Annotated in this window: 54 protein-coding genes (2 of these 54 running past the window's edge); 21 read left to right on the top strand and 33 right to left on the bottom strand. The window is 51.0% G+C overall.

The features are described from left to right. The 4 genes in view from Q0499_RS12265 to Q0499_RS12280 are tightly spaced (at most 3 nt apart) and all read left to right on the top strand, a layout consistent with a single transcriptional unit that may run on beyond the window. Positions 1 to 978, top strand: partial view of a formate dehydrogenase beta subunit gene (locus Q0499_RS12265; RefSeq protein WP_299199770.1) — the 3' portion only. The gene continues 633 nt to the left of window position 1, outside the view; only the last 978 of its 1,611 coding nucleotides appear in the window; the start codon falls outside the window, past its left edge; it ends in the stop codon at positions 976 to 978. 2 nt (positions 979 to 980) lie between these two features. After that, on the top strand, positions 981 to 3,869 hold the full coding sequence (gene fdhF, locus Q0499_RS12270; protein ID WP_299199772.1) for a formate dehydrogenase subunit alpha: 2,889 nt from the start codon (positions 981 to 983) through the stop codon (positions 3,867 to 3,869). A 1-nt stretch (position 3,870) separates the two neighbouring features. Next, entirely contained in the window at positions 3,871 to 4,746 is an 876-nt protein-coding gene (gene fdhD / locus Q0499_RS12275; protein WP_299199773.1) for a formate dehydrogenase accessory sulfurtransferase FdhD, read from the top strand. A gap of 3 nt (positions 4,747 to 4,749) precedes the next feature. Further along, positions 4,750 to 4,971 carry a formate dehydrogenase subunit delta gene (locus Q0499_RS12280; RefSeq protein WP_299199774.1) on the top strand — a complete coding sequence of 74 codons (222 nt, stop codon included), beginning with the start codon at positions 4,750 to 4,752 and terminating at the stop codon, positions 4,969 to 4,971. 169 nt (positions 4,972 to 5,140) lie between these two features. Here Q0499_RS12280 and Q0499_RS12285 read toward each other — a convergent pair whose 3' ends face one another. From Q0499_RS12285 to Q0499_RS12320, 8 genes are all read right to left on the bottom strand, one after another. Next, positions 5,141 to 5,839, bottom strand: coding sequence for a VacJ family lipoprotein (locus Q0499_RS12285; protein WP_299199775.1), 699 nt, complete (start codon positions 5,837 to 5,839; stop codon positions 5,141 to 5,143). Between the two features lie 197 nt (positions 5,840 to 6,036). After that, complete coding sequence (locus Q0499_RS12290; protein WP_299199776.1) at positions 6,037 to 6,984, bottom strand: porin; 948 nt, start codon at positions 6,982 to 6,984, stop codon at positions 6,037 to 6,039. A gap of 472 nt (positions 6,985 to 7,456) precedes the next feature. Next, positions 7,457 to 11,380, bottom strand: a complete 3,924-nt coding sequence (gene hrpA / locus Q0499_RS12295) for an ATP-dependent RNA helicase HrpA (protein ID WP_299199777.1) — start codon at positions 11,378 to 11,380, stop codon at positions 7,457 to 7,459. Between the two features lie 33 nt (positions 11,381 to 11,413). Continuing rightward, positions 11,414 to 12,208, bottom strand: a complete 795-nt coding sequence (locus Q0499_RS12300) for a class II glutamine amidotransferase (protein WP_299199779.1) — start codon at positions 12,206 to 12,208, stop codon at positions 11,414 to 11,416. Between the two features lie 3 nt (positions 12,209 to 12,211). After that, positions 12,212 to 12,673, bottom strand: a complete 462-nt coding sequence (locus tag Q0499_RS12305; RefSeq protein WP_299199781.1) for a polymer-forming cytoskeletal protein — start codon at positions 12,671 to 12,673, stop codon at positions 12,212 to 12,214. Continuing rightward, complete coding sequence (locus Q0499_RS12310; protein WP_299199783.1) at positions 12,613 to 13,572, bottom strand: peptidoglycan DD-metalloendopeptidase family protein; 960 nt, start codon at positions 13,570 to 13,572, stop codon at positions 12,613 to 12,615. Before Q0499_RS12310 ends, Q0499_RS12305 begins: the two co-directional genes overlap by 61 nt. Positions 13,573 to 13,701: 129 nt before the next feature. Then, positions 13,702 to 14,451 carry a TIGR00266 family protein gene (locus Q0499_RS12315; RefSeq protein WP_299199785.1) on the bottom strand — a complete coding sequence of 250 codons (750 nt, stop codon included), beginning with the start codon at positions 14,449 to 14,451 and terminating at the stop codon, positions 13,702 to 13,704. A gap of 30 nt (positions 14,452 to 14,481) precedes the next feature. Continuing rightward, the gene (locus Q0499_RS12320; protein WP_299199788.1) at positions 14,482 to 15,423 is read right to left on the bottom strand and encodes an AEC family transporter; all 942 of its coding nucleotides are present in this window, start codon (positions 15,421 to 15,423) and stop codon (positions 14,482 to 14,484) included. Positions 15,424 to 15,584: 161 nt separating this feature from the next. Between Q0499_RS12320 and Q0499_RS12325 the strand changes: the two genes are divergently transcribed. Further along, complete coding sequence (locus Q0499_RS12325; RefSeq protein ID WP_299199790.1) at positions 15,585 to 16,769, top strand: acetyl-CoA C-acyltransferase family protein; 1,185 nt, start codon at positions 15,585 to 15,587, stop codon at positions 16,767 to 16,769. Positions 16,770 to 16,966: 197 nt separating this feature from the next. Then, positions 16,967 to 19,939, top strand: coding sequence for an L-glutamate gamma-semialdehyde dehydrogenase (locus tag Q0499_RS12330; RefSeq protein ID WP_299199792.1), 2,973 nt, complete (start codon positions 16,967 to 16,969; stop codon positions 19,937 to 19,939). A 35-nt stretch (positions 19,940 to 19,974) separates the two neighbouring features. Here Q0499_RS12330 and ppnN read toward each other — a convergent pair whose 3' ends face one another. Both ppnN and cobB read right to left on the bottom strand, forming a co-directional pair. Then, entirely contained in the window at positions 19,975 to 21,357 is a 1,383-nt protein-coding gene (gene ppnN / locus Q0499_RS12335; protein ID WP_299199794.1) for a nucleotide 5'-monophosphate nucleosidase PpnN, read from the bottom strand. Between the two features lie 168 nt (positions 21,358 to 21,525). Further along, positions 21,526 to 22,236, bottom strand: a complete 711-nt coding sequence (gene cobB / locus Q0499_RS12340) for a Sir2 family NAD+-dependent deacetylase (RefSeq protein ID WP_299199796.1) — start codon at positions 22,234 to 22,236, stop codon at positions 21,526 to 21,528. A 132-nt stretch (positions 22,237 to 22,368) separates the two neighbouring features. Here cobB and Q0499_RS12345 point away from each other — a divergent pair, with 132 nt between their 5' ends. The 3 genes from Q0499_RS12345 to Q0499_RS12355 all read left to right on the top strand — a co-directional run bounded on the left by Q0499_RS12345 (position 22,369) and on the right by Q0499_RS12355 (position 26,443). After that, positions 22,369 to 23,754, top strand: a complete 1,386-nt coding sequence (locus Q0499_RS12345) for a PhoH family protein (protein WP_299199798.1) — start codon at positions 22,369 to 22,371, stop codon at positions 23,752 to 23,754. 85 nt (positions 23,755 to 23,839) lie between these two features. After that, positions 23,840 to 24,109: a membrane protein insertion efficiency factor YidD gene (gene yidD / locus Q0499_RS12350; RefSeq protein WP_299200201.1), complete on the top strand. Its 270-nt coding sequence runs from the start codon at positions 23,840 to 23,842 to the stop codon at positions 24,107 to 24,109. A 93-nt stretch (positions 24,110 to 24,202) separates the two neighbouring features. Then, the gene (locus Q0499_RS12355; RefSeq protein ID WP_299199800.1) at positions 24,203 to 26,443 is read left to right on the top strand and encodes a hypothetical protein; all 2,241 of its coding nucleotides are present in this window, start codon (positions 24,203 to 24,205) and stop codon (positions 26,441 to 26,443) included. Positions 26,444 to 26,487: 44 nt separating this feature from the next. Here the strand turns inward: Q0499_RS12355 and Q0499_RS12360 are convergent, their stop codons facing one another. Beyond that, positions 26,488 to 27,297: a mechanosensitive ion channel domain-containing protein gene (locus Q0499_RS12360; protein ID WP_299200203.1), complete on the bottom strand. Its 810-nt coding sequence runs from the start codon at positions 27,295 to 27,297 to the stop codon at positions 26,488 to 26,490. 257 nt (positions 27,298 to 27,554) lie between these two features. On the opposite strand from Q0499_RS12360, the gene Q0499_RS12365 reads away from it, so the two are divergent. Further along, complete coding sequence (locus Q0499_RS12365) at positions 27,555 to 29,300, top strand: DEAD/DEAH box helicase (RefSeq protein ID WP_299199803.1); 1,746 nt, start codon at positions 27,555 to 27,557, stop codon at positions 29,298 to 29,300. Here Q0499_RS12365 and Q0499_RS12370 read toward each other — a convergent pair. Then, positions 29,291 to 30,154: a LysR substrate-binding domain-containing protein gene (locus tag Q0499_RS12370; RefSeq protein WP_299199805.1), complete on the bottom strand. Its 864-nt coding sequence runs from the start codon at positions 30,152 to 30,154 to the stop codon at positions 29,291 to 29,293. The two genes, Q0499_RS12365 and Q0499_RS12370, sit on opposite strands and share 10 nt — an antisense overlap. A 147-nt stretch (positions 30,155 to 30,301) precedes the next feature. On the opposite strand from Q0499_RS12370, the gene Q0499_RS12375 reads away from it, so the two are divergent. Further along, positions 30,302 to 31,495: a YbfB/YjiJ family MFS transporter gene (locus Q0499_RS12375; RefSeq protein ID WP_299199807.1), complete on the top strand. Its 1,194-nt coding sequence runs from the start codon at positions 30,302 to 30,304 to the stop codon at positions 31,493 to 31,495. 40 nt (positions 31,496 to 31,535) lie between these two features. On the opposite strand, the gene Q0499_RS12380 is transcribed toward Q0499_RS12375, so the two are convergent. From Q0499_RS12380 to Q0499_RS12430, 11 genes are all read right to left on the bottom strand, one after another. Continuing rightward, positions 31,536 to 31,937 (bottom strand): SMI1/KNR4 family protein, encoded by a 402-nt coding sequence (locus tag Q0499_RS12380; protein ID WP_299199809.1) that lies wholly within the window; start codon positions 31,935 to 31,937, stop codon positions 31,536 to 31,538. Positions 31,938 to 31,980: 43 nt separating this feature from the next. Further along, a complete protein-coding gene (locus tag Q0499_RS12385) occupies positions 31,981 to 32,454 on the bottom strand; it encodes a peroxiredoxin (RefSeq protein ID WP_299199810.1) in 474 nt (157 codons plus the stop codon). A gap of 180 nt (positions 32,455 to 32,634) precedes the next feature. Next, a complete protein-coding gene (locus Q0499_RS12390) occupies positions 32,635 to 32,880 on the bottom strand; it encodes a hypothetical protein (protein WP_299199811.1) in 246 nt (81 codons plus the stop codon). A 295-nt stretch (positions 32,881 to 33,175) separates the two neighbouring features. Next, entirely contained in the window at positions 33,176 to 34,222 is a 1,047-nt protein-coding gene (hypE, locus tag Q0499_RS12395; protein WP_299199813.1) for a hydrogenase expression/formation protein HypE, read from the bottom strand. A gap of 54 nt (positions 34,223 to 34,276) precedes the next feature. Then, positions 34,277 to 35,422 carry a hydrogenase formation protein HypD gene (gene hypD / locus Q0499_RS12400; RefSeq protein ID WP_299199814.1) on the bottom strand — a complete coding sequence of 382 codons (1,146 nt, stop codon included), beginning with the start codon at positions 35,420 to 35,422 and terminating at the stop codon, positions 34,277 to 34,279. After that, positions 35,419 to 35,673 carry a HypC/HybG/HupF family hydrogenase formation chaperone gene (locus tag Q0499_RS12405; protein ID WP_299199815.1) on the bottom strand — a complete coding sequence of 85 codons (255 nt, stop codon included), beginning with the start codon at positions 35,671 to 35,673 and terminating at the stop codon, positions 35,419 to 35,421. The genes hypD and Q0499_RS12405 overlap by 4 nt, the downstream gene beginning before the upstream one ends. Next, positions 35,664 to 38,003, bottom strand: a complete 2,340-nt coding sequence (gene hypF, locus Q0499_RS12410) for a carbamoyltransferase HypF (protein WP_363317798.1) — start codon at positions 38,001 to 38,003, stop codon at positions 35,664 to 35,666. Before hypF ends, Q0499_RS12405 begins: the two co-directional genes overlap by 10 nt. Before the next feature lie 288 nt (positions 38,004 to 38,291). Beyond that, positions 38,292 to 38,612: an AzlD domain-containing protein gene (locus tag Q0499_RS12415; RefSeq protein ID WP_299199817.1), complete on the bottom strand. Its 321-nt coding sequence runs from the start codon at positions 38,610 to 38,612 to the stop codon at positions 38,292 to 38,294. Beyond that, entirely contained in the window at positions 38,605 to 39,357 is a 753-nt protein-coding gene (locus tag Q0499_RS12420) for an AzlC family ABC transporter permease (RefSeq protein WP_299199819.1), read from the bottom strand. The genes Q0499_RS12415 and Q0499_RS12420 overlap by 8 nt, the downstream gene beginning before the upstream one ends. Positions 39,358 to 39,400: 43 nt before the next feature. Next, a complete protein-coding gene (locus Q0499_RS12425; protein WP_299199821.1) occupies positions 39,401 to 40,366 on the bottom strand; it encodes a GNAT family N-acetyltransferase in 966 nt (321 codons plus the stop codon). Positions 40,367 to 40,525: 159 nt separating this feature from the next. Continuing rightward, on the bottom strand, positions 40,526 to 40,648 hold the full coding sequence (locus tag Q0499_RS12430; RefSeq protein ID WP_299199825.1) for a hypothetical protein: 123 nt from the start codon (positions 40,646 to 40,648) through the stop codon (positions 40,526 to 40,528). Positions 40,649 to 41,176: 528 nt separating this feature from the next. Between Q0499_RS12430 and Q0499_RS12435 the strand changes: the two genes are divergently transcribed. Beyond that, positions 41,177 to 41,608, top strand: coding sequence for a hypothetical protein (locus Q0499_RS12435; protein ID WP_299199827.1), 432 nt, complete (start codon positions 41,177 to 41,179; stop codon positions 41,606 to 41,608). A gap of 16 nt (positions 41,609 to 41,624) precedes the next feature. On the opposite strand, the gene Q0499_RS12440 is transcribed toward Q0499_RS12435, so the two are convergent. Beyond that, positions 41,625 to 41,861: a hypothetical protein gene (locus Q0499_RS12440; RefSeq protein WP_299199828.1), complete on the bottom strand. Its 237-nt coding sequence runs from the start codon at positions 41,859 to 41,861 to the stop codon at positions 41,625 to 41,627. Positions 41,862 to 41,938: 77 nt separating this feature from the next. On the opposite strand from Q0499_RS12440, the gene Q0499_RS12445 reads away from it, so the two are divergent. Next, positions 41,939 to 42,925, top strand: coding sequence for a ChaN family lipoprotein (locus Q0499_RS12445; protein ID WP_299199829.1), 987 nt, complete (start codon positions 41,939 to 41,941; stop codon positions 42,923 to 42,925). Here Q0499_RS12445 and Q0499_RS12450 read toward each other — a convergent pair. Further along, positions 42,922 to 43,203, bottom strand: coding sequence for a peptidylprolyl isomerase (locus Q0499_RS12450; RefSeq protein WP_299199830.1), 282 nt, complete (start codon positions 43,201 to 43,203; stop codon positions 42,922 to 42,924). The two genes, Q0499_RS12445 and Q0499_RS12450, sit on opposite strands and share 4 nt — an antisense overlap. 127 nt (positions 43,204 to 43,330) lie before the next feature. Here Q0499_RS12450 and Q0499_RS12455 point away from each other — a divergent pair, with 127 nt between their 5' ends. Next, positions 43,331 to 44,233 (top strand): LysR family transcriptional regulator, encoded by a 903-nt coding sequence (locus Q0499_RS12455; protein ID WP_299199832.1) that lies wholly within the window; start codon positions 43,331 to 43,333, stop codon positions 44,231 to 44,233. 209 nt (positions 44,234 to 44,442) lie between these two features. Beyond that, positions 44,443 to 45,039: a LysE family transporter gene (locus Q0499_RS12460; protein WP_299199834.1), complete on the top strand. Its 597-nt coding sequence runs from the start codon at positions 44,443 to 44,445 to the stop codon at positions 45,037 to 45,039. Positions 45,040 to 45,102: 63 nt separating this feature from the next. Here the strand turns inward: Q0499_RS12460 and Q0499_RS12465 are convergent, their stop codons facing one another. Continuing rightward, positions 45,103 to 47,250, bottom strand: coding sequence for a 4Fe-4S binding protein (locus tag Q0499_RS12465; RefSeq protein WP_299199836.1), 2,148 nt, complete (start codon positions 47,248 to 47,250; stop codon positions 45,103 to 45,105). A gap of 156 nt (positions 47,251 to 47,406) precedes the next feature. Continuing rightward, positions 47,407 to 48,318: a LysR family transcriptional regulator gene (locus Q0499_RS12470; RefSeq protein WP_299199838.1), complete on the bottom strand. Its 912-nt coding sequence runs from the start codon at positions 48,316 to 48,318 to the stop codon at positions 47,407 to 47,409. 104 nt (positions 48,319 to 48,422) lie between these two features. Between Q0499_RS12470 and Q0499_RS12475 the strand changes: the two genes are divergently transcribed. Genes Q0499_RS12475 through Q0499_RS12485 form a run of 3 tightly spaced genes read left to right on the top strand, consistent with a single transcriptional unit; the run spans position 48,423 to position 50,188 of the window. Then, positions 48,423 to 48,998 carry a flavodoxin family protein gene (locus Q0499_RS12475; protein WP_299199840.1) on the top strand — a complete coding sequence of 192 codons (576 nt, stop codon included), beginning with the start codon at positions 48,423 to 48,425 and terminating at the stop codon, positions 48,996 to 48,998. A 54-nt stretch (positions 48,999 to 49,052) separates the two neighbouring features. Then, on the top strand, positions 49,053 to 49,619 hold the full coding sequence (locus Q0499_RS12480; protein ID WP_299199842.1) for a cytochrome b: 567 nt from the start codon (positions 49,053 to 49,055) through the stop codon (positions 49,617 to 49,619). Continuing rightward, the gene (locus tag Q0499_RS12485) at positions 49,616 to 50,188 is read left to right on the top strand and encodes a YceI family protein (protein WP_299199844.1); all 573 of its coding nucleotides are present in this window, start codon (positions 49,616 to 49,618) and stop codon (positions 50,186 to 50,188) included. The genes Q0499_RS12480 and Q0499_RS12485 overlap by 4 nt, the downstream gene beginning before the upstream one ends. 75 nt (positions 50,189 to 50,263) lie before the next feature. Here the strand turns inward: Q0499_RS12485 and Q0499_RS12490 are convergent, their stop codons facing one another. Together Q0499_RS12490 and Q0499_RS12495 are read right to left on the bottom strand one after the other, a co-directional pair. After that, a complete protein-coding gene (locus Q0499_RS12490; RefSeq protein ID WP_299199846.1) occupies positions 50,264 to 50,650 on the bottom strand; it encodes an acyl-CoA thioesterase in 387 nt (128 codons plus the stop codon). 121 nt (positions 50,651 to 50,771) lie between these two features. Continuing rightward, positions 50,772 to 51,323 (bottom strand): TIGR00730 family Rossman fold protein, encoded by a 552-nt coding sequence (locus Q0499_RS12495; protein ID WP_299199848.1) that lies wholly within the window; start codon positions 51,321 to 51,323, stop codon positions 50,772 to 50,774. Positions 51,324 to 51,617: 294 nt separating this feature from the next. Here Q0499_RS12495 and Q0499_RS12500 point away from each other — a divergent pair, with 294 nt between their 5' ends. Together Q0499_RS12500 and Q0499_RS12505 are read left to right on the top strand one after the other, a co-directional pair. Beyond that, complete coding sequence (locus Q0499_RS12500) at positions 51,618 to 52,175, top strand: DUF2058 domain-containing protein (RefSeq protein ID WP_299199850.1); 558 nt, start codon at positions 51,618 to 51,620, stop codon at positions 52,173 to 52,175. Positions 52,176 to 52,678: 503 nt separating this feature from the next. After that, the gene (locus Q0499_RS12505; RefSeq protein ID WP_299199852.1) at positions 52,679 to 52,885 is read left to right on the top strand and encodes a cold-shock protein; all 207 of its coding nucleotides are present in this window, start codon (positions 52,679 to 52,681) and stop codon (positions 52,883 to 52,885) included. 151 nt (positions 52,886 to 53,036) lie between these two features. Here Q0499_RS12505 and Q0499_RS12510 read toward each other — a convergent pair whose 3' ends face one another. Both Q0499_RS12510 and Q0499_RS12515 read right to left on the bottom strand, forming a co-directional pair. Further along, on the bottom strand, positions 53,037 to 53,651 hold the full coding sequence (locus tag Q0499_RS12510; protein WP_299199854.1) for a DUF938 domain-containing protein: 615 nt from the start codon (positions 53,649 to 53,651) through the stop codon (positions 53,037 to 53,039). Between the two features lie 2 nt (positions 53,652 to 53,653). After that, positions 53,654 to 54,235, bottom strand: coding sequence for an NAD(P)H-dependent oxidoreductase (locus Q0499_RS12515; RefSeq protein WP_299199856.1), 582 nt, complete (start codon positions 54,233 to 54,235; stop codon positions 53,654 to 53,656). Positions 54,236 to 54,548: 313 nt separating this feature from the next. Between Q0499_RS12515 and Q0499_RS12520 the strand changes: the two genes are divergently transcribed. Beyond that, the gene (locus tag Q0499_RS12520; RefSeq protein WP_299199858.1) at positions 54,549 to 54,752 is read left to right on the top strand and encodes a hypothetical protein; all 204 of its coding nucleotides are present in this window, start codon (positions 54,549 to 54,551) and stop codon (positions 54,750 to 54,752) included. Between the two features lie 665 nt (positions 54,753 to 55,417). Here Q0499_RS12520 and Q0499_RS12525 read toward each other — a convergent pair. Then, positions 55,418 to 55,951: a hypothetical protein gene (locus tag Q0499_RS12525; protein WP_299199860.1), complete on the bottom strand. Its 534-nt coding sequence runs from the start codon at positions 55,949 to 55,951 to the stop codon at positions 55,418 to 55,420. A 285-nt stretch (positions 55,952 to 56,236) separates the two neighbouring features. After that, a protein-coding gene (gene gcvP, locus Q0499_RS12530; protein WP_299199862.1) for an aminomethyl-transferring glycine dehydrogenase crosses the window boundary here: on the bottom strand, positions 56,237 to 57,671 show its end. It continues 1,472 nt past the right edge of the window; the window shows 1,435 of its 2,907 coding nt (coding positions 1,473–2,907); its start codon lies off the right edge, out of view; its stop codon occupies positions 56,237 to 56,239.

The following is a 57,671-nucleotide window of genomic DNA, read 5'->3' on the forward strand; positions in this document are numbered from 1 at the left end:
ATGGAAGCCGACCCCTATATGCTGATCGAAGGGATGACCATCGCCGGTCTCGCCGTGGGTGCAGATCAGGGTTATATCTATCTGCGTTCCGAATATCCGGTGGCGCACCAGATCCTCAATGAAGCCATTGCCAGAGCCGAAAGCGCAGGCTTCCTAGGCACAAACATCCTCGGCAGCGGTAAAACCTTCAACCTCGAGGTAAGGCTGGGCGCGAAAGCCTATATCTGTGGTGAAGAGACCTCGCTGCTGGAAAGCCTGGAGGGCAAGCGCGGCATGGTACGGGCTAAACCGCCTCTGCCAGCGATTGTCGGCCTGTTTGGTCAGCCGACGATTGTCAATAACGTGCTGTCGCTGGCGGCGATCCCCTATATTCTTTCCAACGGTGGTCAGGCCTACGCAGACTTTGGTATGGGACGTTCACTGGGTACCCTGCCGTTCCAACTGGCGGGTAATATCAAACGCGGAGGTCTGATTGAACTGGCCTTTGGTGTCACCCTGCGGGAACTGTTAGATGAGTACGGTGGCGGCACCTTCAGTGGCCGTCAGATGCGGGCGGTGCAGGTGGGCGGTCCACTCTGTGCTTACCTGCCGGAAAGCCAGTGGGATACGCCGATGGATTATGAAGCATTTCAGGCGGCCGGCGCAGCCCTGGGACATGGCGGTATCGTGGTGTTCGACGATACCGTGGATATGTCTCAGCAGGCGCGTTTTTCCATGGAGTTCTGTGTGGCTGAATCCTGTGGTAAATGTACCCCTTGCCGCATCGGCTCAACCCGCGGTGTGGAAGTGATCGACCGGATCCGTAACGACGAGAATCGTGCAGCCAATATGGAACTGCTCAGTGATCTGTGCGAAACCATGATTGATGGTTCACTCTGTGCCATGGGGGGGATGACCCCATTCCCGGTTCAAAGTGCAGTTAAGCACTTCCCTGAGGACTTTAATCAACCCGCGCTACGCAACAACGGGGAGGCTTGATCATGCTTCAGTACTTCAACCCTAAGCAACAAGATTTTGACAAAGATTACGGCACCCCTGCCAGTGTTTCAGAAAACCTGATCACGCTGGAAATCGATGGTGTCAGTATTACCGTGCCCGAAGGCACTTCGGTTTTACGCGCAGCTGCAGAAGCGGATATCAATATCCCTAAACTGTGCGCCTCTGACAACCTGGAAGCCTTTGGCTCCTGCCGTATCTGCGCAGTTGAAATTGAAGGTCGTCGCGGCACCCCGGCCTCCTGCACCACCCCGGCGGAAGCGGGTATGAAAGTGACCACCCAGAATAAGCGACTGGGCAAGCTGCGCCGCAATATTATGGAGTTGTACATCTCCGACCACCCGCTGGACTGCCTCACCTGTCCTGCCAACGGTAACTGCGAACTGCAGGATGTCGCCGGCGAAGTCGGCCTGCGAGAAGTGCGTTACGGCTTCTCGGGTGAGAATCACCTACAGGCAGAGAAAGACCATTCCAACCCCTATTTCAGTTTCGATCCGAGCAAATGTATCGTCTGCTCCCGCTGTGTACGTGCCTGCAGCGAGGTTCAGGGCACTTTTGCGCTGACCATTGATGGTCGCGGCTTTGATTCAAAAGTATCCCCTGGACAGAATCAGGATTTCCTCGATTCTGAGTGTGTCTCCTGCGGCGCCTGTGTACAGGCTTGCCCGACCTCTACCCTGATGGAAAAATCGGTGATTGAGATTGGCCAGCCGGAACACAGCGTCGTAACCACCTGTGCATACTGCGGCGTCGGCTGTCAGTTTAAGGCGGAGATGAAAGGCAGTGAAGTGATCCGCATGGTGCCCTACAAAGGCGGTCAGGCCAATCATGGACACTCCTGCGTCAAAGGCCGCTTCGCCTTTGGTTACGCCACCCATGAGGATCGCATTACCAAACCGATGATCCGCGACTCCATTGATCAGCCGTGGCAGGAAGTGAGCTGGGATGAAGCACTGAGCTTTGCCGCCAGCAAACTGCGCGGCATTCAGGATAAGTATGGCCGCGAGAGTATCGGTGGTATCACCTCCTCCCGTTGCACCAATGAAGAAACCTATCTGGTACAGAAGCTAATCCGTGCAGCGTTTGGCAACAACAATACCGATACCTGTGCCCGGGTGTGTCACTCCCCTACCGGTTACGGCCTGAAGACCACATTGGGCGAGTCCGCTGGCACCCAGACTTTTGATTCAGTCATGCACGCGGATGCGATCATGGTAATCGGTGCTAACCCCACCGATGCCCACCCGGTATTTGGCTCGCTGCTGAAAAAACGGTTGCGCCAGGGAGCAAAACTAATTGTGGCTGACCCACGCCGCATCGACCTGGTGAAAAGCCCTCACGTAGAAACTAACCACCATCTGACGTTACGCCCCGGTAGTAACGTCGCCTTTATTAATGCGATGGCTCACGTCATTATGGATGAAGGGTTGGAAGACCAAGCCTTTATCGCTGAACGCTGCGAAACCGAAGCATTTAACGCATGGCGTAACTTTATTAGCGAAAAGCGCCACTCGCCAGAGAACACCGAATCAATCACCGGCATTCCCGCTGCAGAACTGCGCAGTGCCGCGCGTATCTATGCTAATGCCAAAAACGCCGCGATCTACTATGGCCTGGGGGTTACCGAACATAGCCAGGGCTCCAGCATGGTAATGGGTATCGCCAATCTGGCGCTGGCCACAGGCAACATCGGCCGCGAAGGCGTGGGTGTTAATCCGCTACGGGGCCAGAACAACGTGCAGGGGTCCTGCGATATGGGTTCCTTCCCGCACGAGCTGCCGGGCTATCAGCACGTCTCTGACGACATTGTCCGGGCCCGCTTCGAGTCTGCCTGGGGGGTAACACTGGATAACGAACCGGGCCTGCGGATTCCGAACATGTTTGATGCCGCGCTGGATGGCACCTACAAAGGGATGTACTGCCAAGGTGAGGATATTGCCCAGTCAGACCCCAACACCAACCACGTACAGGCGGCCCTGCGGTCACTGGAGTGTCTGGTGGTGCAGGATATCTTCCTCAATGAAACAGCGAAGTTTGCCCATGTGTTCCTGCCGGGCTCCTCTTTCCTGGAGAAAGATGGCACCTTCACCAACGCCGAACGGCGTATCAACCGGGTGCGCAAAGTGATGCCACCACTGGCAGGGCTACAGGACTGGGAGGCCACCCAGGCGCTGTCCAATGCGCTGGGCTACCCGATGAACTATAGCCATCCATCTGAGATTATGGATGAGATCGCCCAGCTGGCACCCACCTTTAGCAACGTCAGTTATGAACGACTCGATCAGCTTGGCAGCATTCAGTGGCCCTGTAACGAGCTGGCACCAGATGGTACACCGACCATGCACGAAGAGAGCTTTCCGATTGGTAAAGGCCACTTCGCCATTACCGAATATGTCGCCACCGAAGAGCGCTCGACCCGCAAGTATCCGCTGCTACTGACCACCGGCCGCATTCTGTCGCAATACAATGTGGGCGCACAAACCCGCCGTACCGAAAATCAGATATGGCATGATGACGATGTGCTTGAACTGCATCCGCAAGATGCTGAAGATCGTGGCATCAATAATGGTGACTGGGTCGGCATTGCCAGCCGCGCAGGCGAAACGGTGATGCGGGCGAAACTCTCCGGGCGGATGCAGCCGGGGGTGGTCTACACCACCTTCCACCATCCCCACAGTGGCGCCAACGTGGTCACCACCGATAACTCCGACTGGGCCACTAACTGCCCTGAGTACAAAGTAACCGCCGTGCAGGCGGTGAAAGTAACTGAACCGTCGGACTGGCAGCAGCGCTATCGCGAATTTAACCAAAAGCAGCTAGGCTATCTGGATAAGGCTCGTCTTAATCAAGAGTCTGTCGTAACGGGAAAGTAAGATGGCCCTGAACAAACCCAAAGCCCCCCCACCTGAAAGCGGAATAACAGTGGACAGCTGCCATCAGCCGTTCACTGTAACACGCTGGCAACAGGGGCAGATGCTGGATGCGCTGGACAGCATCGCCGAAGAGATTCCAGTGGCGATGATCTACAACGGCATCTCCCATGTGGTGATGATGGCCAGCCCCTGCGATCTGGAAGATTTCGCCGTGGGTTTTAGCCTGAGTGAAGGGATCATTCAAAAACAGGAAGAGATCTACGGCATAGATCTGATGATGGCGGATGCGGATAATCTGGCAGCCGGTATCGAAATTCAGATCGCGATTACCACACAGCGCTCGATGCAGCTGAAGCAGCGCCGCCGTAACCTCACCGGCCGCACCGGTTGCGGCCTGTGTGGCGCCGAATCCCTGCAGCAGGCAATCCGGCCGGTTAAATCCGTGCCCGCCCGCTCTCTGGTAAGCCCGGAAGCGATCGAAAACGCAGTCAGTCAGCTATCCAACAACCAACCCTTACAAACGATCACGGGCGCCTGCCACGGTGCCGCCTGGTGCGATAATGCAGGCAATATTGTGCTATTAAAAGAGGATGTCGGTCGTCATAACGCACTGGACAAACTACTGGGTGCCATGCAACGTATGCAGATCAATCCAGGAGAAGGCTTCGCCCTGATCTCCAGTCGCGCCAGCTACGAAATGGTGTACAAAGCCGCCAGCAGCGGCATCAGCACACTGGTCGCTGTGTCGGCCCCCACTGGCCTGGCACTGGAGTTGGCCAGGCAGGCAAAACTCAATTTAATCGGCTTTGCCCGGCCGGGCAGACATGTTATCTACAATCAATCAGGACTATCCCGGACAAGGGATAACGAGGATTAATTAATGGCAAATCACCAGCTCACCAGCCTGATCAGAATGGCCAACCAGATCGCTGCCAACAACACTCATATCGGCGATGAAACGGCAGAAGCAGAGATGATCGCAAACCATCTGACAAAGTTCTGGGCGCGCTCAATGAAGCAGCAAATCGCTGAGTATTTAAATCAGGGAGGAGACGAACTCAGCCCTATCGCGAGAAAAGCAATAGGAATTATGAGTCGCTAGAACGTCGCTTCGCGAAGAAAAGCAGTTGCTAGAACGTCGCTTCGCGACTTGCTAGTTGTTAGAAAAAGCAAAAGGAGCCTGACGGCTCCTTTTTAGTACATTGATGGCTTGCCCCTCACAGCTAACAAGTGCAGCAGCGATACTTTTTTACTATTCACGGCAAGATTTATCAGAACTGATCCTGATCGAAAGCGGCAGCCTTACCATCATTCACTAAAAATTCACGGCGCTGCATATACGCATCACGCATCGCGGTATAACGATCTCCGGTAAGCAACTCTTCCGCCGCAAATAATCCCGCACGGGTGTCAATAATACGCAATGCCGTCAGCTGGTTGCGGGTTCGGATAGGATTAACCTCGCCGACCGGATCAACCATTGAATCAGGTATACGACCGATACCGTCACGAATGTTTGACGGACCTAACAGCGGCAGCACCAGATAAGGCCCGGTATCAACGCCCCAATATCCCAGCGTCTGACCAAAATCTTCATTATGTTCTGGCAAGCCCATCGGCGTTGCAATATCAATAATGCCACCCAAGCCTACGGTAGAATTGAATATTACCCGACCCAGATCCTGGCCTGCAGCATTACCTTTTAACTGCAGTAGATTATTCAACATACTGCCAATATCTGAGAGATTACCGAAGAAATTACTCACCCCGGTTTCAATAATGTCCGGTGTAATCGCCTGATACCCCTGGGCAACAGGTTTCAGCGCATATCGATCGAGGGTGTCATTAAAGCTGAACATGGCGCGGTTAAACCCTTCCCAGGGGTCAACATTAACCGGCTCTTCAGCAAAAGCAAACATTGGAGTAAGCAGAAGAAAAGCGGAAACAAATAAGTGTCTAAAAACGTGCATATTCAGGACCCTGAAAACGTTATATCTATAAACCGTATTGTGCATCACAACAAAACAGATTGCGAATCAGAAATAGTCTTAAAAAGCAGAGAATAAAAGAAGCAGGTATAAAGAAGAGTATTTCAGAAGGGATAAAACGCAGACAAACAAAAAGGGCCCCGAAGGACCCTTTTCTAAAGTGTAATCTTTAAGAAAGATTAGAACTTAACAGTGTAACCTACAGACATGATTTTATCTTCGTCAGCAGCAAGATCAGCGCTCAGGTCAGTATATTCGAAGTCCAGGTAAGCTTGCGCACCCAGATTGTATACAGCGAACAGACCATACTGATTGTCAATTGAAGAAGAATCGAAATCGTAATCGAAGTAGTTAGCGCCCAGAGTCAGGTCACCAATTTTCTGATCAACACGCAGACCTACAACTTTATCTTCTGTAGTACCATCAGCGTTGTCACGCTTAGCGTAAGACAGGCCGATAGTAGTCATGTCGATTGAGTACTGACCACCGATTTGAGCCAGAGACAGACTGTCAGCACCAGCAACATAAGTATCAGTGAATGACCAGTAAGAAGCAGCAACAGTCAGACCACCAGCAGCGAAGCTACCACCGATCAATTTACCGTCAACATTGTCCTGAGCGTCGTTTCCTTCGCCTTCAGCAACGATAGCAGCATAACCAGTGAAACCACCCATGCCAGGAGTAACATAAGCGATTGCAGAACCCAGGTGATCAGGGTTCAAGTCGTGTGGCAGCAGTTCAGAATTGTTACCAGTGAAGCCAACGATCTGCTCAGCAGGGTTAGCGATACGACCGATCAGAGCAGTACCCCAATCGCCAGTCGCGCCAACATATGCTTTACGAACAACAGCATTAGTAGCGGAAGTGTCTGCAGTAGCAGAGTTAGAGCTAGTTGGGTTTTCTGGGTTAACTTCAAGCTCTAAGTTGAACAGAGCTTTAGAACCACCAGCGATATCAGAATCACCTTTAACACCAACACGGAAGTCGTCAGACTGTACTTCCAGGTCAGCATTTTCAGCATCAACAACACGCATTTCGAACTTGCCGTACAGAGTAGCATCTGCTTGAGCAACCATTGGAGCAGTCAGAGCACCAGCAACAGCCAGAGCGATAATTGACTTTTTCATTAACATTTCCCCTTCAATATTTAACGTACTAGTAGTTAAACTTAATTTAGTTAAACTTTATTATTTCTTACTTCACCTCGCGTCATCAACTACGCTCAGCTAACAAGAAAATACTATAATTCAGAATTATTTCAATCCTATGAAAGAAATAATTTCTGAAAGATTATATCTATACAGGACTGACTACTATCACAGCCCTAAATATTTTTTATCTGCAATCCGGCTAGTAACGTTCATTTTAACCGTTTCAACCAGCTCATTATAGGCTATAAACCGTTTAAAACCGAGGTTTCATAGCCGCTTTCAAATAAATTTGACGCATTACAGCATAGCTACCGGATGTTCGCAACCATTTGTTCTGGTTTTTTAAGCAGTTAAGGCGCTTCTACCGTAATTCTGTTCGCAATAACTGATACAGATCAAAAACCACATGCAAATCACGGGCTACAACCCCAAAAAGCACGCTGAAAACCTATCGATCTATCTGCTGCCACAGCTGTTTCAGGCGTTTCTCTGAAACGGTTGTTCGGGTGCCAAGCTGTTGAGCAAACAACGATATGCGGTACTCTTCTATCATCCAGCGATACTCATCGAGTGCGTCACTGTAACGATTATGCTTATTATCCAGCTCCAGCTGCCCCCGATATTGCCGAACCAACTGTTGTAACTGTTCACTCAGCAGTCGCTGACGTGGCAGCTCTCGCTGATATTTCTCCAGCCGCAACGCGATGCCTTTAAGGTATCTCGGGTATTCCGACAACTGCTGGCACGGCACCTCAAGCATAAAGCCGTTATAGACCAATGCTTCCAGCTGCTGACGGATATCGTTGAGGATGGTAACGGCCTGAAGATTAACGGAACCTGAAAGCTGTTTCTGTATGCGGTGATACTGCTTAGCAATATCCCCCAGCAACACCGCCCGCTGCTCTGCCTGCTGACAGTACTCACTGCGATAACGGTTTAACCGATCAGTGAATACTTTTTCTGATCGAATCGTTTCATCTTCACTCAGGAAGGTTGTCACCGCTGCACTGAACAAGCATTGCTCATGCAGCTGATTACGATTTTGGACTTTAGCCAGAAGCATAGCCGTTTGCTGAAATCCCGGCAGTCGGTTTTTCACGAAGCGAACCTGCTCATTCAGCTGCAGTATAAACAAGCGAGCTAATCCCAGACGATTCTGTCTGGCTGCCATCGCCCGGTCTTCAAATACTTTCAGCTCAACGCTATCACCGCAATCCTGCAACCCGGGGTATACCTCCAGCTCAAGGCCTCCAGCTTGTTTCAGCTTAATCTGTTCAGGCAGGTCGCCAAAGTCCCAAGAGGTTATCCCTTTTCGTCCCCAGCTTTCGGAAGGACCTTTGGTCAGCGCCTGCCGGGCCTGTTTACCAAAACTCTGTTGCAACGCGGTCAGTACCCGCCCTTCCGCAACGGTATTACCTTTGTCCGCGGTCAGCCGGATATTCACCCGGTAATGATCATCAAGAGCAACCGCATCCAGATCTTCGCGGGTAATGCGAACCCCGGTCATCCGTTTCAGGTGCAGCGCCAGCGCCTCATTCAACGAACCCTGCGCAAACACGGCAGCCTCAACAAACGCATCCACATAATCCGGGATCGGCACAAAGTTTTTGCGCAGCGTTTTAGGCAGCCCTCTCAACAAAGCGATACACTTCTCTTTTAGCATCCCGGGAACAAGCCATTCGAGACGCTCTTCCGGTATTTGATTCAGCAACACCAGCGGGGTCTGAAGCGTTACACCATCATCCTTAGCGCCCGGCTCAAAGTGATAGCTAAGTTTCAATTTTGCCCCGTTAAGCATTAGCTGCTCGGGATAGCTGCTACGGGTAACGTGGTCAGCCGATCGCTGCAGGAGATCCTCTTCCTGCATAAACAAAACCTGTGGATTCTGCAGTTCAACCTCTTTGCGCCACTGTTCGAAGCCAGCACCGTTAACAACTGCACCACCATTGTGTTGCTCTAACCTGGAGGCATAAAACTCAGCCAGGGTATCTTCATCCACCAGCAGATCGCGTCGCCGGGTCTTGGCTTCGAGATTTTCGATGGAATCGAGCAGGTTGCGGTTATGACTGAAGAATTCACCCTGAGTGGAAAACTGCCCTTCCACTAACGCACTGCGAATAAAGATCTGCTGACTAACTTTGGGGTCAATCCTACCGTAATGCACCGTGCGCCCTGGCACGATAATCAAGCCGTAGAGGGTTACCTGTTCCTGCGCTACCACCTGAGCCTTTTTCTTTTCCCAGTGGGGTTCGAGATAACTGCGTTTGACCAGATGCCCGGCCATCGATTCGGCCCAGAGCGGGTCGATACGGGCGATCATGCGGGCATACAGCCGACTGGTTTCGACCAGTTCTGCCGCCATGATCCATTTAGGGGCTTTCTTATACAACATGGACCCAGGAAAGATACTAAAGCGACGATTACGTGCGCCCAGATACTCTTTATTCTCCTGTTTAAAACCCATATTACCGAGCAAACCGGCCAACAGAGACTTATGCAGTGAGTCATAACTTGCGGGTTGGGCGTTTTCTTTGTAATCCAGATTGCGACAAATCAGATGCAGCTGGCGATGTACATCGCGCCATTCGCGCATCCGCATATAGGAGAGAAACTGTTTCTGGCAGTATTTACGCAACTGATTCTGGGTCAACTCCTGGCGCTGTTCCTCATAGAGATTCCAGAGGTTAACCAGCGTCACGAAGTCTGACTCTTCATCGGCATATTCACGATGTTTCTGATCCGCCGCCTGCTGCTTATCCATCGGACGTTCGCGCGGGTCCTGCACGCTCAGGGCACTGGCAATCACAATCATCTCTGATAAACAGTTATTATCCACCGCGGCCAGTAGCATCCGGCCAATTTTTGGATCCACCGGTAAACGGCTCAGTTGCCGTCCGCATTTTGTCAGGTTGCGTTTTTCATCAACCGCCCCGAGTTCCTGCAGCAGATTAAAGCCATCACTGATAAATCGGGAATCGGGCGGGTCGATAAATGGAAACTGATCAATCGCGCCAAGCCGCAGATTAAGCATCTGCAGTATAACGGCGGCCAGATTCGTACGGCGAATCTCGGCGTCGGTAAACTCCGGGCGAGCATTAAAATCCTCCTCGGAATAGAGACGGATACAGATACCTTCCGCTACCCGGCCACAGCGCCCTTTACGCTGATTGGCGCTGGCCTGGGATACCGGTTCAACCGGCAGACGCTGCACCTTTGAGCGGTAACTGTAGCGACTGATACGTGCCAGACCGGGATCGATCACATAGCGTATTCCCGGAACTGTGAGCGATGTTTCCGCCACGTTGGTCGAGAGGACTATTCTGCGTCCGGTTCCCCGGGCGGATGAGAATATTTTGTTCTGCTCTGCGACACTGAGACGAGCATACAACGGCATCACTTCGATATGCTTCAGGCGCCCCTGCTTGGAGGCTTTACGCAAATACTCGGCAGTTTCGCGGATCTCCCGCTCACCACTGAGAAACACCAGAATATCACCGGCACCGGTGATGCCTTTTTTGCGCTCCAGCCGGATCAGCTCTTCAGTGGCACAGACGATCCCTTCAGGAACACTTTTTTCACTGTCGTCATCCATATCCTCTAACGGACGATAGTGCAGTTCAACCGGAAAGGTCCGACCGGATACTTCGATCACCGGGGCATTGTTGAAGTGTTGTGAAAAGCGCTCAAGATCAATGGTTGCCGAGGTGATAATCACTTTCAGATCCGGACGCTTCGGCAGAATCCGGTGCAGATAGCCCAGCAGGAAGTCGATATTCAGACTGCGCTCGTGGGCCTCATCGATAATCAAAACCTCGTAGCGGTTCAGATACAGATCGTTCTGGGTTTCAGCCAGCAGGATACCATCCGTCATCAGCTTGACCATGGTGTTATCGGCAACCTGCTCGGTGAATCGCACCTGATAGCCAACGGTACTGCCCAACGAGGTTTGCAACTCTTCGGCTATGCGGTTAGCAACCGTTCTGGCAGCCAGCCTGCGGGGTTGAGTATGACCGATCAGACCGACCCGTCCAAGTCCCAGCTCGAGACAAATCTTCGGTATCTGGGTGGTTTTTCCCGATCCGGTTTCACCGGCAATCACCACCACCTGATGTTCACAGATCGCTTTGGCAATTTCCTCCCGGCGGCCACTGACCGGCAGATCCGGATAGTGTACAGGCTGAGTATACTGTCGTCTGGCGACACTCTCTTCAGAACGCAGCAGCAGCGTCTCTACCTCATCCTGTAACCGATCAGAGGGTTTACGCTCTTTCAGACGTCGCTGTAATAGCTGGATTTTTTTCCGTAAGGAAAATCGGTCGGCAATCAGACAGTTATCCAGCCGGGAATAGAGTTGCTTAATAGTGGCAGTCAAAGTGGAGTTATCAGTTTTAAAAGATGGTTTAAATCAGGCGTGACCAAAGCACCGGCTGAGGGGCTGTTGAACGCCTTCACGAAAAACGATCAGCTCACCGGTTTGCAGTTTACGCCAGTGCTCATTCTTAGTCAGCGGTTCAGTGGTGATCACCGTTACTATATCGTTGGGTGTAGTCTGTTTGCAAAAGTCTACGGTCAGTTCTTCATCGGTGAGTCTGGCCCGACCAAACGGCGCCCGGCGGGTAATCCATGACAACTTGGTCGAGCAGTATGCTAACAGATATTCCGATTCCGTCATTAACATATTGAACACCCCCAGCTCTCTTAACTGATCAGAGCAGCAGTGGATCAGCTCAATCACTTCAGAGAAATTATCAGGCCGCTGGGGAAACCGCTCTCTCACCTGACCCAGCAGCCAGCAGAAAGCGTATTCGCTGTCGGTGGTACCCACTGGACGGTAGTAGTTTAGCGGCAGATCAAACAGTCGGGGATCCAGCTGGCCATTATGAGCAAAGGTCCAGTGATAGCCCCAGAGTTCACGGGTAAACGGATGGGTGTTTTCCAGGCAGATACTGCCGACATTAGCCTGACGAATATGGCTGATAACGGTTTTACTTTTGATAGGATGATTTTTAATCAGCTGTGCTATTTCCGACTGACAGCTGGGCGCCGGATCATGAAAAACCTGCAAGCCCTTGCCCACATAAAAAGCGATACCCCAACCATCTTTGTGAGGCCCTGTTTCACCACCGCGTTGCATCAGCCCGCTGAAGCTAAAGCAAATATCGGTCGGGACATTGGCACTCATGCCAAGCAGTTCACACATCGCTTATGCAGATTCCTTTTCCGCTTTAATCGTTACTTTGTCAGGCAGAGAGTCGATCGCATCAATGCCAGATTCCATCTGAGGCGCATGTTCTAACACACCGACCTCTTTCATCCGCCGCTCACCAATAAAGTTACCTTCCGGGTGAATGGCCATAATTTTACTGATGACGGTTGCCACGACTTTACCACCGCGATCAATCTCTAGCTGATCGCAGACAACCTCACCCTCTAGCAAGCCGCATACGGTAATCTGATTCGCTTTTACCACCCCGTGTACATGGCCACTTTTACCAATAGAGATGTTATCCAGCGAGGAAATATTACCCTCAAATGTACCATCAATATGCATCCGTCCGATGATACTCATATCACCGCTGAACTTATTGCCCTCAGCAATAATGGTTATTGCTGAGCTGTTTGCAACGCCTGATTTAGCGGGTACATTTTTTGTAAAGAAGCCCATTTCACACCTTTTACTTCTGAAAACAGTGAATCGAAATTACTTATATTCCACGCCACAAAAGGCGCCGGATCAATCGGTCTGAACAGATAACGAACTTCATAATGCAGATGAGGGCCGGTAGAGGTGCCGGAATTACCTGTCAGACCGATCAACTGCCCCTTACTGACAAATGTGCCGCTGCTAACTTTCACATTACTCAGATGTGCGTAATACGTTTTAAACCCCAGCGCGTGCTGCAATATGATCAGCTTACCAAAACCGCTCGCTTTGTGATTGCCTGCATATTCCACAGCGCCATCAGCCGTTGCGTATACCGGTGTTCCAATGTCAGCTTTAAAGTCTATACCGTTGTGGCTAACCCGTTTTTTGTGGATCGGATGCATCCGCATGCCAAAGCCATCTGTTATCCGCACGCCCTGTGTCGGTTCGCCATTCGGCAGAACACTGAGGAAGAACAGACGCTGGTTGGTCATCACGGTTAGCGCATCCGCCCGGTCCGAAGTCATCTTCTCAGACGGAGGCAGCCCCAGCAGGTCCTCAAGACCATAGAGACTGGCGTCCAGGGTTTCATTCAACTCACCGATACGGAGATTTTCTTCCTGCAACTGATCCCGTTCAACCTTCAGATCCTGCAGGGTAGTAGAGAGCTGGTCAAGCTGTCCTTTCTGCAGCTCTGTCGTACCCAGCGTCATCTCATACTGACTGGCTAACGAGTCGATCCCCTGCTCCAGGTTATCAAGTTCGTCAGTGGTTTTTACCAGTAACAGGTTTGAAATAAAGAAACTGCAGACCGACATCAGCAAAAAAAGGGCAAGCAGATATCTGGCCAGCTGGCCAAGAGTATACTGCCGCGATCCCTGAGCAGTTGTTAATGTAATAAGCAGCTTTTTACGCAGCATGACCGGCAAACCAAAAATTCACGACAAGAAACATCGGTGAAATATACCTTTGTTGAGGCAAAAAGTCATAAAAACGACATCAAAAACACACCATTTTATGCCTTAAGACAGTCCCCGCTACATTTCTGCTCAGCTCTCGCCCTTCTGATCTCCTCCGATAGCAGGTGCTGCTGCAATAATGCGGTCTGCAAGGCGGGAGAACGGCAGACTCTGAACCCAGACACTGCCGGTCCCGGAGAGTGTCGCCAGCCACAGACCTTCACCCCCAAGGAACATCGACTTAAGCCCTTTGACCATTTCGATGTCATATTCGATGCCCTCGCTAAAACCCACCAGACACCCGGTATCGATGCGTAACGTTTCGTTATTCAGCTCTTTTCTCACCACGGTGCCGCCCGCCTGAATAAAGGCCATGCCGTCACCTTCCAGCTTCTGCAGAATAAAGCCTTCGCCACCGAAAAAACCTGCGCCAAGCTTGCGCGAAAAAGCGACGGACAACCGTGTACCCAACGCCGCACAAAGAAAGGCATCTTTCTGACAATAGAGTCTCTCACCGGTCAGGGACATATCGATGGGTACCACCATCCCCGGATAGGGCGCGGCAAAAGCTACTTTGCGTTTCCGTCCACCAGTGTTTGAAAAGTGCGTCATAAACAGAGACTCACCGGTGATCATCCGTTTACCGGCGGAAAACAATTTTGAGAACATCCCCTGTTCAGGGTCAGCACCATCCCCCATCTTGGTTTCAAACCCGATATCCTCTTCCATATAGTTCATGGAGCCCGCTTCCGCGATCACCGTTTCACCCGGGTCGAGCTCCACTTCCAGCATCGGCATCGAATTTCCAATAATTTCGTAATCTACTTTATGACACTTCATATTGCTCTCCATAATAGCCATCCATAACAGCTACCCACCCCATTGCTTCATCAACGGCAGCAGCACTGCCAGGGTAATCAAAGACACCAGGGTTGTAACCATAATCGTTGCTGATGTCAGTGTCACCCGGGTGTTATATTGCTGCGCTAAAACAAACACCATGGCCCCGGTGGGTAGCGCTGCAAGAACTACCGCACTGGCGCCCCAGAAAGGCTCTAACGCAAATAACAATGCCAGACCGAACGTTGCCAGTGGGTGCACTACCAGCTTCACCAACGTCAGCCAGACCAGCTCAAAACTTCCGCCGCGAACCTCCAGCCCACTGAGTGATATCCCCAGCGCAAATAACGCTACCGGAGCGGCGGAAGGTGCCAGCATCTCCATCGGCGTTAAAATCATGGGTGGAAGGGTTATACCGCTGATGGATACCAGCATCCCCAGCAACGGTGCCATCATCACCGGGTTTTTAAGCAGGGCTTGAAATAGCAACGTTTTTAGTTTTGCCAGCACACCACCCTCACTGTTCTGCAACTCTGACATCAGCGCCAGCACCAGGATAAAAAGAAGGTTACTGGACAGCGTCGCGATGATCACCGGCAACGTCCCCTGCTCACCAAAGATAAAGTAGAAGATCGGCACCCCCATATAGACGGTATTAGCCCAGGCAGAGTTAAGGGCAACCACCGTCCAGTCCAGCGGCGACGAAAGCTGCATCCTGCGCCAGCCCAAAAACGCGACGCAGATCGCAACAACAGAACCTCCCAAATAGACTGCGATAAAATCCCATTGCAGCACCGACTCGATATCCACCGCAGCGGTCGAGGTAAACATCAAAGCAGGCACAGCGATGTAATAAACAAAGCGGTTCAGGGCCGCGGCACTGGACTCTTCCAACAAGCCAGTACGACGGCACAGCCAGCCCAAAGCCATGAGGATAAAAACAGGGATGACGATATCAAATAGCAGCTGCATCGATATTTCTCAGAAAAGGATTAAAAAAGCGAAATTGTTATAAATGTTTCACTAATTGGCTAGAGCCTTTAGTGCCGACCAGTGATAAGTTATCTCACCTGACTGCACTACATTTCAAATAATAACAATAAAAACAAACAGCTAATATATAGGACTCAACTATGAGCAAAAGAGAAGTAGTCGTACTGAGCGGCGTACGCACAGCGATTGGTGGTTTTGGTGGCAGCCTTAAGTCTCAGACGCCTTGTGACCTGGCCAGCACCTGTGTTCGCGAAGCGGTAGCCCGCTCAGGTGCAGCACCTGAAGATTTCGGTCATAGTATCTTTGGTAATGTGATTCACACAGAGCGTCGTGACATGTATCTGGGCCGGGTCGCCGCCGTCAACGGTGGTCTGCCAGTTGAAACCCCTGCCGTGACTATGAACCGCTTATGCGGTAGTGGCCTGCAGGCCATTATCTCCGCGACACAACAGATTGAGCTGGGTGTCTGCGATGCAGCCGTAGCCGGTGGCGCAGAAGTGATGAGCCAGTCGCAATACTGGATGCCAACAGCACGCTTTGGCCAGCGTATGGGGGATACAGCAATCGTGGATGCGATGGTGGGTGCACTGACCTGTCCATTTGATAACACCCATATGGGTATTACCGCGGAAAACATCGCTGAAAAATGGCAGATCAGCCGTGAAGACCAGGATGCCCTGGCCGTGATGAGCCATAACAACGCTGAACGCGCTATTACCGAGGGCCGGTTTAAAGAGCAGATCATTCCTATTGAACTGAAGTCGCGTAAAGGCGTCACCCTGTTCGATACCGATGAGCACCTGCGTTATGGCTGCACCATCGATGATATGTCTAAACTGCGTCCGGCGTTCAAGAAGGATGGCAGCGTCACCGCCGGTAACGCTTCCGGTCTGAATGATGCGGCAGCAGCTGTCACCCTGATGGCCGCTGAAACAGCTCAGGCAAAAGGTTTGAAACCGATGGCCCGGCTGGTTGGTTACAGTTTTGCCGGGGTTGAACCAAAATATATGGGTATCGGCCCGGTTCCGGCAGTACGTAAACTGCTGGCCGATAATGAGCTGTCCACAACGGATATCGATGTATGGGAGGTCAACGAAGCGTTTGCTGCTCAGGCTCTGGCGGTCTGTCGCGATCTTGAACTACCGCTGGAGAAGGTTAACATCAACGGCAGTGGTATCTCTCTGGGCCACCCTATTGGCGCAACCGGTGCCATCATTACCGTAAAAGCGCTGTACGAACTGCAACGCAGTGGCGGTCGCTACGCCGTTGTCACCATGTGTATTGGTGGCGGTCAGGGTATTGCGGCTCTGTTTGAGCGGATCTGATACGGCTCCACAAACAAAACCGACAGTATAAGCCAGAGCCCGCTGACATTGGCAGCGGGCTCTTTTATTTTCCAAATAGTAAACCGATCGCATTTAGCCTCACCATTCTGAGACACACCAGGAATAGATAGTTTCCCCTTCCATCATCCTCTGACTATTATTTGATTCAGTTAAGTTAACTAACAGCAGGATCTGTTATGTTCCCTCTCTCACTATATTTCTCTGATCAACAGGTTAAATGGAGCGTTGCGCAGCTGTGGAATAATATCCCTGCATACTACTGTGCTGATGAAGAGGAGCTGATAACCCAACTGGCTGAACTCTCGCCAAAACATAATGAGCCACCGCTACAACTGACGGACAACCCGTTCAGCGGTCACACTGTTACCCTTCAGCTTGAGAACACATTCGCTATACGGGGAGGAATACGCGATGAAGAGAGATTGGTTTTGCTGTCACTCGCCGAACACCTCCTGCATCTGCCCAATCAACAGAGTATTAGCCATCAGATAGACACACGACTCAGCACGACACACTGGCCCACCTACTTTGCCCATAACCGTGCCGATATTCAGCGAACAAGCCTCTGGCAACAGGGAATCACTGCCAAGCGAGTAACCCTGGAAACCGACGCCGCAGTGATATTCAGTGAACTGGTTGAGCGGATCGACTTTGCCATCATCCATGATGCACTGACCCAGGCCGTCAAAGCCCTCAGAGAGCAGATTATCTTCAGCCCCGATATCCATCAGGGCCTGCAACGGATGAACAACAGGTCAGACAAACTGACCTGCGACTTCAATATTTTAGGCGAGAATGCAGTCTCCGCAGAGGCCGCCCGACAGCATTTCAATCATTGTCTCGACGCGATAAAAGCGATAGCTGTGCAACACGCTGAAGAGCGCCCGACACCATCATTATCGATCAAACTATCTGCCCTGCATCCCCGCTTCGAGCCACTCAAATCTGCCAGCGTTATTGAGGAACTCACCCAAAGGATGCTGCATCTGCTGATCATTGCCCGATCTGAAAACATTTCACTGATGATCGAAGCGGAAGAGTCCAGCCGTCAGGAACTGACGCTTCAGGTGTTTGAAAAGCTATTACGTAGCGATCTCTGCCGGGGATGGGGTGGGCTGGGAATAACCGTGCAGGCTTACTCGAAACGAGCCATGCCGATCCTTGGCTGGTTAAGCTTTATAGCAGATGAGCGGCAAACCTCTATACCGGTGAGGCTGGTAAAAGGCAGTTACCGGGACGGGGATATAACACAGGCAGATATACAAGGGCTGCCCGGTTATCCGGTGTATACGCAAAAGCAGGCAACCGACCTGTCATATCAGCTGTGCGCCCGCTACCTGCTCAGCGACCATTGCCCGTTATTGGCGCCTCAATTTGCCAGTCACGACAATCCAACCATTGAACAGGTTATAGCTATCGCAGAACAGAGCAATAAAACAGTCGAACTGCAAAGACAGCAGGGCTCAGAGGAAACCCTTTTCAGCGGAGTCAGGGTTCATAACCGCCCGGTTCAGCAACGGCTTTATGCTCCCCTAGGTGAACAACCGCAACTGCCTGCCTATCTGACACGCAGGTTAGGTGAAAGTGCTGCCGACAGCGATGCCGTTATACACCAGTCAATCAGCAATAAACGCCCAACCGGTGTCATTCTGGACTCACAGTTACAGCGCCAGCGGCTGCTGGATAAAATTGCGGCTTTTGGGGATAAGCAATGGCTGGCGGCACCGCTGATCAATGGTGAGCCGGTGCGATCCCGCCCGGCTGAAATAACGGTTTCACCCTTTAACCTGAGCCTGCAAACCGGGGAACTGTTTCGCAGCACCATCGAAGATGTGCGGGAAGCCTACACTGTCACCCGGGCCGGATTTATTCGCTGGAATAAGCAACCCGTGGCTGAACGGGCGATGATTATCAACCGCTTTGCTGACCTGCTGGAACAGCATCGTGAAGAGCTGGTCGCGCTTTCTATTCGTGAAGCGGGTAAGACCCTGCGGGATGCATTGAATGAGATCCGTGAAACGGTTGATCTGTGCCATATCTACGCCGAACAGGCGGTCAGCCAGTTATCGCCACAACCGATAGTCTCGCTGGCGGGTGCAGCAGATACCCTGATTCACCAGGGCCGGGGAATCTTTATGTGTATCAGCCCCTGGAGTTTCCCCCTGGCAACCTGGACCGGTCAGGTCGTCGCAGCACTCTTGGCAGGCAACGTGGTGATCGCTAAACCCGCCAACAGCACACCACTGATCGCCTACCGTGCTGCCGAATTGCTGTTGGAGGCGGGGGTAGCCAGCGACGCCCTCGCCCTGTTACCCGGCAGCAGTGATGAGATCGATGAACCGCTGATCAAGGATTTTCGCCTCTGCGGCATCGCCTTTACCGGGTCAAATTTCAGTGCCAACATTATCGCCCGACAACTGGCACACCGGGAAAACGCGCCGACAGTGCCTTTTATTACGGCAACCGGCGGCCTGAGTGCGATGATCGTTGATAGCAGTGTACCTCCGGAACAGGTCGTCAGAGATGTCATCGAATCCGCATTCAATAGCGCCGGACAACGCTGTTCCGCACTCCGGGTGCTCTATCTGCAGGAAGATATCGCAGATCCGATTGAAACCATGCTGATTGAGGCTATCCATACGCTGAAGATTGGAGACCCCCGCGAACCGGACACCGATCTGGGACCGGTGATCGATAATCATGCGCTTCAGGCACAACATGGCCATATAGAACACTGCAGAGCCCATGGCAGACTACTGTTTGAAGGGGAGCTGAGCCATCAGCATGATACGGGCTATTTTGTCGCGCCCACTCTGATTCGTCTGCACTCCATCGATGAACTGAGTGGTGAATATTTTGGCCCGATTCTGCATATCATCCGCTATCAGAAAGATAATCCTGAGCGGATTGCGGAAGAGATCAACCGCAGCGAATATGGATTGTCACTGCACATCCACTCCTCTGACAACGAGGCCATTAACGCTCTCTGCCAGCAACTACGACCTGGCAATATCAGCATCAGACGAAACCTGAACGACAGTTTTTGCCGTTGGCCACGGTTTGCCTCATCGGGGTTGTCAGGCACCGGTCCAAAGGCCGGCGGACCTAACTATCTGCTCAGTTTTACCCAGCAAACGATGTGTAGCTGATTCGACCACAGGTAACTCATCACCGCTAAAAGGCGTCAGGCGATTTCCGCCTGCACCAGTCGATAACAGGGTGAATACTCCTCATAGTCGATCTTCATGCGTCGCTGTAATACGAAGGAGGATAACAACACATCCAGTTCATTCACCAGGGCCGGTTCGCCCCTGAGCTCAAACGGACCAAACTCTTCAATCGCACGAATGCCCGGCGCTTTTACGTTACCGGCAACGATCCCGGAGAGGGCTTTTCGCAACGTGGCGGCCAACAGGTAATCGGGCTGATCATGGTTCAGGTTAAGCCCCGCCATATTTTCATGAGTGGGTTCAAACGGCTGCTGAAACTCTGAAGGGATATACAGCTGCCAGTTAAAGTGGAACGATTCGCCGGTCGCTTTACGATAAACCGTCACCCGCTCAAGTCCCGCCTTCATCTTCACCGCTACCTCATACGGGTCACCGACCACAATCTCATAGAGAGAGGCGGCCCGCTCACCTAAAGTCGAACGGATAAACCGGTCCACCGTCTCAAAATAGGCTTCACTGCCGGCAGGACCGGTAAAGATCAGCGGGAACGGACAGGCGATGTTACGCTCATGCAGCAGGATACCCAGCATGTAGAGAATCTCTTCGGCTGTACCCGCACCGCCGGGGAACACAATGATGCCATGACCCAGGCGGACAAACGCTTCCAGCCGCTTTTCAATATCCGGCATGATGATCAGTTCGTTAACGATCGGGTTGGGTGACTCCGCGGCAATGATGCCCGGCTCCGATATACCCACATAGCGGGCATCGCTGATACGTTGCTTAGCATGGGCGATAGTGGCACCTTTCATCGGCCCCTTCATCGCACCCGGGCCACAACCGGTACAGACGCTCATGCCACGTAAGCCGAGCTCATAACCCACCTGTTTGGTGTAGATATACTCTTCCCGGCCGATCGAATGACCACCCCAGCAGACCACCAGATTGGGTTTCACATGGGGTTCTATCGCTTTGGCGTGCCTTAGAATGTGGAACACCATATTGGTAATCTGTTCACCCTCCAGCAGACCATCACAGCATTTATCCAGCTCATCGCCGACGTAGAGCAGATCCCGTAAAACAGAAAACAGATGCTCACGGATACCCTGAATAATCTCACCATCGACAAACGCGCTGGCAGGCGCATTGATCAGTTCCAGCTGCACGCCGCGGTGTTTCTGACTAACCCGGATATCGAAATTCTTATGCTTTTCCAGCACCTGCTTGGTGCTGTCCAGTTCACTGCCACAGTTAAGCACCGCCAGAGCGCACTGGCGAAAAAGTGGATATAAACCCGCCTCATTGCGGTCCTGAAGTTTTGCAACCTCGAAGGGTGAAAGTGTATCCAGACTATCCAGTGGCGTAATATTCGCGCTTACAAATTGTTCTGTCATCATGGTCTTGCCCCTCTAATCAACACCCCAGCGCAGAAACAGTTTCCGGCTGTACACAGGGCTTAGCGAGTCATTCGTTAAATCACCTGACCCGTCTAAAAAATATAAAGCTCAGGTTACAATATAGTTAAATTCTCGACAGTACACCATTAACCTGTTGATAAAAAAGAATTAACTACTGATTAAACTTTGAACAAACAGGGGCACTTCCTGGCTGGCAGGGCCATAAATATGGCGATCAAATGCCGACTGTTTCTTTGAAGGTTCAAGATTAATTTCAACCGTTTCAGCCCCTACGCTGTTAGCCACTTCAACAAAACCTGCAGCCGGATAGACATGGCCGGAAGTTCCGATTGAGATAAACAGATCACAGCGTTCCAACGCATCGTAGATCAGTTCCATCTGCAGCGGCATCTCGCCAAACCAGACGATATCCGGTCTCAGGGTTCCCACATGATCACAGCAGCCACACCGGGCGTCGGGCCCCACCGCCTGGTGATTGGTAAACACCTGACCGGACGTGGTACAGCGCAAATTCAACAGTTCACCATGCATATGGATCAGATTTTTACTGCCGGCCCGCTCATGCAGGTTATCGATATTCTGGGTCACCAGCAGCAGTTGCTGCCCGGTAAACGCCTGTTCCAACTTGGCCAGCGCCAGATGCGCAGGATTAGGGCGGATATCCGGCAGCAGCAATTGCTCCCGCCGCTGGTTATAAAACTGGTGCACCAGCTCAGGGTCACGGGCAAATGCTTCAGGGGTAGCAACATCTTCAATTCGGTGGTTTTCCCACAAACCATCCGCTGCGCGAAACGTCCTTATTCCTGATTCAGCTGATATTCCAGCACCGGTTAGAATCACAATATTCTGATACTGCACAACCCCACTCCTTAAAAATGGTGACACATGGGTTTAATCCTACGCCAACTTCTGCTTAACTAACTATACAGGCCGAAAGTTTTTTAACGGTTACTGTGTCAATATATGAGTCGGCTCGAGAAGGAAACCAGTATGAGTGCTGATAAGCTCTATATCCTCGATACCAACGTTTTACTGCACGACCCAAACTGCCTTTACGAATTTAAGGAGCAGGATGTCGCTATACCGATGACCGTCCTGGAAGAACTGGACAGCATCAAGGACCGTAAACAGAGCGTCGCTCAGGAAGCCAGACACGTCATTCGCGCGATTGATAATATCCTCAGTGCCGCCACACCATCCCAGATACTCAAAGGGGTACAGATCAAGGTTCCCGGAACCGAAGATACCACCCGACTGGGTAAACTGAGTATTTTCCCCGATCACGAACTCACCACCCGTCAGGGTTTTCTCCCTGACAATAAGAATAACGACAACCATATTATCAACTGCGCTCTGCACCTGCAGGGCAGCGACCCCCATCGCGAAATTATTCTCGTTACTAAAGATATCAACATGCGCCTTAAAGCAATGGGCGCAGGACTGCAAAAAGTAGAGGATTATCGTAAAGACCAGCTGGTGTCCGATCTGGAGCTGCTACCGTCCGGGCATTTCCATATTGAGGGTAACTTCTGGGAAAAGGTCGACAAGGTCAAAAGTTATCAGGAAGGCGCTGCCACTTATCATAAAGTCAGCCCTGATCTGCTGCCGGATACCTATCCCTGTCAGTATATCTATGATGATTCAAAAGACTTTGCCGCACGGGTGGTATCGGTTAACCATGAAGAGATCATATTGAAAGATCTCGGTTACGAAAAGCTGATGCAGCAGGAGTGCTGGGGCATCCACCCTATCAACATCTACCAGGCGTTTGCCATGCAGTCGATTCAGGACCCTGATATCGATCTCTGCCTGCTAAATGGAGCAGCGGGCTCAGGTAAAACCCTGATCGCACTGGCCTGCGCCCTGGAGATGGTGATTGAAGAGGGGCGTTTCAACAAGATTATTGTGACCCGCTCTACCCCGCCAGTGGCTGAAGATATCGGCTTCCTGCCGGGCACCGAAGAGGAGAAGATGACGCCCTGGCTCAGCTCAATCCTTGATAACCTGGAAGCGATGCATGAAGGTGATGAGCGTCCGCAGAGCAGTGTTAAATATGCGATTGAAAAGGCCAATATCCAGTTTAAATCACTTAACTTTATCCGTGGACGCAGTATTCAGAATGCAGTAGTGCTGATTGATGAGGCGCAAAACCTGACACCTCAGCAGTTAAAAACAATCCTCACCCGTTGTGGCAAGGACAGTAAGATGATCTGCTTGGGCAACCTCGCCCAGATCGACTCTAATTATCTGACCGCGCTCACCTCAGGTCTGACCTATGTGGTCGAGCGATTTAAAGGGTTTGAAGGCTCGGCAACTGTTCACCTGGAAGGGATCTTCCGTTCAAGGCTGGCAGAATACGCAGAAGAGCATCTCTGATACACTGAATATTATCGATCAAAGCCGCGTCAGTCGCGGCTTTTTCTTGTCCCACCCATCCCCACAGCGCTACACTTACGCCATGATGCTAAGACGCTGTTTTATTTTTCTCATTCGCACCTACCAATACCTGATTAGCCCGTTTCTCGGGCCGAACTGCAGGTTCTATCCAACCTGCTCAGCGTATGCAATGGAAGCGATCGAAACCCACGGAGTCCTCAAAGGCTTCTGGTTGGCTATTAAACGCATTGGCAAGTGTCATCCCGGCCACCCGGGTGGCTACGACCCGGTGCCACCGGCCTGTTGCAGTGACCATAAGCCTGGCCCGGATAATCACCCTACGCCGCCGGAATGAATTTTTGGGTAACCTTTAATTGACCTGAGAAGCTAAGCCAGCTATAGCTTAACTATCTGATTTATAAACCGAGTTGTTAGAGTAAGGATCAGGATGTTTAGCACTCTCACCGTTATTCTCACGATTACGTTGTACATGGCGGTACTTTTCGGTATCGCACAATTAGTTGAACGGCGGATAGAGACGCGCGGCAACGGCCTTAGTGGCCCCTGGGTCTACGGTCTCTCACTGGCGGTGTATCATACCTCCTGGACCTTTTATGGCAGTGTGGGGTTTGCCGCCAGCTCCGGTCTGCAGTTTCTCGGCGTCTATCTGGGCGCAATACTGGGAATCGCCTTCTGGTGGATCACCCTGCGACGAATGGTATTTGCCAAAGAAGTTTTCCGCATCACCAGCATCGCTGACTTTATCTCTACCCGTTATAACCGTTCTGAAAGCATTGCCGCGCTGGTCACCCTGATCGCACTGTTCGGTATTCTCCCCTATATCGCGCTGCAGCTGAAAGCGGTGGTTGGCTCATTCCAGCTAATTACCGATCATGAAAGTTCAACTATGGGGTGGGGTCTGTCCGGCCTGCTGATAACCCTGTTTATGATCGCCTTCACCATTATGTTCGGCATGCGTCGTTTAGACCCCACTGAGCGACATCAGGGGATGATGACCGCACTGGCCGTCGAATGTCTGGTCAAGCTGATCGCCTTTATGACGGTTGGCCTGTTTGTTAGCTTCGGTCTGTTTAATGGTTTCGATGATATTACCGAACGGTTATTTGATCAGGGTTTCGAGCGGGTCATTCAGGTCAGTGGCACCGCAAATTCAGGTGTCATGTGGCTGACACTCATCGTTCTCAGCTTTGCAGCGATTCAGAACCTGCCGCGTATGTTCCATGTCGCGGTGGTCGAAAATGCAGATCATAGACATATAAAAACAGCCATGTGGATGCTGCCGCTGTACATGATTCTGATCAACCTGTTTGTGGTACCGATTGCGGCCGGTGGTCTGCTGATGGGGCTGCCACAGGAATCAGCAGACTTCTATGTGCTGTTACTGCCACAACTGGCGGGGAATAACGCGCTGACGCTGCTGGCATTTATTGGCGGATTTTCTGCCGCTACCGGCATGATCATTGTCACCACCATGACCCTCTCGACAATGGCATCGAACCACCTGATTCTGCCTGTTCTGGAAAGAGTGCCCGCCTGTGGTTTTATTAAACCCTTCCTATTGCAGATCCGCTGGTTACTGGCCTCTCTGATTCTAATGGGCAGCTATGGCTTCGCCATCGAGTTTAGCGATTCCTATATTCTGGTGGCGATAGGGCTGATCTCATTTGTCGCAGTACTACAATTTGCTCCGGCCTTGTTAGGCGGCTTATTCTGGACCCGGGGCAACAGTGCCGGTGCTTTGTCTGGGTTACTCGCAGGCTTTCTGATGTGGATCTACACCCTGATGATCCCCGCGTTTATCAGTAATGGCTGGATCCCGGCCTCAATTCTGAAGGAGGGGTTATTTGGCTTTGCCCTGCTGCGACCCGAGGCCCTGTTCGGCTTCGACGATATCGGTTCAATCCCCCATAGCGTTTTCTGGACCCTGCTGGTCAACATCGGCTTTTATATTCTCGGCTCGCTGCTATACAGCCCACATAAAGCCGAGCGCAATCTGTCCACTGAGTTTCTCTGTGCGATGAAACCGGCATCGACTCAAAAAGCGCGACCGACCGGACTGGATCGATATATTCCGCTGGATGATAAGCTGAATGAAGCCCAGACGCTGTTAGAAAGTTATCTGAGCAAAGATAAAACCAAAGCCGCCCTGCTTCAGATTACCGAAGACCTGCAGGTCACCGGTAAGAGTCATATCGCCATTATCGAGTTACTGGAGTTTCACCGGATGCTCGAACATATACTGGCCGGTTCAATTGGTTCAGCCAGCGCCCACAAAGCGATGGAAAGCAGTATTCGCTATAACACCCGCGAAGCCGCGGATCTGAAAGCGCTATACAGCCACCTGGTTGCGGAACTTAATCAGCAGCGCCTGCCGGGACAAGAGAGTATCAATGACAATGAAACAGGCACTCATAGTTATGGTCTGATTAATAACCTGCAGAAAAAGATAAAAAAACATGAGCAGACCATCAAAATGCTGAATAAGCAGATTGCAGATCTGGAAGGCAGACTGGAAAATCGCTATCAGGAGATCTTCCGCTATCGCCTTGAAAGCCAGAAGGTGCGCCAGGAAAGCGAAGCACTCAAACTACAGATTCAAGCAGGTTTATTGATCGACAAGCCGCTTGATGCTGAAACCGAAACAGAAGAGAAACTGATAAAAGAGTAGATAAAAAAACAGCCGCATATGCGGCTGTTTCAAAAAAAGCAGGTTTACTTGCTTTCGTGTTTGTACTGATGAACATCCATCTGCGGGAACGGAATAGAGATCCCTTCCTGATCGAAGCGCAATTTAACATTCTCAGTGGTATCAAACTTCACCGCCCAGAAGTCACCGGACTTAACCCATGGACGCACCACGAAGTTAACACTACTATCACCCAGTTCAGACACGGCTATAACCGGTGCAGGATCTTTCAGAACCCGCTCGTCGCTGGTAACAATCTCTTCCAGCAGCGCTTTCGCTTTTTTCAGGTCATCGCCATAGCCGATACCAAACACCATATCTACACGACGGGTATCACGGGCAGAATAGTTAGTGATCACGCCGCTATAGATATTACCATTGGGTACAATAACCTCTTTGTTATCGCCAGTACGCATAATCGTATTGAAAATGCTGATGTGCTCAACAACACCGGCAACGCCTGCTGCTTCAATGAAATCGCCCTCTTTAAAAGGACGGAATACAATCAGCATGACGCCTGCCGCAAAGTTCTGTAAAGAGCCTTGTAATGCCAGACCAACCGCCAGACCTGCGGCACCTACCAGAGCGATCAGTGACGTAGTATCAACCCCCAGTTGGTCCAGAGACGCAACAATGATGACCAGCAACAGCAAAATGTTGGCGATGGAGGAGATAAAGTTGACCAGAATCTCTTCCATTTTACCTTTGCGAAGGGCTTTACCCAGCAGGTTCACCAGAACTTTGGCAATCATCCGACCGACTATAAAAATAGCCGCTGCCATCACGATATTAATCGCCCAGGGCAATACATAAACATCAATAAACGATAGATCCATTTCCATCTCCATTTCCTCTTTTGTCATAGACACTGCAATATTGAGTTGTTATCTCAGAATAGACGCAATTAACTCAGCCATCGAAAAAAATGCGAGCGCCCCTCTTCTGTTGGCGGGAATATCTCATACTCTGAAGAAAAAAGCCCGTTTAAATCAGTGCATTCCACGCTAAAATAGTCGTATGCCGCTACCCCGTAAACCATCCATCAGAATGGCTAAACCATTAGCCATCACTCAATACAAACCCGGTAACTTCTATGCCGGGTAGTTTTCAACTGCGTGACTATCAGCGGGATGCGGTTGAGGCAACCCTGCGCCATTTTCGCAGCAGCGATGAAGCGGCCGTCATTGTGCTGCCGACCGGCGCTGGCAAAAGCCTGGTAATCGCCGAACTGGCTCGATTAGCCCGGCGTAAAATTTTGGTGCTGGCCCATGTAAAAGAGCTGGTTGAACAGAATCACAATAAATACCTTAGCTATGGACTGGAGGGTGGAATCTATTCCGCCGGGCTAAAACAAAAACAGAGTCATCATCAGGTCACCTTCGCCAGCGTGCAGTCGGTCGCCCGCAACCTGCAGGACTTTGCCACAGAGCACTCTCTGGTGATCATCGATGAATGCCACCGTATCAGCGATGATGAAAACAGTCAGTATCAACAGATTTTCGCTCAGCTAAGAACATTTAACCCCCAACTGAAACTACTCGGTTTAACCGCAACCCCCTACCGCATGGGCATGGGCTGGATCTATCGCTATCACTATCGGGGCTTTTGCCGCAGCAGTGAACCCAAACCATTTACCCACTGTATCTATGAACTACCCCTGCAATATATGATTAAACGGGGTTTTCTGACGCCACCGAAGATGGTCGATGCGCCCATCGCTCAGTATGATTTTTCTCTACTGAACGCCAATAAATTTGGCAACTATGCTGAAGCAGAAGTGAATCAGTTGCTGGTGAGCCATCCCCGGGTAACCCGGGCAATCTGTGAGCAGATAGTGGACCTGGCTAAAACAAGAGCAGGTGTGATGGTGTTTGCAGCAACCGTCAAACATGCCCATGAGATCTGCGGTTATCTTCCCGAAAGAGAGGCCGCACTGATCACCGGTGCCACCGCCAATACCGAACGGGATGAGCTGATCAGCCGGTTTAAAGTGAAACAGATCAAATATCTGGTCAATGTTGCCGTACTCACCACCGGCTTCGATGCCCCCCATGTGGATTTTATCGCCATTCTGCGGCCCACCCAGTCAGTCTCCCTGTTTCAACAGATCGTCGGCCGTGGACTCAGGCTGGCTGAGAGCAAAGTCGATTGCCTGGTGATGGACTACGCTGGCAACGGTTTCGACCTGTTCGCACCGGAGGTGGGGCAGCCAAAACCGGATAGCAGTAGTGTGCCGGTACAGGTGTTCTGTCCGCTCTGTGAATTTGCCAATATCTTCTGGGGCAAAACGGATGAAGAGGGCAATATTCTGGAGCATTTTGGCCGACGCTGTCAGGGCACGGTTGAGGCGGGGGACGGTTCAATCGCACAGTGCGACTATCGTTTCCGCTTTAAGGAGTGCCCCCAATGTAATGCGGAAAATGATATTGCGGCGCGTAACTGTCACCAGTGCGGTCACGCTATTATTGACCCCGATGATCAGCTCAAAGCGGCCCTTAAACTGAAAGATGCCCGGGTGATCCGCTGTGCTGGCATATCAATGACCGAATCAAACGGCCGACTCCGAGTGATCTATCATGATGAACAGGGCCAAGAGCTGAGCGAGCTGTTCGATCTGCACAACAGTAAACCGAGGAAACGCTTTAATGATCTGTTTGGGCGACGTTTTGGCCAGAGTTTACAGCCGCGACAGTTTAACTCAGTCGATGAGGTGTTAGCCGTGTCGCAGCTATTTACCGCCCCGGATTTCGTCGTCGCCCGCAAGTCCGGACAGTTCTGGCGGGTGCAGGAACGAATCTTTGATTATCAAGGCAACTACCGCAAAGCACATCAGCTCTGATTAACGGCGCGGTCAGGTAACCAGCGCAGTGAATCAAACAACGACTCAATCACTTTCAGCCGGGGCGTGCTACGGTGACGGATAAACTGAGTCGGCACTATAGAGATATCTTCCGGCAGGTCTTCAAAAAGCAGGCTATCACGATAGATCGATAGCTCGACAACATTGCGTGGCATCAGTGTGACTCCCAGTCCCTGAGCGACACAGCCGAGAATCCCCTCAAGCGTCCCCAGTTCACTCAGACCATAACGGTTATCCTGATAATCCCGCGCCCACTGCAACGCTTTTTTCCGATAGACACAACCTTCCCGGAACAACACCAGATTATCCGCCGGGGTGACTGTCCGGGGTTTCACCAGAACCAGTTCCTGAGTCATGACATCAACAACGATCAGATCGGGATGCTCAATCGGCCCGCCCACAAAGGCACAATCAATATGGTGTTCCAGCACTGCCCGGAGTAACTCAGCGGTGGTGGTTGCGGTGACCTGCGGCCTCAGTTTTGGACAACACTCTCTCAACGCTCCCAACAACTGGGGCAAGTGGGTTGCAGTGAAGGATTCCATCGCGCCGATTTTGATCTCAGCAGCACCTTTATCTGCCAGCCTGACGGCCACCCCCGCCTGCCGCTCCAGCTGCAAAATCTGCTCGGCATACTCCAGCAGAATCACACCCGGCCGGGTTAATTCAAGCCCCCGCCCCTTGCGTGAGAAGAGCTTAGTACCTAACTCCTCTTCCAGACGCTGAATCCGCGTGGTGACATTAGACTGCACCGTATTCATCTGCTTTGCCGCCACCAGAATCCCCCCCTCTTTCGCTACTTTTTCAAAGGTTTTCAGTGCTATCAGTTCCAACATGACCTCCACAGAATCAGTTCACAGACACCATACGATCAGATCAACAGTTCTTTATTTGAGAATAAATCATTCTCAATAATTCGTTTGTAGCGAATAATATTAATATATACGCTTATAAATAAAAATAAAGAAGGTCAGTGTTCTATGCAAGCTTCCGATGACAGGCAACACCTAAAAGTACTGGGCTCTGGTCTGCTTGGCCTGATTCTGACCATCGGTATCGCCCGTTTCTGCTATACCACCCTGCTGCCGGCAATGCAGACTGAAGCCGGTCTGAGCGATCTGGCCGGTGGTTATCTGGCGACAACCAACTACATCGGTTACATGTGTGGCGCCCTGCTAGCCGCTACCGTTGGCAATCTGAAAACCAAAGATATGCTCTACCGTGCAGGCCTGATAACAGCGGTGATAACCACCCTGGGCATGGCGCTGACCGATAACATCTGGCTCTGGGGCGTGTTGCGATATTTTTCGGGGCTTAGCAGTGCCAGCGGCATGCTCATCAGCGCCGGGCTAATTATGAACTGGCTGCTGCGTCACGGTCACCGGCCTGAACTGGGTATCCACTATGCCGGTGCCGGACTGGGCATCATCGTCAGTGGTTTAGCCGCCGAGCTGATGATCGGGCACCTTGACTGGCACGAGCAGTGGCTGGCCGTCGGGCTGATCGGATCCCTGATCGCCATCCCCGCCTGGCGCTGGTTACCGCGCCCGGATACCAGTCATCAGACGACTGCGGGGCAGCGCTTACAGGACAGCCCTCCGAGTCGGCGCTGGCTGGTATTACTCGGTCTTATGTATTTCTGTGCCGGTTATGCCTATGTGATCAGCGCTACCTTTCTGGTGGCGATTGTTGAAGCTCAGCCTGCACTGCAGGGTGACGGCCAGATCGTCTGGATCTTTGTCGGCCTGAGCGCCACCCCTGCAGTGATTCTCTGGGATAGAGCTGCCCGCCGACTGGGCGAGCTGAATGCGCTGCTGATCGCCTTTCTGATCCAGATTGTCGGTAATATCCTGCCGGTGCTGGATGACACCCTCTGGGTGGTGTTAACCAGTGCGGTGCTCTATGGCGGCAGCTTTATCGGTATCGTCAGCCTGGTGCTGGCGATGGCCGGTCGTTTCTATCCCACTAAACCGGCAAAGCTGATGGGCAAACTGACACTGCTGTACGGCATTGCACAGATCGCAGCACCCGCGATTGCCGGTATTATCGCCGACCGTGGCGGCAGCTATGCCGATTCCCTCTATATCGCCGCTGCAATCTCAGTGCTGGGTGCAGGTATGATTCTGATACTCAAAGCCGGTGAACAGCGTGAGCTGGCACTCAAAACAACATAAAAAAAACGGCTCATGTGAGCCGTTTTTATCATCTAAACGATTAGCTGACGAGCCAGACCTCTCTGGCCCACTCCCACACCGTGGTCCACTCCTCGACCTCACCACTCTCCGGCGTCCAGTAAACCACTGCGCCTTCAATGGTCACCGCATAAAAACCACCATCATGGGCGCAGATCGGCGTGTGTTCACGGGACAGCCCAATCGACCAGGCATACGCAGCCACTTCCGGCAGATGGGTATGAGAAAATGGATCAGCCACCGTGACCGGCTCCAATGAACCACAGATCACATCACTGACCGTCAGGAGAAACTCTTTAAAATCAGGATAGAGAGGGACACAGATCTCCTCTTCTGCCGCTACAACATCATCAAAATCCGGCAGATCCAGCGGTGTGACAACGTCGATGTTGGCTTCGCGCAGTGCATCAATTACATCTTGCATAGGTGTCCTAAAGTACTCACTGACTTAAATAAAACGGATTGTATCAGAGCAGCTCAAGCATCGCTTCAGCACTACTCACTTCAAAGGTTTTCGGCTCTTCAATATTCAACGCAGTCACCACACCATCTTCAACAATCATCGAGTAACGGCGAGAGCGAATACCACCAAACGAGCCACTGTCCATATCCAGACCCAGCGCCTTCGTCAGATCAGCCCCGCCATCGGCAACCATGGTAATCTGTTCAGCATTCTGAGAATCCGCCCAGGCTTTCATGACAAACGCATCGTTAACCGAAAGACAAGCGATCAGATCGACACCTTTACTGAAAATATCATCCGCCTTGACGATATAACCCGGCAGATGAGACGCAGAACAGGTCGGCGTAAACGCACCTGGCAACGCAAACAGCACAACTTTCTTATCCGCAAATAGTTGTTCTGTACTGACCGCAGAGGTTTCGCCAGCGAAGATAGTGCTTACGCTGACAGCCGGAATTTTATCACCCACTTGAATCATAATCGTTACCTATAGATGTTAGTTATACAGATCAACATAGAAACCGGATCATCCGGTATTTCGCGCTATAAGGGAAGCATAGCAGGCCAAACAAACTATAAATCTAAACAGAAGAAAATATACACCAGAGAGAACACAGAGTTCGCGACGCTAAAAGGGAGATTTTAGAGAATTAAGAGGTTATTGTTTCTGCGCCTCTTCCAACGCCGCCGCGCTTTTCGCTGCCTCGCTCTGAATATACTCACTCATATCTTCACCAAACTGCTTCACCTGATCAGGCCGGGTCGGCACTTGCGGAATTTGCGGACTTGAATTCGAGGAATTGAGATCAACGGGCGCAGCAGACGTCTCAGCGTTCGGCGCCATCTGCTGAATGGTCAGCAAGCCTACGACCAGAAGTGCTACCATCAGTATGATCAGTTTCATCCAACGCCCTCATTATCCGTATCTGCAGTCCAGACATCTTCAGAATAGTCTATGGCGTTTCATAGATGCACACAAACTTAATAGATGTAACCAACAAATACTGAACGACCTCCTGGCAAGGCCTGGCGAGCGACGTGTAGCTCTCTTACACGAGTGAGCGTAAACGCAGCATGGTGCTTCCCTGGCAATACAAACTGAGGCTTATCATGGGAATGTCAGGCAAGGCCTAGCGAACGACGTGTAGCTCTCTTACACGAGTGAGCGTAAACGCAGCATGACGTTTCCATGGGAAGACTCAGCAGATGCGAGGGAGTTGCTCGGCCGATATCCAATCCACCATCCGCCGCCCACCAAACACTGTTTCCATCTGCACAAACTTCAGCGGATCGGCGGTCACCTCACCAATAATCGCGGCTTCTTTGCCTTTCGGATGTTTCCGCATAATGGCCAACAGTTGCTCTGCTTTGTCCGCCGGACAAAACGCCACCAGCTTTCCTTCATTGGCAACATAGAGCGGATCCAGCCCGAGAAACTCACAGGCAGCACTGACCTGGAGTTTGACCGGGATATTGGCTTCGTAGATAGTGACTCCGACACCACTGCTCTGGGCGATCTCATTCAGGGTGGCGGCCAGGCCGCCCCGGGTTGGGTCGCGCATACAGTTAATCCCGGGCACTTCGGCTACCATTGCCGCCACCAGATCATGCAGAGACTGGCTATCGGACTCTATGGAGGTGTCAAAGGTCAGCCCTTCACGCAGGGACATAATGGCGACTCCATGATCCCCAAGAGTGCCGGAGAGCAAAATCTTGTCGCCCGGTTGTACCCGGTTACCGGAGAGGTTCAGCTGTTCCGCCACCACACCGATGCCGGTGGTATTGATAAAGCAGCCATCCCCTTTACCCCGCTCCACCACTTTGGTATCGCCGGTAACGATGGCGACACCGGCGTCTTCGGCTGCGCGGGCCATCGATTGCACAATCCGTTGCAGATCCGCCAGCGGAAAGCCCTCTTCCAGAATAAAACCTGCGGAGAGGTATTTTGGCACCGCCCCGGACATCGCTACATCGTTGACCGTGCCATGTACTGATAGAGAACCGATATCACCACCGGGAAAAAACAGTGGCGAGATCACATGACTGTCGGTGGCCATCACCACCCGCCCTGACGGCAAAGTAAAACAGGCCTGATCGTTCATCTGCTCCAGCCAGGGGTTAGAAAACGCCTGCAAAAACAGCTCGTCAATTAGCTGGGCCATCGCTTTACCACCACTGCCGTGGGCCATCTCTACCCGGCCGTTCTGCAGATCCAGCGCATGGCTGTATTCAGTTCGCTTGGTCATTGTGTAAACTCTTATCTATCTCAGCAGCATGTTTTAACAGTCTTATCCTGTGTATCAGGCATTCTCTTTGGCTATCAGCGAGTCCTGATGACGACCATAGCTATAATAGGCCGCGCAGGCCCCCTCACTGGACACCATGCAGGGGCCGAGCGGGCTTTCAGGGGTACAGGCTGCGCCAAACAACGTGCAGTCACGGGGTGACTTCACGCCATGCAAAATAGGGCCGCACTCACAGGCTGAGTTTTCTGCTGAGCTGCGGTATTCCACCGGGAAACGTTTTTCAGCATCGAATTCAGCAAATTCCGGCCTGATCTGCAGCGCACTTAGCGGCACAAATCCTAGTCCCCGCCACTCGAACGATTCACGCACCTCGAAGGTTTCATCCACGACCTGTTTGGCACGCTCATTACCCTGCCGGGTAACGGCACGGGAAAACTCATTCTCAACCTCTGCGCGACCATCATTCACCTGACGGATCAGCATCAGAATCGCCTGCAACAGATCCAGAGGTTCAAAACCGGCAATGACAATCGGTTTACTATACTCTTCGGCAAAACGCTCATAGGGCTGGCTGCCGATCACGGTGCTGACATGGGCGGGTCCAACAAATCCGTCCAGTTTCAGCAACCCCAGCTCTCCCGCTTCCGGCGAGTCGAGAATACTGCCGATCGCTGCAGGTGTGAGAACATGGTTACAGAAGACACTGAAATTTTTCAGCCCCAGTTTGCGGGCTTGATGGATCACCAGTGCTGTAGGCGGTGTGGTGGTTTCAAAACCGATAGCAAAGAACACAACTTCACGGTCTGGATTATCCTGTGCCAGCTTCAGCGCATCCATGCAGGAGTAAACCATCCGTACATCGGCCCCCTCAGCGCGGGCTTTGAGCAAGCTGCGTTTGCGCGAACCGGGCACCCGCATCATATCGCCATAGGAGCAGAGAATAACCCCATGGGTGACCGCCAGCTCTATCGCGGTGTCCAGACGACTGATCGGCAGGACACACACCGGGCACCCCGGCCCGTGGATCATATTGACGTTATCCGGCAGCAGATCCGGGATACCGTAGCGAAAAATCGCATGGGTATGACCACCACAAAACTCCATCAGGTTATACAGTCTGGATGGCAACGCTTCGGTGCGGATACGCTCGGCGATCTCCCGCGCCAGTTTGCCGTCCCGGTATTCATCGACATATTTCATGAGATCATCTGCTGGTTGTCGTTGATGGAGTCTTGCAGTTCTCCCAGTTCAGCAAACAGCTCCAGTGTTTTGCGGGCCTCTTCCGGATCGATTTTATTCAAAGCATAGCCGACGTGAAGGATCACATAATCACCGACCACCAGATCCTCGATCAGCGCAACATTGATCTCTTTGCGCACGCCGCCGATATCGACAATCGCCGTGTCGCTATTGAGTATTTCAACCACCTCTACAGGAATTGCTAAACACATTGGGATAACCCCTTTACCGATTGTTGATCGTTGTTATTTTGCAGCGCCAGACAATGCGCAATCTGCGCCTGACCCAGGCTGATACCCGCGTCATTGCAGGGTAGCTTTGACGCACTGTAGACGGTCATTCCCGCCTGCTGTAATTTTTCAGTGATGCCCTGTAACAATATCTGATTGAGGAAACATCCGCCCGCCAATACCACACGGTTTAAGTTAACAATCTGACTCTGATCGATAACCCAGCGACTCAGACCATCGATCAGTTGATGGTGAAACAGCGCCGCGGCCAATTCAGGGTCATCAATATCAGCGATACAGTGCAGTAGCCGGTTAAGCATTGGCTGACCAGACTCATTAAAGTCTATCAGCAAATCCTGATTCGGGCGGCCAAACCGTTGCAGATAACGGTAGGCACTGGCTTCCAGTTGCATCGCGGCATCCGCCTCAAAACTGTTGATATGACAGATACCGGACAGGGATGCGACCGCATCAAACAAACGGCCTGCGCTACTGGTTTGCGGGCAGTTAAAGTCCTGTTCCAGCATCTGTTTAACGGTGATCGCGGCGGGCTGAGTGAAGCGAGCCAGAATTTCATCACTGCGTCCCAGAGAATGCAAAACTGCTGCCGCAGATCGCCAGGGTTCACTGGCGGCGCGATCCCCGCCAGGTAACGCCAACGGAGGCAGATGCCCTAAGCGATCGTACTGGTGACCCTCCACCCGCAGTAGCTCACCGCCCCATAACTGCTGATCAGGACCCAGCCCCAGACCATCGAGCGCCAGCCCCAGTACCGCTTCGCTGATACCCTGTTCGGCCATCACCGAGGCGATATGCGCGTGGTGATGCTGAACAGTGTGCAAAGGGATATCGTTCTGCAGTGCATAGTCCCGGGCAAAGCGGCTGCTATAAAAATCGGGATGCTGATCGCAGACCACCTGCTCAGGCTTAATGCCCAGCAGAGCGCTCAGGTGCCCGGTCATCTCCGCCAGCGACTGACAACAATCCGGATTATCCAGGTCGCCAATATACTGGGATACATAGGCCCGGTTCCCCTGAGTGAGACAGAGAGTGTTCTTAAAAAACGCGCCGACGGCCAGGGTCGCCGGGCCACTCTGCGGCAGGCGGATCATCTGCGGGGCGAGCCCCCTGCCCCGGCGAATCAGCGGCATCTGATCCGACAGTCCGTTAACCACTGAATCATCACAGCGGATGCGGATATCTCGATTATGCAGCAGAAAGCCATCGGCAATCCCCTGTAACTGCGTGACTATCTGATCATTGTCGGTGACCAGCGGGTTGCCACTACGATTACCGCTGGTCATCACCAGCAGAGGTGACTGTGACTGACTGAGCCAGTCGGTTCCGGCAGGACTGCCGCACAAGCGGTGCAACAACAGATAGTGCAACGGGGTATGGGGCAGCATCACCCCGCACCACGCCAGTCCGGGGGCAATTCCTTCAGGAAGATTATCACGAGAAGGACATAGCAAAACCGGGGCATCCTGTGACTGTAAGCGTTGTTGCCGTGCGGCATTCAGCGACACCATCGAGGCTAGCGACTGCGGATTCAGCCCCATCACGGCAAAAGGCTTAACCGGACGATGCTTACGCTGTCGCAGCCGTGCAACTGCCGCAGGGTTGCGGGCATCACACACGAGATGAAATCCGCCGATCCCCTTGACTGCAACAATCATCCCCTGCTGAATCAGATCCACTGCGGCGGTTAACGGATCATCTTGTTGAAGCTCTCCTGCCCCATCAACAAAGCTTAACCGGGGGCCACACGCTGAGCAGGCGTTTGGCTGAGCATGAAAACGGCGATCTGCAGGATCAGAATATTCAGCGTTACACGCAGAACAAAGGGCAAACTCGGACATGCTCGTCTGGTGACGATCATAGGGCAGCGCCCGGATAATACTGTAGCGCGGACCACAGTTAGTGCAGTTGATAAAGGGATAAAGATAGCGCCGGTCACCCGCAGCAAACAGTTCATGCAGACAATCCGGGCAGACGGCAGCATCGGGCGTCACCCCCAGCTGCAGATCACCCTGGCGGCTTGAAACGATACTAAAATCGCAAAAGTGCTGAGGTTCAGAAGGTTCTGCCGTCAGCGCATCAATCAGCGACATCGGGGGTTGCTCCTGCTCAAGCAGTTGACGGAACAACAACAGGTCTGAGGCCGGGCCCTCAGCAAAGATCTCTACGCCCGCAGCAGAGTTGGCAACGGTGCCATTCAAACCAAGACGGCGGGCAAGGTTATACACAAAGGGACGAAAGCCGACCCCCTGTACCTGTCCACTGATCCGGATACTGATTGCTGAATTGATAATAACCCGCCTCTGCTCACACCTGCTCTGACTTCAATATCAATCTACACGTTATATGCCAATAGACAGAATATAACCCATCAGCAGCTGTAACGGGGAGGGTTACAGATAAACCCTGAGATTTATATGGAAAGCAGCTTTTCAGTTTATCCTCTATGCGGTTACCAGGCTTACCAGAAGAGCTTTCGAAAAGAACTTATTAAAAGAGCTTATTTCAAGAGCTTATTTCAAGAGCTTACTAAAAGCGCTTTCACCAAGTGCTTTCATCAAGGGCTTTGAGTATCAACATCGTTAGAAGCCGAAACCGAATCTTAGCAACATGAAGCACAGCATGCCGGCAACAATTGTGGTCAGCAGATCCCGGCGCCAGAATGATACCAGTGCAGCGAATACACCAGCGAGTAACCAGGGGTTATCTGCCCGCAACCATAACTCTCCCCGGGGCAACAGCACCGCCGGGACAATGATGGCGGTCAGCACTGCCGGGGGTACAAAACTCAACCCAGTTGTCAGCCAGGGCGGAAAGCGCACTTTACCGGCAACGCCGAACAGCACATAACGAACACTAAAGGTCACCAGAAACATGCCCAGAATCAACAAAACTTCATTCATGAGCTGTCTCCGATACTGACTGCCGTTTAAGCAACAGGTGCATAGATAACCCGGTTGAGATACCGCATAGTGCGGCCACCATTAAACCCAGCTTATGGGGCATACCGATGGTTGCCATGGCTATTGCGCCGGACACGATTACCGCCCCCCACATCGGCTTACTCTTCAGGTAGGGAACCACCATACCGATAAAGGTGACCGACATAGCAAAATCCAGCCCCCAATCAGTCATATCCGGGAACAACTCACCCAAAGCGATCCCTAATGCGGTGCAAAGAACCCAGTTGCCATACATCGCCAGCCATGACCCCAGATAAAACCAGTGCGCATGTTCGGTATTGTCCTGCAGCAGAAAACGGTTGCTGACTGCGGCAAAGGTTTCATCGGTAAGACCAAACGCCATCATCACCCGCCAGCGATGGGACAGATGACCCACCTTGGGTACCAGATTGGCCGCATAGAGAATATGCCGCAGATTGACAACAAATGTAGTCGCGATAATGACGGGAACCGCAGCCCCCGCCGCCAGCAAACCCAGCGCAATAAACTGGGCCGAGCCCGCATAGACAAACACCGACATCGCGATTGCACCCAGTGCAGACAAACCACTGGGACCTGCCAGAGTGCCAAAGATAATCCCAAACGGGATAGCGCCGATAATCAGCGGTATGGTGGCTTTGGCGCCATCGAGCATCTCCCGACGCTTTACAGAAGCGTTATCCTGATTCATAACATTACAATTCATACTCGTGACTCATGCTTTTGAGCTCATGCCTTTAAACTTATGCCTATAAACTCAGCGCCATATAGATATCAGCGCGACTGTAATAAGAATGCCCATCCGGATGGGGCATCTGCCGAAACCCCAGATTGCGATATAACTGCAACGCTCTGTCCAGTTTACTTGAGCTTTCGAGAAAGACCTCTGCAACCCCAAGTTCACGGGCTTTATCCAGCGCTGCCAGCAACAGCCTGCGACCGACACCCACCGTTTGCCAGGCTTCGTCGACGCCCATTTTCGAAATTTCAAAGCGGCCATCGGCATGGCAAGCCAGCGCCACGCACCCCACCACCCGGTTATCGGTAACATTACGGGCGAACCAGATATAACCGCCCCGGGCAAGATAGTAGCCTTCCGGATTGTTCAGCGCGTCTTCATCCCGCTCGGTTATCTCTCCATCAAAATAACGCATCAGCCAGGCCATATTGAGTCGTTTAAAATCATCCCGTAGCGCTGCATCCCAGCCCTGGATAGCGACCTGTTGCCCCTCATTCCGGCGTTCAAGTTGTTGCACTATCGGGGCATAAAATCCCTGCTGTTGCAGCAATGTTTCAAACTCGGCAAGCGAGTCCAGTATCGGGTGCTGCTGAGAACCGATCAGCGCATCAAGGTAAGCCTGAATCGCTGTCCAGACCGGCGCTATCTGCTCTAATAATGCTTCACTTTTTACAGTCAACGCCAGCAACTGACGCCTTTCATCGGCCGGATCCGCCGTTTTACTCAGCCACGCCTCCTGCTGCATCTTACGAGCGATTTTGCTGATAGCCGGATGACTAACACCCAGCCTCTCTGCCGCCTCCGTCACCGTCATCGCCCCCTGCTGATGCAAGATATTAAACAGCGGGAAGAACGTCGGGTTCAGATTGATTCCCTGGCTCTGGTATAACTGATTAACATCCTGAACTAAGCGGTCCGATAGCCGCTTCAAACGGCTACCCAGAGACAGGCTGCCAAAACTTTTCATGTAATCCATATAAAACCAGAGCCCAATAAAACAAATTACGTAACTAGTTACATAACTTACAATAAAAAAGGGGAATATGCATCCCCCAAAGCAGCTGAGTGAATCGGTTGGCTGAATCGCTGGAAAGAGTTTTCTTGATCTGCCAACCTTAAAATATAGATATAAAAATCAGGATACCAATATCCCTACCTGTACCAGCATAGGCGATATACCCACCACCAAACCGACTACCACCATCAGAATAGTGGATAAAATACCAAAAATCTCTACGCCTTGCTCTTCATGTACCATGAGTCACTCTCCAGATATGTTTTTACGATATCCTCCATACTGCAGGAACAGGGCCAAAGCTATTTATCATTTAAATATCAATAGCTTACTAATATTTTATGGGAAATTAGCGTCTCTTATACCCACCATAATCGCCATCAGTGTCAAGAGGCTTGCCAATACTGACAATGAACACACTCAGCAGTGCAGGCGTTTCTGCTCACCTCAAAGATAAGGCCCTATACAGACCGGTAGCCCCGAAGCACAGGTTAATCCTCACGCTGGAAAGCAGCGTCCGCTGAACAAAATCAACAGAAAGTTCAGCTGCGATACAGGCACAACGCATCAGAATAGTTTTGAAAAAGTGACTAAATCCAGCCAGGAAATCGCCGATAGCATAACAATAGCCAAAGCGCGTTGAGATTGAGCTCTTAAATTGAGCTCTTAAATTGAGTTCTTAATTTGAGCTCTTAAATTGAGCTTTGAAATTAGCTAAGTCAGGGATTACACAGCGACAGCAAGCTTAAGCGATCAGCTTCGAGGTGCATTATGCCCAAACACTACTTACTCCACCCGGCAGATATTCCCATCCTGCTTAGCACAACGCAGGAGTCTCAGGCCGTTAATCTTTGTCACCCGTTATACCGGGAGTTCAGTCCGGCAAGGTTGAGCTGCCCTTCCGAATCGTACATCAAGCCGGGTTCGACTATCGATATCTGCCTTCCTCTTTCGCAACCCAGCCTGTCGGCTACCGGCTATGTCATCTGGTGCCAGCAGGAGCAATCTGGCTTTCTTCTGGGAATAGGCTTCGATGACCCGGAGCAGGTCTACAGCTTAAGAATGATAGAGCAGATCTGTCAGATTGAAAGCTATCGCTTAAAACAACACCGGAAGGGCCGCCAGCTCTCAAGTGAACAGGCAGCCGTTGAATGGATCAGGCTACACGCAGCGGATTTCCCCACCATTCGGCAGCTGCAATAACAGAGTTACAAACACCTCAGATATGGTGCTCAGCTATAAAATCATGCAGTGAATCGTAGCTCCAGTCACTGCCATCCGGATGCTTATGATCATGTTCATTAAGCTTTTCCATCATCTGCTTGACGTTATCGCCTTTTTTCCGGAGCCCCTGGACAAAATGTACCGCCTCATCGACCCGTTTCTGCAACTCAGGGTCAACACCACCGTCCCGTTCCCCTTTCTTACGGATGCTAACTTTTATTCCTGATTTCATGATATGTTTCTCCTTCATACTCTATTTTTCTATAACGTTACCCCAGCACTTCGCAGCTGAAAAGGGGCTTGATCAAAATGCCTATAAAAGAACGGATTCTAAACCAACTGTTTGCGTATACTCTGACCGGCACCCTGCTGCTAACCGGCGGCTGCGGTTATAATACCAAAGCGCCTCAGGCCGAATCACCAAAAAAAACGGAACCTTCGCTACAGGCTGAGCAGCATCCGCTTAGCGGTAAAGTTTTCAGCATGATCAGCGGCACACAGATCAGCTACGCAGAGCTACTGAAGCAGCTACGCAACAGCCGTTTTATCCTTGTCGGCGAAAAACATGATAACCCGGAACACCATCGGCTGGAGTTACAACTGCTACAAGATCTGCAAAATGGCACTAAAACCCGCTTAGTCCTGGAGATGCTGGACGAACAGCAGGGTGAAAATATCCCTAAGCTTTCAGCCACCAGCAGCGAATCTGAGATAAAAACCCTGCTCAACTGGAGCGATAGCAGCTGGCCCTGGCAGGATTATGGCCCGCTGATCAGCTCCGCGCTTAAAGATGGTAATCAACTGAAGGCAGGCAATCTGAGTAAACCGCTGCTGATGCAGATCTATAAAAAAGGATTACCGGATCAGCCACGCCTGGCGACAGTCAGCGATATTCCACAAACAATTCGGTCGACGATTCAGCAACAGGTGTTTGAAAGTCATTGTCAGGCTATCCCAATGGAGCAGATGGGACCGATGACCAGCATTCAGCTCAGCCGGGACGCCAGTATGGCCTATGCATTAAGCGATCAGCTGGGCAAACAGATGCAGGCGATTCTGATCACTGGCGCGTTTCACGCCCGAAAAGACACTGGTGTTCCGCAACACCTGAAAAAACTAACATCGAAAGCCGTTGTGTCTATTCTGCTGACAGAGACCGATGACGCGCTGACAACCGCTGCTGAAGCGATTAGCAGTAACGCAGGAGTGGCTGACTATATCTGGTTTACATCCCGATCAGAGAAGAAAGACTACTGCGCATCACTGCGGCAGCAGCCTCCTAAGAAAGACGATTAGTCTTCGCGGCTGGTCACTTCCAGCAGATGATAACCAAACTGGGTGCGCACAGGTCCCTGCACTTCACCGACAGGGGCTGAAAAAACCACCTTGTCGAACTCAGCAACCATCTGACCCGGACCGAAGCTGCCCAGATCGCCACCCTGACCACCGGATGGGCAGCTGGAGTGTTTTTTAGCCAGGTCAGCGAACTCAGCACCCGCCTCGATTTGTGATTTAAGATCAGCGCACTGAGTCTCACTGCTTACCAGAATGTGTCGTGCTGTCGCGCGTGCCATGAATATAATCCTATAGTTCAGTTGATAGTAGTTCAGTTGATAATCCGCACAGGATCCCTTTTTTCTTTAGCCTCTGCAACCCCTGAGAGAGGATTGACGTTATCAGTAATACTGATATGCTGGCCTGATGGAACTGGCCCGCATCAACCTCAACCTGCTGATCTCACTCTACTATCTATTGCATAGTAAAAGCGTGACCGCGGCGGCAAGCTCTCAGCATATCAGTCAGCCGGCAATGAGCCGTAATCTGAGCCAGCTGAGAGAGATATTCAGCGACCCGCTGATGGTGCGAGTGGGTAACACTATGCACCTGACGCCACGGGGAGAACAGCTCTGGCTGCAGCTGCCCGATGCACTCAACCATCTTGAAAATCTGTTGATCCCCAGTCAGTTTGAGCCTGCCGGGTATATCGGCGAATTCAATATCGCCACCACCGACTTTATTACTCATGATCTGCTGCCGCCTTTGATGGGAGACCTGCAACAGGATGCGCCGGGTATCAGTCTGCATTTTCACCTCTGGCATCCGGGCATGATGGAAAGTCTGCGCCAGGGACGGATGGACCTGGCTGCCTGTATCCTGGACACCGTACCCGATGATATCTATGGTAAACAGCTCGGCAGCGACAGTTACAGCTGTCTGATGAACAGCTCCCACCCCCTGGCCGGGCAAACCCTGTCACTGGACGACTATATCAGCGCTGAGCATATCGGTATCAGCGCAGGGGGTGATAAGATTCGCGCCGTCGACGAAGCACTGTTACAACTGAACCTGCAACGCACCATGAAACTGACCGTGCCATTTATCCACTCTGCCATGGCGATCACCAGCCGCGCCAATTATGTGCTCACCCTGCCTTCGCGCATCGCCACCCAACTCGGCACAACATACGGACTTAGCATTAAGGCACTGCCTGAACAGCTGAAGATCCCTGCCAGCAACTACTACCTGATCTGGCATCAGCGACTTCAGGGTGACCCGGCGCACCGTTATCTTCGTGAACGGATGCTGCACAGTCTGAGTGAGTGATTCCGGCATCACGGCCTGCCGCCTGGTCCGCAACGACAGCTTATGACTGTTTTCATAACTATTTTCATGACTGTTTTCACAACCCAAGGTCATAACTAAAACTGATAACCTTTATCCGATATCGGTATTCGCTAATCCCCTGCCCGATGACTAAAATCGCTGTCATTAACTCAGGTGGTGTGAACCGCCCTCCCTAATGGAATATTTCAATGACTGAATGGCTGATTTTTGCCGGCATAATGCTGCTGGGCGCGATGCTTCCCGGTGCCAATACGGCAATTATTTTACGTAATACGCTGCGGGGGTCGCGACGCTCAGGCTTTATCACCGCACTGGGGCTGGCAACCGCGCTGGCGATCCATGTGCTACTGTCGGTGATAGGCCTGGCGGCCCTGATTGAAAGCACCCCTGCGCTTTATGCAGCGATTCGCTGGCTTGGCAGCGCCTATCTGATCTATCTGGGGATTGTTTACCTGGCCACCCGCTCAGACAAAAACAGTGATCATGCAGAATCGGGCAGTGATAATCCGTTTATGGCGGGAATGATGGTGAGCCTGTTTAACCCTAAAATTCTGATTATGTTTGTGGCGATCTTCAGTCATGTCGTCGCAGAGGTCTCCAGTATCCCAATGCAGATCCTGTATTGCGCCACCCCGGTGCTTGTTGAGTTTGGCTGGCTCAGTATGATTATCCTGCTGCTGACTCGTCCCGCCATTCAGGCATGGCTGCAGCGGGTACGCACCACCATTGAACGAGTCATCGGCGGTGGACTGGTATTGCTGGGCATTAAGCTCGGCCTCGGTTAAAAACTCAGAAGTCTGTTAAACAAGAGCTCTGTTAAACAAAAGCTCTGTTAAATCAGAGCCCTATTAAAGCTGCTGCAGCGGAATCTCACCGGTTGCCCGGGCGGCTTTTGCCCGTTGCTTACTCTGTGACAGCTCAATGGCGCACTGATCATCATTATTCAGAATGACGATACACTCCATACATTGAACGCACTCATTGTAGTCAACACTGCCATCCTTGTTGATAGAGTCGATCTCACAACGCACTTTGCATAACTGGCAAGGGCTGCCGCACTCAGCCCTGCGGTGCAACCAGCGAAACAAACTAAACCTTCCCAGCACGGCTAAACCAGCGCCCAGAGGACACAGATAGCGACAGAAAAACTTATGGATAAACATCCCCACCACTAACAGCAGCAGCGCATACACAACAAAAGGCCAGCTGCGAATAAAGGTCAGCGTGATCGCTGTTTTGAAAGGCTCCAGTTCCGCCAGCCGCTCTGCCAGACTGACCGACCAGAAGGCACTGCCCACCAGAACCACCAGCAACAGGTATTTTAGTTTCTGCAGCTTTTGATGCACAGCCGGAGGAATTTTCACCTGCTTCAATTTCAACAGGCCACCCATTTTAGCGGCGATCTCCTGTAGCACGCCAAAGGGACAGAGCCAGCCACAGAAGACTCCCCGCCCCCAAAGAAACAGGGTAATAAACACATAAGTCCACAACACAAACAGCACCGGGTCTAACAGAAACACTTGTATATCAAAGCCCTTCACCAGCTGCAGCAACAAAGTATAAATATTCACAACCGAGAGCTGCCCCTGGGCATAGATACCGATAAAACCAAGAGTAAACAGCATCACGCCCCAGCGAACCCGGTGAAACAGACGACTATGGGACGATAACCGGTGCTGCCAGATAAATGCAGCGGTCACCACTAGCAGAGTCAGCACCAGGCCGGTGATCTGCAGCCAACGGTCCAGCCATAAACGTTGCCATAACGGCAGCGGTTTAACCTCCTCGATCACGTTGATATCAAACAGATCGACGGGGAGTTGATAGCTGTCTTCGAACTGAGCCTGATCACGAATAAGGTGGTTGCGGGGCAGATCCAGATCCAGATCCAGTGACATCGGCTGCGAAGGATTAAACCCTGACTGCGCTTTAATTCTGAACACGCGTAGCTCTCCAAACGCAGGAGCATCGGCGGGCAGCTGCGGTTGAGAGTTGTCAAAAAAATCCAGATCACGTATATCCACCGGCAGACCGTTCTGGGACATCCCTAGCCGACTGGGCACAGTGCCGCGGCGAAATTCCGGCTCTAAAAAACCATAATCCCCTACCGATGCCACCAGCAAAGCATGCTCTCCGGGGCGCAACACCGCCTTCAGACGAGTAAAATCCTGCTCGCCCAGCAAGTTTTTACCGGTCACCGGAGTATTCAGATAAGCATAATAATAACGTACGGGCAGATCGGACTGCGCCAGCGCCTGTTGTAGTTCAGGATCCTGATAATCCTCTAACGCCAGAGGAAAGCGTTCCTGTAACTGATCTTTGGAAACCGACCAGGGGCGAAGCAGCCCGTTACTTTCTAACTGCTGCCAGCTATAGGGCTGAAAAACATCCTCACGTACCGTAACGGTGGGCGGGCGTTCAAACCCCTCAAGATAAGCACGCGCAACCTGCAACGCAGCAGATAGCACCGTATCGTTCATCACCAGCACCGACACTGTCGCTTTGGTAACACCATCGATGTAGACCGTTCCGGAGCCCTCTGTATCCTGCCCTTTATGACGGCTATCCACGATCACCCGCTTATCAACAGTTATCCCCTCATACTGATCGAGAAACTCGATCATCGGCTGTTCGCCAAGGCCGTGTAAAAAAATTGGCTCATGATGGTTAAGCACGTTGATCTTCACGATCATACCGGCGGCATCCATACCGATCAGCAGGTTAACACGCTCCCCGGAAAAGCCGGGCAGATTGGTCAGGTCATTGGTTTCAAACACATAGCCTAACAACTGATCCAGTTGGTAGACTGGCACCACAGTGGGGTTTTGCTGCATCTCACCAATCCGGGTCAACTTCGGAAAAATGGTGCGTATCTCAGTTTCAGACACCTGGGCAAAAGCGAGACTACTGCTTAACAGACAAAAGAGCAGACAGATGGCGCGACAGGTATGCTGATATAAATGCACTGCCGTTTTGAATAATGGGAAAGATGGCATAAAGCGACTCCACTGATCGACTATAAATGATCGGTAAAGCGGCCCTATCCAGCCATAGTACTTTGCGTCAATTTAACCTACTACTTTAGCGTCAGAACTTGATATCAGAACTTGATATCAGAACTTAATATCAGAACTTTACATCAGAGCTTTACATCAGATCACTTGCAAAATTCGCTGCCGGATCCATCGACACATAGGGTCACGGTGGTGCCTCTCATGCCAATAGAGATAAAAATTAATCGGCGGAGACTGCAGCTCATCAGGGACCGGAGTCAGCAGAATATTGCGTCCCTGAGCGATTCGCTGAGCAACGATTTGTGGCAGAAAAAACAACAGATCAGTCGTTTCACAGAAGTCCGCCGCGGTCATAAAGTTAGACAACCGCAACGCCAGGTGCCGTTTAAGCCCCAATTGTGCCAGCCGTTGATCTACATGACCCGGCCCCTGACCGGTCATAGACACCAGGCCATGACTGGCAGAAAGATAGTTATCCAGCGTTAATTTTTGAGCTGCCAACGGATGATCCGCCGCCATCATACAGACAACGCCGGACTGGGCGATCAGCAGCCGGCGGTATTGCCCCTCTCCAGCCTGCGGCTCCATCCCGGTCAGCGAGAATTGCACCTCGCCTTTTTCCAACAATTCAAAATGGTTACGCGGCTCCGTCCGCACCTCCAGACGCATGTTTGGCGCCTCCGAGCGCAGCACTTTCATCAGCGGTGAGACAAAGCAGGCGACTTCCAGATCCAGACCGTAAACCCTCACAACATCCTCAGCTTCTGCCGGATTAAATTGCGGCTCCGCAATCAGTTGCTCCATACCGCTGATAAGTACCTGTAAGCGAGGCAAGATATCCACCCCCCGGGCACTCAGATCATAACCCTGGGCTGTTCTCACCAGCAGCGGATCATCAAAGGTATCCCTCAACCGCTGCAATGCACGGCTGACCGCAGGCTGACTCATATTCAATAACTCCGACGCACGGGTCACATGCCGGGTTTCCAGTAACTGCTGCAATACCACCAGCAGATTCAGATCAACCGATCTTAAATTCACTTCACGCATAGCAATCATCACAATAATGCATTAGATGAATTTATTATGAAGCATTAAAGTGGGTATGACTACGGGGACATAACCCGATAACACACTTTAACGAGGTACTCTTCATGTCTGACCAGGTAAAAGTAGCAATCACATATCACAGTGGTTACGGGCACACTGAAGTACTTGCCCAGGCGGTTGCAGCTGGCGTAGAAAATGCTGGCGCAGTGGCGATTACAGTGTCTGTCGCAGATCTGGAAGCGATAAACTGGGAACAGCTGGCGGGTGCCGATGCCATTATTTTTGGCTCACCAACCTACATGGGTTCCGTCAGTGGTCCGTTTAAGTGCTTTATGGACGCCAGCTCAAAAATCTGGGCTGAGCAGGGCTGGAAAGACAAACTGGCTGCTGGTTTCACCAACTCTGCCAGTCTGAGTGGCGATAAACTGAACACCCTGATTCAGATGTCTATATTTGCTGCACAACATGGTATGAACTGGGTGAACCTGGCGATCGCCAACGGCAACAACAGCAGCCAGGGTGATCCGCAAAGTCTCAACCGGGTTGGTAGCTATCTGGGCGCGATGGCACAGAGTAATGCTGACGAAGGCCCTGATATTGCACCGCCGCAATGCGACCGCGATACCGCTCAGGCACTGGGTGCACGGGTAGCCGCAGCAGCTAAACGCTGGAAACAGTAACAACCACGACAGGATGACAGACGGCTGATGCCGTCTGTCAAACGGAACAGAAAGATGGCAATAGCTGTTAAAGACAACCCTGAATCATTCGGTTTAGGGTCAATTCTGCTGCACTGGATGACTGCCCTGATCATTATAGGCATGTATCCGCTAGGACTTTATATCGGCACGCTGACCTATTACGACCCGGATTATCATACCGTGCCTTACTGGCACAAGAGTATTGGCATGATCCTGCTAGGCCTGCTATTACTCAGGATTCTCTGGCGAATAATGAATACCTCTCCGGCACCGTTGCCACAACCAAAACCGCTGCTATTTGCAACTAAAGCTGTGCACCTGCTGCTATACCTGCTGACAATAACTACGCTGGTATCCGGCTATATGATCTCTACCGCTGACGGAAGGGGAATTGAGGTGTTCAACTGGTTTGAGATACCGGCACTGCCGGCTGTAACTGAAAACCAGGAAGATATAGCAGGTGAGATCCACTTCATAACCGCAACACTGCTTATCAGTCTGGCGGCGATACATGCGCTGGCCGCGCTGAAGCACCACTTTATTAATAAAGATAAAACCTTAACCCGCATGCTAAACATGCGTCAGGAGACTCACAAATGAATTTAAAAACGATTATTGCTGGTGCAATTCTGGCCGGGACTATTACATCAGCTCAGGCAACAGACTATGTGATCGATGACAAAGGGGCTCACGCTTCTATCAATTTCAGTATCAAACACCTTGGCTACAGCTGGCTAGTGGGCCGCTTTAATGAATTTAACGGCAGCTTCAGCTACGACGAAGCAGACCCGGCAGCTTCGACCGTTTCCGTTAATATCAAGCCCGCCAGCGTTGATTCTAACCATGCGGAACGGGACAAACACCTGCGTTCTGATGAATTTCTGGCAGTAGACAAGTTTCCGGATGCTCAATTTGTCAGCACGGCCTTCACGCCTGCAGCCGATGGGTCGGCAATACTGAGTGGCAATCTGACACTGCGGGGAGTGACCAAACCGATTGAGATCGCGGTAACAAAGATTGGTGAAGGCAAAGATCCATGGGGTGGATACCGTGCAGGTTTCCAGGGTACTACAGAGCTGAAACTGAAAGAGTATGGCATCAACTTCAATCTCGGCCCCGCGTCAGAAAGCGTTTATCTGAATCTGAACGTTGAAGGCATTCGCCAGTAAAATCACCCGGCAGCTTAAACAGCTGCCGGGGAACGCGCTTAACAACCTCTGTTTGGCGCGTTTCTTTATTCCGCGTTATACCATCTCAGCTTTAATAGGCTTTGGACGGCCATCGCCGCCAATCGCGACAAAAGTGAAATTTGCCTCGGTTACCTTTTCAATCAGCTCACTGTGGTGACGCTGAACCCAGGTTTCCACATGAACCACCAGCGAAGTATTACCGTAACGTACAATTTTACAGAAACAGCTGACATCATCACCAATATTAACCGGCTTATGGAATGTCATCGCATCCACTGCAACCGTGACCACCCGGCATTTTGTTTCCTGTGAAGCAAAACTACCACTGGCCAGATCCATCTGCGCCATGATCCAGCCACCGAAGATATCCCCGTCAGGGTTAGCATCCCCCGGCATCGCAATGGTTCTGAGTGAAGGACGCCCTTCCGGCATTTTCGACATGCTGACTCCAAAGTTACACTGTCGGACAGAGCTGTCCGCAGTTATTAAAAGACATTACAGCAGGATAAAACACGTTGATCCCGTAAACGAAGAAGACCAGAAACGATAACGCCCTGCTTCCTCACTCCTGTTGAAGCTTGTCCGTCAGCCGGATAAGCAGCCCTTCTGGTTGCTCATCAACTAACAAAAAATCACGGTATTCATCCCGGATAAACTCTTCACCTGCCGCATGCGCGATAAAGGCCAGCAGATTATCGAAGTAGTTGGCGATATTCAACAAACCGAACGGCTTATGGTGAATACCGATCTGCCGCCAGGCCCAGACCTCAAACAGCTCCTCCAGCGTGCCCGTTCCCCCCGGAAGTGCAATGAAGGCATCCGCTAACTCCATCATCACAGCTTTACGCTGATGCATATCGTCAACCACATGCAACTCACTCAAACCCACATGCACCTGCTCCCGATCAACCAGCACCTGAGGCATCACACCACACACATGTCCACCTGCCTCCAGTACTCCATCGGCGACACTCCCCATCAACCCGACACTTGAGCCTCCATACACCAGTTCAATATTTTGCCGGGCCATCAGATTTCCCAGTTTTCGTGCTTCGCGTTTATAGGGCCCCTCGGCTGGTCCGGACGAGGCTCCACAGTATACAGCTATCTTCATAGTGAGTGATTCGCACAGTGATTAGTTATCGATACGACTATTCAACAACACTGAGCCAGGAGATTAAAGCGAATAAAGACCATAAGTAAAAATAAACAATCGATACAGATAAATAGGTATTGAGGAAGATATGCACAGCGCCAGTGATTTTTACGGTATTACTTGAGTATCAAGCAAGCGATCAGATGCATCGAAGGTTAGTGAGCATCATTTAATCAGTGGCACAATGTGGAGCTGAAACCCAATGTCCGATATAGTTCGCAACCAGAATGCGACAGAAGCAGGGTAAATATCATGGCAGGCTCTCTACAAGATCAGCTTCTTAAAGCTGGTCTGGCAAATAAGCAACAGGCGAACAAAGCCAAAGCTGAAAAGCGCAAGCAAACCAAACAGGCAAAAGCGGTAAAGAAAGGTGAAGTCTTTAAAGACCCGGAACAACTGGAACGGGAACAGGCGATAGCCAAAGCGAAAGAGGAGAAACTGCAACGGGACCGGGAACTGAATCGTCAGCGGGAGGATGAACTCACCCGTCGTTCTATCGATGCATCCTGTGTTCAGATGATGTTACAAAACAGTATTAACATGCCTCACGAAGGTGATGTCGAATACAACTTTGTCGATGGTACTACCATCAAGAAGCTATACGTAAACAAAGCGCTGCAAGAACAGTTAGCGAAGGGTAACCTCGCGATCGCAACCAGCAAAGGCAGTTACATTCTGATACCGGCAGGCGTGGCCGAAAAAATCAGCGAGCGCCGCCCGGAACTGATTATCAGCCGCCAGACGGTGGAAGAGATCGATCCGGATGATCCCTATGCAGATTATCAGATCCCTGACGATCTTATGTGGTAAATGTTTAAGATTGCCTCAGGGAGCCATCCCTGAGGCAATCTCTTTAAAGTGTACTTTCAACAGCAATATAATGTGCTCTCCCCCCCTTCAAACAGTCAACCATCGCATCGAAATCGATCAGAGCAGCCTCTGCTCAGATACAAATCACGCTTGCAAACCGTAATTGGCAACCTTAATCAGAGGGTAAAAAACGCCGGAAAAAATAATAGCAGGCGATTATGTTACATTAATACGCATGATTCAAAAAACAATAAACCGTTTAATTACAACAGCTTAAGACAATAAAACGTTTTAAAAATAACTCTTTTACTCTTTTATCAAATGTCATAGAATTGAATCAGCTTGAAAGTACGGCCCGATTTTTATGTATCAAAGAGTCCATCAGATTAACCTGTGTGTCCCTTAGTCATAAATGTAGTCCCTGCATTCTTAGCTTAACCCGTGTTTCTGACATTTATCAGAGCACCATTATTTAAAAAAATACTATTGTAGGGAATACAATTATGTCTACATCTACTGGTACCGTTAAATGGTTCAATGCCGATAAAGGCTATGGTTTTATCGAACAGGATAACGGCCCTGACGTATTCGTTCACTTCCGTGCTATCAACTCCGATGGTTTCAAGACTCTGAACGAAGGACAGCAAGTTTCTTTCGAAGTAACTTCAGGTCAGAAAGGACCACAGGCTGAGAACGTTACTATCCTGTAATGTTTTTATCGCCCGGCTGTGACCTCCGGGTCACAGCCTACTTTCTTCTAACCTGTCCCGTTTAAGCATCTATCAGAACCCTTATCTTCCTGATCTACACACGTCCTATTACTCCCTACTCCCCAATATTTAGCGAACACCTGATACCCGATTAAGTCTTTTTCCAAACCAGTAACTGATTATTAGCGGGCATACTGATATCCGTTTCCAGTATTAAACCGACACCACGCGCCAGAGAATCTATCTGTTCAAAATCACGAATGCCGCTGTCTGGATTACGCTCTTTGAGCCAACAATCAAACTCTGCATTCCCCTCACTGGTGAAACAGTTGTTATAACGAAATGGGCCATAGAGAATAAGCCGTCCAGCAGGTTCAAGCACCGCCCCCACCCCGTTAAACAACGAGGTTACTTCAGTCCAACTGATAATATGCAAGGTATTCGCACTGTATACCAGCTCGACTGGTGGTAATACGGAACTCCAGTGCGGGTGCTGTAGATCGACAAGAACGGGCGGATGAATATTGTCACATCCGTGCGCCTCAAGATTAGCCTGCAACAGCGGCAATTGTTGTGCTACCTCAGAAGGCAACCAGCGCAGAGAGGGTAAAGCCTGGCAGAAATGAACGGCGTGCTGACCGCTGCCACTGCCAATTTCAAGAACAGCCTCGTCCCCCTTCAGCAGACTGACCAATGCCTCCAGAATAGGCGTACGATTGCGTGCTGATGCAGGGGAAAAGCCGAGAAAATAGTTTTCCCCCGTCATTATCAATCCAACCGGTCAGATTGTTTCTGTAAAATTTCAAACAGATCAGCGCCCAGAGACTCGGTGGCTTTCTGTATCTGATCATTATGCAACCGGCCATCCTCCCGGAATGCCTGTCCCGCCTGTCCCAGAGTCACCTGACCCGGAAGCACCATAATACACAGGTTCTGAAGGTAGATACGCAATATAGTCAGCCCCCGGGTTCCACCACCCGCTCCGGGTGAGGCCGCAACCACTGCCGCAATTTTGTTTTGAAACGCAAACATCGGCGGCTCATGGTCTGTTTGTTTGCGCGAAAGCCAGTCAAAGGTGTTTTTCAGCAACGGTGAGGGAAAGCCATTGTACTCGGGAGACGCGATCAGCAAGCCGTTATGTTCCACCATCAACTTCTTCAGTTCAGCGGCTGCTTCCGGAACACCTTCACTATATTCAAAATCCTGATTATATAGAGGCATTTCATACTCGCTAAGATCAACAACAGTAACGTCTGCACCTGCTTGTCGCGCTCCAGCGACCGCGATATCAAGTAATCTGCGGTTAAATGATTCCGCTCTGGTACTTCCCGATAACGCCAGTATCTTCATTGTTAATCCTCCAGGCTAAACAGATTCAGTCATCTGTGCATCAACTATACTCAGGGACCAAGAGCAGGTAAATACTCGCCTGCAGATCAGATTTATAAGATGTTTGCTCATTAAAACACCCACTTGGCATCATGATGAATTTATCTCATCATTTATCTGAAAATAGATCAGTTATCACCGCTGAGACTAAAGTCTAAAATGCGCTGATATTCGGAGGGGTGACCCCTTTCTGTTTTCTGAATTTAGTTCTGACAGATCAAGTCTAATCGACTGAATATATTTGCTGAACTGAATTCAATTTATGGTGATTACAATGGTTATTCCGCAACCCCACAACAGTATCTATAAGCAAGCTGCAAATATGCGCTCGCAAGTCCAGGCAGAACTGATTCTGAGTGCATTTGCATTCATTAAAGACAAAGTTAAAACAAATACATCTGCTTTTGGCCCTCTTTCGAGCCACACAAACTACAAGATGTCCATGAAAGCGATGGACAATGACACTGCTGCTATCTGAAACGATTCTCTCTTAAGAGCATAATATTGGCCCTAGACAGGTCGATTACTGTTTATAGCTCTTATTTTTTAACAGGCCCCGGCCTGTTTTTTTTTGTTTAAACTATCGATAAGTCTCTGCGGCCGACTTCTACAGCGTCATCATCAGACTTTCTCTCTGATATCCTCAACAGATAATGATGCTATACATATGAACCTGCTCATTCCCAACCACTCATAACTATTTATCAGAGCGCACAGGCTTTAGTGATGACGCGCTAACTGAATCCGCTTAATACCGCCTACACTTAAGAAAAGCGGGCGTTAACTTATTGATTATAAACGAGTGAGTCAAATAAGAGACACCGTAATAGATTGATTTATATGAATTTTATAAAAACAAGAAAAATTAAGTATCCAATGAGTAACACTATTTTTCAGATCGCTGAAATAAAATTGATCACAGACAATATAACTGTTTGATAATTATTGGTTTAAATAAAACAGGCATCAATATTGTATATATAGAAATATTACTTCGGCTGATACCACCCGAAAGTTAAGCATCCCCCCCCATTGAGTTTAATAATTAGGGTGCTTCAGCCGGAGCAATAAGAATAGCTAAAAAAACCGCCTTATGGCGGTTTTTTTATATCTGTCAATTCCCCTGAGAGATTCAGGCAGGCCTTAACCTCCGTAAACACTCTCCAGATAGTGGCTGAAGCTGGCAAACGGCGTCGAAGCCAGCATATCGTCCTTCGCTTCATCATCCCAACGTCGCAACTGTATCGCTTGCTCATGAAAAGGCTCGGCCCGAAAAGCCGTGACCTCGTCGGCGCTCATCAAACCGCCCTGATGCTCCAGAGAGTGTCTGGAGGCCTCGGACAGACCGTCAATATAACCGGCCTCAACCGTGCACAGATAACGCTTTGCGCTGACGTGAAGGCGGATAGGCTCGATTACGCCGGGAGGAAAACCATTGCTAAGAAATTCAGCGGCTACAAGGTCGTGATGGAAGTTACCATGAACCGGGTTTACCTCATCAATAAGGTGCCCGATATCATGTAGCAAAGCCGCGACAACCATATCATCCCGTTCACCATCATCCACCGCCTGACGAGCACACTGCACAGCATGCTCAACCTGGCTTACCCCTTCGCCATAATGCTTATGGCCCTTCTCGTTATAGATCTGTTCGATTTTACTAAGGATATCAGTCATCTTAGCCTCCTGGGTTATACCACCAAAATGCCTGAGAGATATGAAGCTGATGTTACGGTGTTGTTTTGAACAAACCTCTTTAACACAAAAAAAGCGGATCAGTTACCCGATCCGCTCAAACGGTTTGCTTTTACAGGTTCGCTAAAAAGCGAGATAGACTCTCATCAACCCTCTATATCATTGATAAAAAAGGTTCACACAGATTAAAAGCCTATCCGGCTTGCCAGCCGAAAAAAACGGAACCAGCACCGGCTGATAGCACGATCAACCGGTGCTGAAATACTGTTACTGATCCGTATAGGTTTCTATGGGAGGACAGGAACAGATAAAGTTACGATCACCATACACGTTGTCTATACGGTTTGCGGTTGGCCAGAACTTGCTGTCCCGGGTTGCACGACTTGGAAATACCGCTTCTTCACGGGTATAGGGACGGTTCCACTCCTCAGCCATGATATCGGCCTGCGTATGCGGAGCCCGGCACAACGGGTTGTTATCCGCGGGCCAGAGTCCACTACGGACCTTCTCGATCTCCGCTTTGATCTGCACCATCGCCTCGATAAAACGATCGATCTCAACTTTAGATTCAGATTCGGTCGGCTCAATCATCAGCGTACCCGCTACCGGGAACGACATGGTCGGCGCATGAAAACCGTAATCCATCAGACGCTTGGCGATGTCCTCCTCGGTGACCCCGGAGGCCTCCTTCAGCGGGCGAATGTCGATGATGCACTCGTGGGCAACCTTGTTGTTACGCCCCCGATAGAGAACCGGATAGTGCCCGGACAATTTCTCCGCCATGTAGTTCGCATTCAGAATCGCCATCTGGGTGGAGCGCTTCAGGCCTGATTTACCCAGCATCAGGTTATACATCCAGGTGATCGGCAGAATAGACGCAGAACCATAAGGGGTTGCTGCAACTGCGCCGTTTTCAGGGTTCAAGCCGGTGACCGGAGAAACCTTGTGGCTCGCCAGAAACGGTGCCAGATGGCTTTTCACACCGATCGGTCCCATACCTGGACCGCCACCACCGTGCGGGATAGCAAAGGTTTTATGCAGGTTCAGGTGCGACACATCAGAACCGATAAGGCCCGGTTTAGAGATCCCCACCTGGGCGTTCATATTGGCGCCGTCCATATACACCTGGCCACCATTCTTGTGAATGATGTCACAGATCTCAACGATATCTTCTTCATATACACCGTGAGTGGAGGGATAAGTGATCATCAGACAGGAGAGATCATCTTTATGCAGCTCAGCCTGAGCCCGCAGATCCGCAACATCAACGTTGCCCTTCTCATCGCAGCGGGTGACGATGATCTTCATATCCATCATCGCCGCAGACGCCGGGTTAGTACCGTGTGCAGACGACGGAATCAGACAGACATTACGATGCCCTTCGCCAACCGATTCCTGATATTTACGGATCGCCAGCAAACCGGCGTATTCACCGGAGGCACCGGAGTTAGGCTGCAGCGACACCTTATCGTATCCGGTAATCTCGACCAGTTGCTCTTCCAGCAGACTGAGCATCGTGTGATAACCCTGCACCTGATCCGCAGGCGCAAACGGGTGAATACTGGAAAACTCAGGCCAGGTAACCGGAATCATCTCAGCAGTTGCGTTCAGCTTCATGGTGCAGGAACCCAGCGGGATCATACCGTGTACCAGAGAGTAATCTTTATTCTCCAGTTTCTTCATGTAGCGCAGCATATCGGTT

It is taken from the genome of uncultured Amphritea sp., assembly GCF_937127095.1.
Lineage (GTDB): Bacteria > Pseudomonadota > Gammaproteobacteria > Pseudomonadales > Balneatricaceae > Amphritea.

What these genes read in the sequence shown, in the direction of transcription:
- Q0499_RS12385 (WP_299199810.1), bottom strand. Translation starts at nt 32,454, where the DNA reads ATGATTCAAGTGGGTGATAAAATTCCGGCTGTCAGCGTAAGCACTATC.
- Q0499_RS12520 (WP_299199858.1), top strand. Translation starts at nt 54,549, where the DNA reads ATGGTTATTCCGCAACCCCACAACAGTATCTATAAGCAAGCTGCAAAT.
- Q0499_RS12440 (WP_299199828.1), bottom strand. Translation starts at nt 41,861, where the DNA reads ATGAAATCAGGAATAAAAGTTAGCATCCGTAAGAAAGGGGAACGGGAC.
- fdhF (WP_299199772.1), top strand. Translation starts at nt 981, where the DNA reads ATGCTTCAGTACTTCAACCCTAAGCAACAAGATTTTGACAAAGATTAC.
- Q0499_RS12425 (WP_299199821.1), bottom strand. Translation starts at nt 40,366, where the DNA reads ATGGATTACATGAAAAGTTTTGGCAGCCTGTCTCTGGGTAGCCGTTTG.
- Q0499_RS12315 (WP_299199785.1), bottom strand. Translation starts at nt 14,451, where the DNA reads ATGAAGTGTCATAAAGTAGATTACGAAATTATTGGAAATTCGATGCCG.
- Q0499_RS12420 (WP_299199819.1), bottom strand. Translation starts at nt 39,357, where the DNA reads ATGAATTGTAATGTTATGAATCAGGATAACGCTTCTGTAAAGCGTCGG.
- Q0499_RS12505 (WP_299199852.1), top strand. Translation starts at nt 52,679, where the DNA reads ATGTCTACATCTACTGGTACCGTTAAATGGTTCAATGCCGATAAAGGC.
- Q0499_RS12375 (WP_299199807.1), top strand. Translation starts at nt 30,302, where the DNA reads ATGCAAGCTTCCGATGACAGGCAACACCTAAAAGTACTGGGCTCTGGT.
- Q0499_RS12305 (WP_299199781.1), bottom strand. Translation starts at nt 12,673, where the DNA reads ATGGGCTTCTTTACAAAAAATGTACCCGCTAAATCAGGCGTTGCAAAC.
- Q0499_RS12325 (WP_299199790.1), top strand. Translation starts at nt 15,585, where the DNA reads ATGAGCAAAAGAGAAGTAGTCGTACTGAGCGGCGTACGCACAGCGATT.
- Q0499_RS12310 (WP_299199783.1), bottom strand. Translation starts at nt 13,572, where the DNA reads ATGCTGCGTAAAAAGCTGCTTATTACATTAACAACTGCTCAGGGATCG.
- Q0499_RS12450 (WP_299199830.1), bottom strand. Translation starts at nt 43,203, where the DNA reads ATGGCACGCGCGACAGCACGACACATTCTGGTAAGCAGTGAGACTCAG.
- Q0499_RS12430 (WP_299199825.1), bottom strand. Translation starts at nt 40,648, where the DNA reads ATGGTACATGAAGAGCAAGGCGTAGAGATTTTTGGTATTTTATCCACT.
- Q0499_RS12360 (WP_299200203.1), bottom strand. Translation starts at nt 27,297, where the DNA reads ATGGATCTATCGTTTATTGATGTTTATGTATTGCCCTGGGCGATTAAT.
- Q0499_RS12405 (WP_299199815.1), bottom strand. Translation starts at nt 35,673, where the DNA reads ATGTGTTTAGCAATTCCTGTAGAGGTGGTTGAAATACTCAATAGCGAC.
- Q0499_RS12330 (WP_299199792.1), top strand. Translation starts at nt 16,967, where the DNA reads ATGTTCCCTCTCTCACTATATTTCTCTGATCAACAGGTTAAATGGAGC.
- fdhD (WP_299199773.1), top strand. Translation starts at nt 3,871, where the DNA reads ATGGCCCTGAACAAACCCAAAGCCCCCCCACCTGAAAGCGGAATAACA.
- Q0499_RS12445 (WP_299199829.1), top strand. Translation starts at nt 41,939, where the DNA reads ATGCCTATAAAAGAACGGATTCTAAACCAACTGTTTGCGTATACTCTG.
- Q0499_RS12495 (WP_299199848.1), bottom strand. Translation starts at nt 51,323, where the DNA reads ATGAAGATAGCTGTATACTGTGGAGCCTCGTCCGGACCAGCCGAGGGG.
- Q0499_RS12485 (WP_299199844.1), top strand. Translation starts at nt 49,616, where the DNA reads ATGAATTTAAAAACGATTATTGCTGGTGCAATTCTGGCCGGGACTATT.
- Q0499_RS12465 (WP_299199836.1), bottom strand. Translation starts at nt 47,250, where the DNA reads ATGCCATCTTTCCCATTATTCAAAACGGCAGTGCATTTATATCAGCAT.
- Q0499_RS12355 (WP_299199800.1), top strand. Translation starts at nt 24,203, where the DNA reads ATGTTTAGCACTCTCACCGTTATTCTCACGATTACGTTGTACATGGCG.
- Q0499_RS12300 (WP_299199779.1), bottom strand. Translation starts at nt 12,208, where the DNA reads ATGTGTGAACTGCTTGGCATGAGTGCCAATGTCCCGACCGATATTTGC.
- Q0499_RS12460 (WP_299199834.1), top strand. Translation starts at nt 44,443, where the DNA reads ATGACTGAATGGCTGATTTTTGCCGGCATAATGCTGCTGGGCGCGATG.
- ppnN (WP_299199794.1), bottom strand. Translation starts at nt 21,357, where the DNA reads ATGATGACAGAACAATTTGTAAGCGCGAATATTACGCCACTGGATAGT.
- Q0499_RS12290 (WP_299199776.1), bottom strand. Translation starts at nt 6,984, where the DNA reads ATGAAAAAGTCAATTATCGCTCTGGCTGTTGCTGGTGCTCTGACTGCT.
- Q0499_RS12470 (WP_299199838.1), bottom strand. Translation starts at nt 48,318, where the DNA reads ATGCGTGAAGTGAATTTAAGATCGGTTGATCTGAATCTGCTGGTGGTA.
- yidD (WP_299200201.1), top strand. Translation starts at nt 23,840, where the DNA reads ATGCTAAGACGCTGTTTTATTTTTCTCATTCGCACCTACCAATACCTG.
- Q0499_RS12390 (WP_299199811.1), bottom strand. Translation starts at nt 32,880, where the DNA reads ATGAAACTGATCATACTGATGGTAGCACTTCTGGTCGTAGGCTTGCTG.
- Q0499_RS12455 (WP_299199832.1), top strand. Translation starts at nt 43,331, where the DNA reads ATGGAACTGGCCCGCATCAACCTCAACCTGCTGATCTCACTCTACTAT.
- Q0499_RS12320 (WP_299199788.1), bottom strand. Translation starts at nt 15,423, where the DNA reads ATGCAGCTGCTATTTGATATCGTCATCCCTGTTTTTATCCTCATGGCT.
- Q0499_RS12515 (WP_299199856.1), bottom strand. Translation starts at nt 54,235, where the DNA reads ATGAAGATACTGGCGTTATCGGGAAGTACCAGAGCGGAATCATTTAAC.
- hypD (WP_299199814.1), bottom strand. Translation starts at nt 35,422, where the DNA reads ATGAAATATGTCGATGAATACCGGGACGGCAAACTGGCGCGGGAGATC.
- Q0499_RS12280 (WP_299199774.1), top strand. Translation starts at nt 4,750, where the DNA reads ATGGCAAATCACCAGCTCACCAGCCTGATCAGAATGGCCAACCAGATC.
- Q0499_RS12285 (WP_299199775.1), bottom strand. Translation starts at nt 5,839, where the DNA reads ATGCACGTTTTTAGACACTTATTTGTTTCCGCTTTTCTTCTGCTTACT.
- Q0499_RS12415 (WP_299199817.1), bottom strand. Translation starts at nt 38,612, where the DNA reads ATGAATGAAGTTTTGTTGATTCTGGGCATGTTTCTGGTGACCTTTAGT.
- hypE (WP_299199813.1), bottom strand. Translation starts at nt 34,222, where the DNA reads ATGACCAAGCGAACTGAATACAGCCATGCGCTGGATCTGCAGAACGGC.
- Q0499_RS12380 (WP_299199809.1), bottom strand. Translation starts at nt 31,937, where the DNA reads ATGCAAGATGTAATTGATGCACTGCGCGAAGCCAACATCGACGTTGTC.
- Q0499_RS12435 (WP_299199827.1), top strand. Translation starts at nt 41,177, where the DNA reads ATGCCCAAACACTACTTACTCCACCCGGCAGATATTCCCATCCTGCTT.
- Q0499_RS12525 (WP_299199860.1), bottom strand. Translation starts at nt 55,951, where the DNA reads ATGACTGATATCCTTAGTAAAATCGAACAGATCTATAACGAGAAGGGC.
- Q0499_RS12500 (WP_299199850.1), top strand. Translation starts at nt 51,618, where the DNA reads ATGGCAGGCTCTCTACAAGATCAGCTTCTTAAAGCTGGTCTGGCAAAT.
- Q0499_RS12345 (WP_299199798.1), top strand. Translation starts at nt 22,369, where the DNA reads ATGAGTGCTGATAAGCTCTATATCCTCGATACCAACGTTTTACTGCAC.
- Q0499_RS12365 (WP_299199803.1), top strand. Translation starts at nt 27,555, where the DNA reads ATGCCGGGTAGTTTTCAACTGCGTGACTATCAGCGGGATGCGGTTGAG.
- Q0499_RS12510 (WP_299199854.1), bottom strand. Translation starts at nt 53,651, where the DNA reads ATGACGGGGGAAAACTATTTTCTCGGCTTTTCCCCTGCATCAGCACGC.
- Q0499_RS12475 (WP_299199840.1), top strand. Translation starts at nt 48,423, where the DNA reads ATGTCTGACCAGGTAAAAGTAGCAATCACATATCACAGTGGTTACGGG.
- Q0499_RS12480 (WP_299199842.1), top strand. Translation starts at nt 49,053, where the DNA reads ATGGCAATAGCTGTTAAAGACAACCCTGAATCATTCGGTTTAGGGTCA.
- Q0499_RS12490 (WP_299199846.1), bottom strand. Translation starts at nt 50,650, where the DNA reads ATGTCGAAAATGCCGGAAGGGCGTCCTTCACTCAGAACCATTGCGATG.